Here is a 57,671-nt window from a genome sequence, read left to right as displayed (position 1 = left end):
AGAAGTTAATTGGAATTGATTTAGGAGGAACTACCACCAAACTTGCATTTTTAACTGAAAAGGGTGAAGTTCTTGAAAAATGGGCTATACCAACAGATGTAAGCGGTAACGGTAGCAATATTGTTCCTAATATTATCAAATCAATTAATAAAAACATGGAAAATTCAAACCATGTTATTGATGATTTTATTGGTATTGGAATGGGAACTCCTGGTTCCGTTAACAGAGATGCAGGTACAGTTATTGGTGCTTACAATTTAAACTGGAAGACTACTCAACATATTAAAGATCAAATTGAAAAGGCTCTAGGAATTCCTTTCTTTATTGACAATGATGCAAACGTTGCTTCATTAGGTGAATATTGGAAAGGTGCCGGTAGTAAAGATTCTGATGTAGTATTTGTTACATTAGGAACTGGTGTCGGTGGTGGAGTAATCACTGATGGACAATTAGTACACGGTATTAACGGTGGTGCTGGTGAAATTGGTCACATTACTGTTGAACCAGGTGGTTTTATGTGTACTTGTGGTAAAAGAGGTTGTTTAGAACAATACGCTTCAGCTACAGGAGTTGTTAATGTAGCTAAACATCTATCTTCAGAATTTACTGGTAAATCTAGATTAAAAGAAATTATTGATTCAGGCGAAGAAATAACTTCTAAGATTGTATTTTATCTTGCTGATAATGGTGATATTTTTGCTAACCAAGTTGTAGACCGTGTTTGTTATTTCTTAGGTTTAGCATTATCTAATGTTGGTAATACTTTAAATCCAGGAAACATTATTATTGGTGGAGGAGTTTCCAATGCAGGAAATACCTTATTACAACCAACAACTAAATATTTCCAAGAAAATGCATTTAGACCAGTTAGAGATTCTACTAAGATTCGTTTAGCTCAATTAGGTAATGATGCTGGAGTTATGGGTGCCGGAGCTTTAGTATTACAAAATAACAAATAATTTCTGATAAAAAAAGAAGGAGAAATGATTTAAATGATTCCTATTATTTTAATTTTGATTATCATTATCCTTTGGATTTGTTGGACTATTTTTAATAGAATGCGAGTAAAGCAATTTGCTAGATTTATTACTGAGGAAGAATTTAAGCAAGGTAGTCGTAGAGCTCAAATTATAGATTTGAGAGAGAAAAATGATTTTAATGCAGGACATATATTAGGAGCTAGAAACCTACCATATTCTACAATGAAAACTTTTTACTCTAATATAAGAAAAGATTTACCGGTTTATTTGTATGACCAAGGTAGTAACATTAGTACGAGAACAGCCATTTTTCTACATAAGAATGGTTTTAACGATATTAGTATTCTTAAAAATGGTTACAGAAACTGGAATGGTAAAACTAAAAAAAGTGCTACTTATTAGTAGCACTTTTTTTAGTTTTATTGTAAGTGAGATGATCTTTGCTTACGTAAGGCACGTTTTCTGTTTTCTTCAATTTTTTCTTCTTGATTTTCAATTGGTTCTACGACTGTTTTTTTGAAAGAAAACAAAGCACCTACAGTAGCGCCTGCGGTTGCCAAAGCACCAATCAAAAATCCTTGTCCAAACTTCTTCATAAAAAAAACCTCCTAAATATCATTTACTATTACATTATGCTTTATTTACAATAAATTATCCAGTCCAACGTTTGAAATTATCATATGCTAAACTATTAATATAAATTAATTATGCGGGGAATATTTATGAAAAAATTACTACTAATTGCAGGACCTACGGCTGTTGGTAAAACTTCACTTTCAATAAAATTAGCTAAAAAGTTTAACGGCGAAATTATATCTGGCGATTCCATGCAAGTTTACAAACATTTAGATGTAGGTACTGCAAAAATAACTAAAGATGAAATGCAAGGTATACCACATCATTTGTTAAATATTAGGGATATCGATGAAAGATATACTGTTTCTGATTTTGTTCACGATGCTAGGGTATGTATTGATGAAGTGTTACAACGAAATAAGCTACCGATTGTAGTAGGGGGAACAGGTTTTTATTTACAATCCCTATTAGGTGATTTTCAATTTGGTGGAGATAGTTATAATGGTGATAATATTAGAAACGATTATCATCATTATGCGTTACAAAATGGAAAACATGCACTTTGGATAAAGCTACTTAAAGTGGATCCAGAATCAGCTCGTAAAATTCCAGAGCAAAATGAACGTAGGGTTATTAGAGCATTAGAGGTTTTAGACAAAACCGGTATAAAATTTTCTGAACAAAGTGACGATTTAAATAATAATGACTATGATTATTTTACTGTATGCCTGAATACTGATCGAGATTTGCTATACAATCGTATAAATCAGAGAGTCTTAGTTATGATGCAAAATGGTTTAGAACAAGAGGCTTTATGGTTATATAAAAAAGGCGGATCAAATGTTCCTGCCGGTAAAGGTATCGGATATCGTGAATTTTATCCATATTTTAGGAATAAGATAACTTTAGATAATGTTATAGATGATATTCAAAAAGATTCTAGACACTATGCTAAAAGACAGCTTACATGGTTTAGAAACAAGATGAATGTTACATGGTATGACATTGTAAAAAATAAAGACAATGTTAAATGTATTGAAAATGATGTTGGGCAATGGATTCAACGTTAAATTTAACGTCTTATGTTATAAAAAGTTACATGAACTTGTTGACTTTAAATTAAAAAATGTTATTATAAGACATATTAAAGGGGCTATTAGTTATGAAAGAAAAGGATTTAAGACGTTCATTATCTGTCTTACCCATTGGAACGGTTATGAAATTAACTGATTTAACGGCTAGACAAATTAGATATTATGAAGAGCAAAAGTTAGTAATACCTAAACGTAACGAAGGTAATCGTCGTATGTATTCTTTAAATGATATTGATGAACTTTTGGAAATAAAGGATTATTTATCAGATGGTCTCAATATATCCGATATTAAAAAAATTTATGCTGAAAGAGCATCAAAAAAAGTTGAAGAGCAGAAGAGATTATCTAAAAATTTATCAGATCAAGAAGCTAGAATGCTATTATCTGATGAAATTATTAAAGTTAGTGGCTTAAATCCCGATGATCCTTCAAATAATAGTACTTTTTAATATCATACGTTAGTTCTATCCAAACTAATAAAAAATATTTAGGGGCGAATTTAATGGCTACAAAACATGATTATTCAAAAGATGATATTCGAAAGATGGTTAAAGAAGAAAATGTTCGTTTTCTTCGATTAATGTTTACTGACGTTTTAGGAACTTTAAAAAACGTTGAAGTTCCAATAAGTCAATTAGACGATTTATTAGATGATAAGTTAATGTTCGATGGTTCTTCAATTGAAGGATTCGTTAGAATTGAAGAAAGTGATATGTATTTACGCCCAGACTTATCAACATGGATGATATTCCCATGGAGTTCAGAAAGAGGTAAGATTGCTCGAGTTATTTGTGGGGTTTACAAAACCGATGGTACACCTTTTGAAGGAGATCCTAGAAACAACTTGATTCGAGTTTTGGATGACATGAAAAAAGCTGGTTTTACTTCATTTAATATTGGACCAGAACCAGAATTCTTCTTATTCAAAATGGACGCAAATGGAAAACCAACATTGAATTTGAATGATCAAGGTAGTTATTTTGATATGGCTCCGCTAGATTTAGGTGGTAACTGTCGTCGTGATATTGTATTAACACTTGAAGAAATGGGCTTTGATGTTGAAGCTGCCCATCATGAGGTAGCTCCCGGCCAACATGAAATTGATTTTAAATATGCAGATGCTTTAAATGCAGCTGATAATATTCAAACTTTTAAACTGGTTGTAAAAACAATTGCTAGAAAACACGGATTATATGCAACATTTATGCCTAAACCATTAAGTGGTATTAATGGTTCTGGAATGCATTTGAATATGTCATTATTCCATGAAAATGGAGACGCATTCTATGATGAAAATGGTGAATTGCAATTATCAGAAGTAGCTTATAACTTTATGGGTGGTTTAATTAAACATGCTAGAAGCTATACAGCAATTTGTGATCCATTAGTAAACTCATACAAACGACTAGTACCAGGATATGAAGCTCCAGTATATGTTGCTTGGTCTGGATCTAATCGTTCACCTTTAATTCGAGTACCTAATGCCAGAGGATTGGCTACCAGATTAGAATTGCGTAGCGTTGATCCTACTGCTAATCCATACTTAGCAATTGCTGCTGTATTGGAATCAGGTATGGATGGTCTTAGAAATAAAATTAAGGCTCCTAAGAGTATTGACAGAAATATTTACAGAATGAATGCTGAAGAACGTAAAGAAAATGACATCGTCAATTTACCAGATAATTTGCATAATGCTGTTAAAGACTTGTCAACTGACAAAGTACTTGAACAAGCATTGGGTTCAAAATTATTTAATAGTTTCATTACTGCTAAAAATATTGAATATAATTCATATCGTACTCAAGTTTCTGAATGGGAAACTAACCAGTACATGGATAAATATTAATAAAATTAAGACATGCTATTACGCATGTCTTTTTTTATTTGCATTTTTATATATTCATGTTATTATTATCAATAACAAAAGAAGCAACCTTTAATGTTGACCAGAGAGTCGCAAAGGCCTTAATAATTTCTGTGTAATATAAACTAAAATATAACATCTAAATTAATAAGACTAAAGACTATACCAAAAGGACTCTCTGGACATAAATCTAGAGAGTCCTTTTTTATCTCTAATTAAATTACTGCAATTAATAATGAATACTCCAGAGAGGGTAAATTAATTTTTAAGCCCTCCGTGTATTCAATTACATTGAGGGCTTTTGTATTTAGGAGGATTTATAAATGTCTAATTTGTCTAATAATTTTTTAAACTTAAGTGATTTAACAATGGAAGATTTAAACCATTTAATTAAACTAGGTGAAAAATTTAAAAAAGGTTATCGAATTAATTTGATTCAACCAGTTTATGTTGCAAATCTATTTTTTGAAAATAGTACTAGAACTCACACATCTTTTTACATGGCTGAAAGTAAATTGGGATTGAAAGTTGTAGACATAAACACAGCTACTAGTTCGGTTAAAAAAGGTGAGTCATTATCAGACACTGTTAAAACATTACAATCTTTAGGTGTTTCAATTGAAGTAATTCGTCATAAAACTACAGGATGGTATTCATCAATTGTTGAAGATAACAATGTTAAGGCATCGATTGTAAATGCTGGTGACGGAGCTGGACAACATCCATCACAAAGTTTACTAGATTTAATGACAATTTATGAAGAGTTCGGAACGTTTGAGGGTTTAAACGTTGGAATTATTGGTGATTTATCACATTCTAGAGTAGCTAAGTCAGATGCTCAAATTTTGCATAAATTAGGAGCTAACTTATACTTTAGCGGTCCTAAAGAATGGTATGATGCAGAATTTAGTGATTACGGTACATACGATAGTTTTGATAATATTATTGATAAATTAGACATTACGATGTTGTTACGGGTACAGCTAGAAAGATTAAATGCAGATTCAGTTAATCAATTTAAAGCTAATGAGTATCATGAACAGTTTGGTTTAAGTCTTGATCGAGCAAATAAGATGAAACAAAGTGCAATTATTATGCATCCTGCACCGGTTAATCGTGGAGTTGAAATTGACTCATCGTTAGTTGAATCCTCTCAATCAAGAATATTTAAGCAAATGGAGAATGGTGTTTTTGCTAGAATGGCAATTTTAGCCAACATCTTAGACAACAAGAACTTATTAGCGGAGGAGATTAGTTATGAATAAAATTTTATTGAAAAATGCTAAATTAGGTCACAAGCTGGTTAATATTGCAATTGAAAACGACATAATAGTATCGATAGACGAAGTTGATTCTAAACATTCAGAATTTAATGATTATAAAATTTTTGATGCCTTAGGTAATACTGTTATGCCAGGATTAGTAGATGTGCATGTGCATTTTAGAGATTCAGGTCTTACCTATAAGGAAACCATTAAAACTGGAAGCTATGCAGCTGCACGTGGTGGTTTTACAACTGTTTTTGCAATGCCCAACGTTAAACCGGTGGTAGATAATCCGCAAGCATTAAAAAATATGTTATCCAAAAACAGTACTGATAGTTGTATTAAAACATATCAATATGCATCTATATCTAGTAATTTAGATAAATCAGATAACACTGACATTGCCGCAATGGCTGAACTTGGAGCAATTGCATTCACTAACGATGGTCATGGAGTACAAACTGCTGGGGTTATGTATAAAGCAATGTTAGAAGCTAAAAAGCATAATAAAGCTATTGTAGCGCATGTTGAAGACGATTCCTTAATAAACAATGGGGTTATGAATGCAGGTAAAGCTGCAGACAAATTAGGATTACCGGGTATGAATAGTTTAAGTGAATCTTCACAGTTAGCTAGAGATTTAGTTCTAGCTTATAAAACCGGGGTTCATTATCACGTTGCACATATTTCAACGGCAGAATCAGTTACATTAGTTAGAATTGCTAAAAGCATGGGGGTCCATGTAACCGCGGAAGTATCACCTCATCATCTATTGTTAGACGATTCAATGATTAGTATGGATAATCCAATGATGAAAATGAATCCACCATTAAGAAGTCCAAAGGATAGAGCTGCTTTAATTGCTGGACTATTAGATGGCACGATTGACATGGTTGCTACTGACCACGCTCCACATAGCCAAGAAGAAAAAACTGGTAGTATGTTGACGGCATCTTTTGGAATTGTTGGCTTAGAAACAGCCTTTAGCTTAATGTACACCAAGTTTGTTAAAAGTGGTTTGGTAAGTCTTAATACTTTGTTAGATTGGATGTCTTATAAACCTTTAAAGGCGTTTGATCTAGCAATTAACAAAATCGAGATTGGTGCTAAAGCGAATTTAACAGTTATGGATTTAAATCATGCTTATCAAATTGATGCTAGTCAATTTGTTTCCAAAGGCAAAAATTCACCTTTTATTGGTGAAAAAGTTTTTGGCAAAACTTTAATTACAATATCTAACGGTAATGTTGCTTATCATATTTAAGGAGGAGTTATTATGAAAAAATACTTAGTTTTAGAAGATGGACATGTATTTGTTGGTGAAAGTTTTGGATCACATAAAGATGTTTATGCTGAGATTGTGTTTAATACTGGGATGACTGGTTATCAAGAAACCATCACTGATAACAGTTATAAAGGCCAAATCGTAACCTTTACGTATCCTATAATTGGCAACTATGGTATTAATTTAGAAGACTCCGAAAGCGATAAGCCTGCTGCTGAAGCTATCATCGTCCATGAATTAGCTCGTAGAATTGGTAATAAAAGAGCTGATATGACGTTACAAGAATATGCTGACGAAAATAATTTACCTGGTATTAGCGGTATTGATACTAGAGAACTTACTGAAATTATTCGTAATAAGGGTTCTATGAAAGCAGCTATTTTATCGGAGTTCGACTGGAAAAAAGTTAATTCATTATTTAATAAAGAATTAGATAATACTTACGTCTGTAATAATAATCATGGAAAATCGATGGATGAAAATAAGGGTAAGACAGTAGCTGTTATTAATTTTGGAATTAAAGATTCTATTATAGCAGCTTTGCAAAAAAGAAATATCCATGTAGTTTTATTCCCATATGAAGCTAGCTATGAAGAAATCACTTCAATCAAACCATCAGGTATATTGTTATCCAATGGACCAGGAAATCCAGAAAATTATGCAGTTGCAATTCCTACAATTCAGCGATTAGAAGCCAAGTATCCATTGATGGGGATTTGTTTAGGTCATCAACTATTTGCGCTTGCTAATGGAGCTAAAACTTACAAAATGAAGTATGGTCATAGGGGATTTAATCATGCTGTTAATGATTTTGAAACCAATAAATCGAATTTTACTTCACAAAATCATGGTTATGCGGTGGATGCAATTTCAGTTACCCAAACTAATCTACAAATTACGCAAAAAGAAATTAATGATGGGACCGTTGAAGGTTTGAAATTAATAAATAGACCCGCTTTTTCAGTTCAATATCATCCTGATGCATGTCCTGGACCACACGATGCGGAATACATGTTTGATAGATTTATTAATATGATGATTAGAAATGAAAGGAGTTTGCAAAATGCCTAAACGTAATGATTTAAATAAAATATTAGTAATTGGTTCTGGTCCCATTATAATAGGCCAAGCTGCTGAATTTGATTACTCTGGTTCGCAAGCATGTCTATCTTTAAAAGAAGAAGGCTATGAAGTGGTTTTGATTAATTCTAATCCTGCTACCATTATGACTGATGATGAAATTGCGGATGAAGTTTATATTGAACCTATAACTCTGGAGTTTGTAACTAAAGTTATTGAAAAAGAAAGACCAGATGCCATTTTACCAACTTTAGGTGGTCAAACTGGTTTAAATATGGCTAAACAATTATCTGATAATGGAGTTCTAAAAAAATATAATTTAGAGCTATTAGGAACTAATTTAAATACTATCGAAGAGGCTGAGGATCGAGATAAGTTTAAGCAACTGATGAATCGCCTAAATGAACCAGTCCCTGAATCAGACATAGCTAATAATCTTAATGATGCAAAGAGGATTGCTAAAGAAATTGGTTATCCTTTAGTTATTAGACCGGCCTATACGCTAGGAGGAACTGGTGGTGGATTTGTATATAATGACCATCAATTAGAAGAAATTGTTACGAATGGTTTAGATTTATCACCAGTTAACCAAGTATTAGTCGAAAAATCTATTGCTGGATATAAAGAAATCGAATTTGAAGTAATGCGTGATCATTATGATAATGCTTTAATTGTAGCTTCAATGGAGAATGTCGATCCAGTAGGTGTACATACTGGAGATTCAATTGTAACTGCACCTGTTCAAACATTATCAGATCGAGAATATCAAATGATGCGAGACTCAGCACTTAAAATTATAAGGGCTTTGAAGATTGAAGGTGGATGTAATGTTCAAATGGCATTAGATCCAGCTAGCCTACAATATTATATTATTGAAGTTAATCCACGTGTTTCTAGGTCATCAGCATTGGCCTCAAAAGCCACAGGCTATCCCATTGCTAAAATGGCCGCTAAAATAGCAGTTGGATTATCTTTGAGTGAAATTAAGAATCCAATAACTCAAACAACTTTTGCTAATTTTGAACCAACAATGGATTATGTAGTTACTAAAATACCTAGATGGCCATTTGATAAATTCCCTACAGCTGACAATACATTAGGTACTCAAATGAAAGCTACAGGAGAAGTTATGGCTATTGGTAGAAATTTTGAAGAATCGATTCAAAAAGCAATGCGTTCTTTAGAAATAGGCATTAATGGGATTGAAGATATTGACTATCGTGATTATCAAGATCAACAATTAATTGACATGTTGACTCCAGCTACAGACGAACGAATGTTTATAATCTTTGAATTGATTCGTAGAGGTCATAGTATTGATGAACTTGCTGATAAGACTAAAATAAATGTGTTCTTCTTAGATAAATTTTTACACATTTTTGAAATTTCGCAGCAACTTTCTGCTAATCCATTAAATTTAGATTTATTAACAACCGCTAAAAAGAATGGCTTTACTGACCAAAGTGTAGCTTACTACTGGGAAATGAACACTTCTGATATTAGAAAATTAAGGATTGAAAATGGGATAACTCCAGTTTATAAAATGGTAGATACTGCCGCTGCAGAATTTGAATCTAAAACTCCTTATTATTACTCCACCTATGAACATAAAAATGAATCAAAAGTGTCTGATAATAAATCAGTACTAGTTATTGGCTCTGGCCCCATTAGAATAGGCCAAGGTGTGGAATTTGACTATGCTACAGTGCACAGTGTTCAAGCCATTCAAAAAATGGGTTATGAATCTATCATAGTTAACTCCAATCCGGAAACTGTTTCGACTGACTTTTCCATTTCAGATAAATTATATTTCGAACCACTTAATCTTGAAGATATATTAAATATTATAGATTTGGAAAAACCGGTCGGAGTAGTAGTGCAATTTGGTGGACAAACTTCCATTAACTTAGCTAAGAAACTAGCTGATTATGGAATAAAAATTTTAGGAACAGATGTTAATGATATTAATAGATCTGAAGATCGAGACTTATTTAATCAAGTAATTAAGAAGTTAGAGTTAGCACAACCATTAGGAAGCACAGCTACTAATACACCAGATGCCTTGAAAATTGCTAATAGAATTAAATATCCAGTACTGATTAGACCATCATATGTATTAGGTGGTAGAGGGATGGAAATAGTTAGATCCGATAACGAATTAAAAGAATACATGGATAAAGCAGTTGAGGTGTCAAATGACCATCCAGTATTGATTGACTCATATCTAGAAGGTTCTGAAGCAGAAGTTGACGTAGTTTCAGATGGTGAAACAGTTATCATTCCAGGTATATTAGAACATGTAGAAAGAGCCGGTGTGCATTCTGGAGATTCTATGGCTATTTATCCACCGCAAATGATGAGTGAAAATGTAAAAAAACAAATTGTGTCATCGTCAATTAAATTATCTAAAGAATTAAAAGTTATTGGATTAATGAATATTCAATTTGTTATTAAAGACGATACAGCTTACGTAATTGAAGTTAATCCGCGAGCATCTAGAACTGTGCCTTTTATGTCTAAAGTTACTAAGACTCCACTAGCACAATTAGCTACTAGGGTAATGCTTGGCCATAAATTAAGTGATTTAGGCTATCAAGATGGAGTATTACCAACTGATAAAATGATACATGTTAAAGCTCCAGTATTTAGTTTTAACAAAATCCATAATATGAATACTTTATTAGGACCTGAAATGAAGTCTACTGGAGAAGTTATGGGAACTGGACATAATTTAAAGCAAGCTCTTTATAAAGCATTTGCAGCTTCAGGATTAAAAGTTATTCAGCATGGAAATGTAATCTTATCAATTGATGAAAATGATAAAAATGAAACTTTAGCATTAGCTAATAAACTAAATGACTGTGGCTTTAATATTATTGCTGATGACAATAATTATGAGCTGTTAAGTTCGAAGTGCATTAGTAGTACCTTAATTAATAAGTCAGAGTTGTTAAATGATCCTTTAGAATATTTAAGAGCTGAGCAGATAGACCTGGTAATTGACACATGTAACAACTTAGACTTAGACGCTAAAGAAAATAAGATGATTAGAGAAGCAGCAGTTGAAGATAATATTAATATGTTCACATCTTTAGATACTATTAATGCTTATCTAAGCGTTATTGATGAACATGATAATTTGGATGTTGAAAAAGTTTAATTATATATTTTAAATTAATGGACTTTACTGGAGGGATTTAATAATTATGGATAAAAAACTGTTTGCTAGTATAGCTAATGTTGACTTTAATGGAGTTTTAATCAATGCATCAGGTGTTCATTGTCAAACTAGTAGTGAATTAGATGAATTGTTGAATGATGAATATGTAGCAGCACCAGTTACTAAAAGTGCAACTTTGAATTCTAGGGATGGTAATCCTAAACCATCTTATTTTGAATTTAAAGATGGTTCTATTAACTCCATGGGACTACCTAACAATGGCTTTGAATATTATTTAAATTATGTAGAGTCACATAGAAACAATAAACCTATAATATTATCGATTGCCAGCTTGTCTCAAAAAGAATGTATAGAATTATTGCATAAAGTACAAGCTTCTGATTTTAATGGCATAACAGAATTGAATCTTTCTTGTCCTAATGTTATTGGAAAACCGCAAGTTGCTTATGATTTTGAAGCTACAGATAAAATTTTGAGTGAGGTGTTTAGTTTCTTTAAGAAGCCATTGGGGATTAAATTACCACCTTACTTTGATTTAACACATTTTGATCAGATAGCCGCTGTTTTAAATCAATATCCACTTTCACACGTTAATTCAGTTAATTCGATTGGAAATGGTTTACTAGTAGATTTAGCAACAGAGGCACCCGTTATAAAACCAAAGGGTGGTTTTGGCGGAGTTGGTGGTCACAATATTTTACCTACAGCGTTAGCCAATGTTAGAGCTTTTAGATTACGACTCAACCAAAATATCAAAATAATTGGTACTGGTGGAGTTAAAACTGCTGAGGATGTCTTTGCTCACATCTTATGTGGAGCAGATTTGGTTTCCATTGGTACTGAACTTAATAAACAAGGAATTAGTCTATTTAAAAACTTAAATGACGGACTAATAAAAATTATGCATGATAAAGGCTATAATAGTGTCGATGAATTTAGAAATGGTTTGAAAGATATTTAGTTAAAAAAGACTATATTAGTCTTTTTTTTATTTTAAATAAAATGATAGAATAATATTTAGATTGATTTTTGGAGTTGATTATATGAATGTAGATTTTGAAAAATTATTAAAGAATAGTATAGCTAATTTTAGAATCAAAGAACAAAAGCAAGAAATTATTTCTAATCCTAGTAATAAATTAGATAAAGCATTAATTAATTTAGATCTACAATTATGTGAATTAATAGATTGCTCAAAACGTTGTTCTTTAGAAGTTGTTAATAATTTAGACGTAGATAATTATAAAAAGAATCTTAACAAAAAATTTGTGGAATGCTTGGATGCTTACTTTTTATTAGCCAACTTAAAGAACTGGAATGATTTGATAATTGCTGGAAGTGAAGAATTAAATAAAATTATTAAACTAAATCCAGATAAAGAAATAAGTAAGACATATTTAATTATGAAAAAAACTTTGTACAATGCTTTTTTTAATCATTCTAAACAAGAATTTAATCGTTCTTGGAAAGTTTTTCTTAAACTTTGTTTTGTTGATTTAAATTTAACTTTAAACTAAATAATTGAAATTTTTTAATTTAAAGTGTTGACACTTTTTTATAGTTTATGTATAATTATTTTCTGTTGAGTGATATTTGATATGTCGCAGTAGCTCAGCTGGATAGAGCAACGGTCTTCTAAACCGTAGGTCAAGAGTTCGAATCTCTTCTGCGACATAATATTAGAAAAGGCAGTGCGTAAGCATATGCCTTTTTTTAATATTTATGTTGACTATTTAATTGTAATTTTGTACAATTAGCTTGTTGTATTTGTGGACTTCCACAGCTACAACCGCACAGAATAAGTATTAAGTTTCTTATGAACGCTTAATTTTGGCGAGTCTAAGCAAATATTTAAGGAGGTGCACATAATTATGTACGCAATTATCGTTACAGGTGGAAAGCAATATAAAGTTGCTGAAGGTGATTCAATCTACGTTGAAAAGTTAAACGCAAACGAAGGTGACAAGGTTAAATTTGACCAAGTTGTATTTGTTGGTGGTGATTCAGCTAAGGTTGGTAGTCCTTTAGTAGACGGTGCTTCTGTTGAAGGTACTGTAGACAAACACGGACGTGGCAAGAAGATTACTATTCTTAGATACAAACCTAAGAAGGGTGCTCGTTCAAAGAAGGGTCACAGACAACCTTATACTAAGGTTACAATCAATTCTATTAATGCATAATTTTAAGAGGTATTTTTAATGATTAAAGCCAAAATTATTCGTAACAATAATAACATTGTTAAATTTGAAATTCGTGGACATGCAGATGCTGGTGAGTACGGTAGTGATATCGTTTGTTCAGCTGTCTCAGCTTTAACGATTTCAATTGTGAATGGATTGGATTTAGTTGTTAATGTTCATCCTAAAGTTACTAGTGATGATTTGAACGGTGGTTTAATGATTGTGGAAATTCCCGCGATTGTTGATCATGATAAACAAATTATGGCTAATGCTTTATTGGATACTTTTGAAAATGGATTAAAAGATATATCACATAACTATTCTGATTATGTGAAACTACAATAAAAGAATATAGTTGTATGGAGGTGTAATCGTTATGTTAAACATGAATTTACAATTCTTCTCTCACCATAAAGGGGGAGGTTCAACTGCTAACGGTCGTGATTCTGCTGGTCGTCGTTTAGGTACTAAGGCTGCAGATGGTTCAACTGTTACAAGTGGATCAATTATTTACCGTCAACGTGGTACACATATTTACCCAGGTAAAAATGTTAAACGTGCAAGTGATGATACTTTATTTGCTTTAGTAGATGGTGTTGTACGTTTTGAACGTATGGGACGTAGCAAACGTCAAGTTTCTGTTTACCCAGAATCTGAAGCCGTTGCTAAATAAAATAATACAATATCTAAAAAAGCCTGTTTAACAGGCTTTTTTAATTATAAAAGTCATTTTAACTACATAGTATGCAACAGAAGTCATTTTTATTGCTATGATGTATGTTATAAGTCTTTTTAGGAGGATGAAAGATATGTCAACAATTTCAACTGCAAATTTCAAAAATGGGCTAACCATTGAAGTAGATAACGCTATTTGGAGAATTATTAGTTTCCAACACGTTAAACCTGGTAAAGGTGGAGCTTTCGTACGTACTAAGTTAAAGAATTTAAGAACTGGTGCGGTTCAAGATAAAACATTCCGTTCAGGTGCTAAAATGGAACAAGCACAAATTGATACTAGAAGTATGCAATACTTATATGAAGATGGTTCAGGTTATGTATTCATGGATATGGATAACTATGAACAAATTTCTGTACCTGGTGAAAAAATTAAAGATGCTTTAAACTACCTACAAGAAAATATGGATGTAAGCATCGTTCAATACGAAAATGAAGTTATTGGAATCGAAGTTCCTAATACTGTGACTCTAGAAGTAGTTGATACTGAACCAAGTATCAAAGGAAACACTGCTTCTGGTGGTAGCAAACCAGCTACTATGGATACTGGTTTAGTAGTACAAGTACCATTCTTTGTTAACAAGGGTGACAAGTTGGTAATTAATACTACAGACGGAACATACATTTCAAGAGCTTAAATAATTTATTATTTGAATGATATTTGATTGGAGGTCTTATTTTGGCAGAAGAATCAAACATTGACTTGAAGAATACTGAGTCATCAGAATTTGGTGAAATTAAAATTGCTCCTCGAGTGTTAGAAATTGTGTCCAGTATTGCTTCAGTTCAAGTCAAGGGTGTAAATCGTATGCGTGGTTCATTTTCTAATAGTATGAATGAACTTTTCGGTCATAAGGAATTTAACAAAGGTGTTAAGTTAGACTTTAATGACGATCAATTAAATGTTGATGTCTATGTTTACTTAGAATATGGAGTTTCAGTTCCACAAGTGGCTTTGGAAATTCAAAAACAAGTAAAACAACAACTTTTGTTTATGACGGAATTGCAAGTAAACGAGGTTAATGTTCACGTTGAGGGAATAGTTCCTCAAAAAGATAGTGTTAAAATTGATCCTGATCAATTATTCTCAGATAATGAAGATAGCAAAGGTGATAACAGTGAATCTAACTAGACACAAAATACGAGAACTTGCATTTCAAACTCTTTTTGCGATCGAAGCTAATAGTGCTACTGATAAAGAAATGTTTTTCTATGCCCTAACAAAAATGAATGAAGATGAAGAAATTCCTCAATATTTCAATGTAATTGTTGATGGCGTTTTAGAGCATAAAAGTGAATTAGATTCGCTAATTAGTAAATATCTAAGTTCAGGTTGGTCAATTCAACGTATTGCTAAGACAGATTTAATTGTGCTTAGAGTAGCTTTCTTTGAAGCTAAATATGTTGAAAATATACCAGCTAACGTTGCAATTAATGAGGCCTTAGAAATAACTAAAAAGTATAGTGATGACCGTTCAAGAAAATTTGTTAATGGTGTATTATCTAATATTGTTTCTAAAGACTAATCTAAAAAGTAAACTTCTAATTTTAATTGGAAGTTTACTTTTTATTTTGTAGATTGTACATATTTAAAATTTATATGCTAAAATAAGGTTAAAATTCGTAAGGGTGGTATTTATTAATGGCAACTATAATTGATGGTAGAAAACTAGCTAAAAAAATTAACGATGAAACAGCAAAACAAGTTACAAAACTTAAGAGTGAGAATGTTTTTCCTTGTCTAGCAGTTATTTTAGTTGGTGATGATCAGGCTAGTCATCGATATGTAAGAAGTAAGCATCGCAAGGCTGAACAACTGGGAATCAAATCAATTGTTAAAGAAATGCCAGAAAATACTACTCAAGAAGATCTTATGCAAGTTTTAAGCGAATATAATAATGATGATGATATTCATGCAATTTTAATACAATCACCTTTACCAAAGCAGATTGATGAAAAATTTATTATGAAACAAATCAATCCTAAAAAAGACGTAGATGGATTTCAAACAATTAATGCTGGTAATTTATTTTTAAACGAATCTACTAATTATCCAGTTGCATGTACTCCAAATGGAGTTATGCAAATGTTCAAAGAATATAGTGTTACATTAGAAGGCAAAAAAGCAGTAGTAATCGGTAGAAGTACAATCGTAGGTCGTCCTATGGCAGCATTATTAATTAATGCCGGAGCTGAAGTTACAGTGCTAAATCATTTTGCTGAAGTGAGTCAATATACTAAGGATGCTGATATAGTAGTTTCTGCTACTGGTAAACTGCATACATTAAAGGCTGCTGATGTTAAAGCAGGTGCTACAGTTATTGATGTAGGTCAAAACGTTGATGAGAATGGTAAATTAGTGGGCGATGTTGACTTTAATGAAGTTGCTAAAGTTGCTGGAAACATAACACCAGTACCTGGTGGTGTTGGACCAATGACAATCTGTATGTTAATGAAACAAACAGTACAACTTGCAAAATGGAGTGATAAACGTAATGGATAATGAGTACCTAACAGTTACAGCGTTAACTCAATATCTTAAAAAAAAGTTTGATTTTGATCCTTTCTTAGGAAAAATTTATTTAACTGGTGAAATATCTAATTATCGCTATCGTGGCAATAGTCATCAATATTTTAGTATTAAAGATGATAACGCAAAAATCAGCGCAGTTATGTTTAAATCGGCTTTTGCTAAGGTAAAGTTTCAACCTAAAGAGGGTATGAAAGTTCTTGTTACTGGTAGGATATCGTTATATGAACGTAGTGGTAGCTATCAAATTTATGTTAATCATATGGAACCAGATGGAGTCGGACAATTATATCAAGCTTATGAGCAACTAAAAAATAAGCTTTCAAAAGAAGGCCTATTTAATGCTCCTAAAAAATTGTTACCTAAGTATCCTAAAAGAATAGCGGTTGTAACATCTCCTAGTGGTGCAGTTATTAGAGATATAATTACTACTACTAGACGTAGATATCCAATTGCTCAAATCGTCTTATATCCAGCAGTGGTTCAAGGTCAAGAAGCTGCCGATAGCATTGCTGCTCAAATTAAGCAAGTTAATGCTGATGGTAACTTTGATACCTTAATAATTGGTCGTGGTGGTGGATCGATTGAAGATTTATGGCCATTTAATGAAGAAATAGTTGCTAGAACTATTTATGACAGTAAAATTCCCATTATATCATCTGTAGGACATGAAACTGATACTACTATTGCGGATTTAGTTGCTGATGTGCGTGCTGCGACTCCAACAGCAGCTGCTGAATTAGCAGTACCTGTTTTAACTGAAGAAATAAATAAAATAAATAACTTTTACACTAGAATAATTAACGCATTCAACAATAAGTTAGTTGTTAAACAACAACGGTTAAACAAATTAAAACAGTCTTATATTTTTAAACAACCAGAGAGGCTGTATGAGGCTTACTTGCAACAAGTAGATAATTTATCTAATAATTTATTGAACCTTATGAAGGATAAAATAAATCATAATAGTAAGAATTTAACTGATTATAGCTATCGATTAAAGATAAATTCGCCATTACAAACGGTTAAAGATTATGAGAAAAAAGTAGATAATAATTTTGACAACACTGTACGTGCGATGAAAAATATCTTATCTGATAAAAGTAATGCTATGCAAAAAACGGTTTCTTCTTTAGAACATTTGAGTCCGTTAAAAACAATGAGTCGAGGTTATGCATATGTAACCTCTGAAGATAATCAAAAAGTTATTAAAAAAGTCTCTGAAGTCCATAAAGATGATGAAATTAAGCTTAATTTCATTGATGGATCAGCATATGCCAAGGTTAAATCTGTACATCAAAAGGAGAATAACTAGAATGTCCGAAGAAATTAGTTTTGAACAAAATATGCAAAATTTAGAAAAAATTGTTAATGATTTGGAACAAGGTGATGTTCCATTAGAAGAAGCACTTAATAAATTTAAAGATGGTGTGGAATTAAGTAATAAATTACAACAAACTTTGAAAAATGCTGAAAATACACTAGCTAAAGTAGTTAAAGCTGATGGTCAAGAGCATGCTTTTGAAAGTTCTGAGAGTGAAGAATAGTAATGAGTAGCAAAGAAATTTTAAATCAATTTGAACAGACATATCTCAATGATATTAATTTATTTTTGAGTGATAACTTATCTAATTTTGTCAGTCAATCCACCTTACAAAAATCAATGCGATATTCCTTGCTTGCAGGTGGTAAAAGACTTAGACCACTTTTAACTTTAGCTGTATTAGATGCTTTCAACGTTAAATGTAACCATGATTTATTAAAAGTGGCTTGTGCAGTTGAATTATTGCACACATATTCTTTAATCCATGATGATTTACCAGCTATGGATAACGATAATTTACGTAGAAATAAGCCCACTAACCATCGAATTTTTGGACCAGGAATGGCTACCTTAGCTGGTGATGGATTGTTAACTTTATCATTTGAATGGTTAACCGATAATGAACTTTCTTATGAAAAGCAGGCTAAATTAGTTTTGGCACTTTCTAAAGCTGCGGGGCCTTCTGGTATGGTTGCTGGTCAAGCTAGTGATATTGAATATGAAAATCATAAATTAAATTTATCACAGTTACAGACTCTACATGCTAATAAAACAGGAGCTTTAATTCACTATGCTGTTGATGCTGGGTTGATTATTGCTTCTGATAATGCTCAATTAAATCATTTATTATTATCTTTTGCTGATGATTTTGGTTTAGCATTTCAGATTTATGATGATATTTTGGATCGCACGGCTACGGTTAAAGAATTAGGCAAACCAGTTAGCCAGGATGGCATTAAAAACACATATCCTAACTTACTGGGATTGAGTAATTCCATTGAAAAATTAAAAGAAACAATATTACATGGGAAAAAACAATTAGAAATTGCCAACACTGAATATAGTTTGGATGTTTCAATTTTGCAATCGTTTTTTTCTTATTTTAAAATTTAACAATACAATATTAGGGGAACATAATGAAGAAACAAAGAGTTGATGTTTTACTTGTTCAACAAGGCCTTTTTGATACTCGTGAAAAAGCTAAACGAGCAGTTATGGCCGGTGAAATACTAGGTAAAAACGAAGAAAGACTAGATAAGCCAGGTGTTAAAATACCAGAAGATACTGAATTACATTTAAAAGGGAAACCAATGCCCTATGTAAGCCGTGGAGGACTAAAATTAGCCAAGGCGCTTAAAGCATTTAATATTGATGTTAACAATAAAGTAGTTCTAGATATTGGTTCTTCTACAGGTGGTTTTACCGATGTAATGCTACAAAACGGTGCTAAGTTAAGTTATGCTTTAGACGTTGGAAGTAACCAACTAGTTTGGAAGCTTAGAAATGATAGTAGAGTAGTTGTTATGGAGCACACTAACTTTAGATATAGTAAGTTAAGTGATTTTCATGAAGGACAACCACTGTTTGCTTCAATCGATGTATCTTTTATTTCCTTACATTTGATACTACCACCCTTAAAAAATATCATTGCTCAAAATGGTGAAGTGGTAGCTTTAATTAAGCCACAGTTTGAAGCAGGTAAAGAAAAGGTAGGTAAGCATGGCATAGTAAGAGATCATAAAGTACATAAAGAAGTACTCGAGGATATTATTAGTTTTGCTTTGGAAAATGGTTACAGCGTGGAAGGATTAGACTTTTCACCAATTAAAGGTGGCGAAGGTAACATTGAGTTTTTAATTCATTTACGTTCAGTAGATGTACCTATTAAAAACGATACCATCTCAATTGATCAAGTAATTCAAAATGCTGATAATTCACTCTAAACAATATATTGTAAAGTTTTTAAGAGGTGATGTCTTTGTTACAAGAACTATCAATTGATAACTTAGCAATTATTGAACATCTCGATGTTGATTTTGCAAGTAGGATGACAGTATTAACTGGTGAAACGGGTGCTGGTAAATCTATCATAATAGATGCAGTTAGCTTATTGGCTGGTGGTAGAGGATCTCAAACCTTTATTCGTAATGGTGCTAAAAAACTTAATATTCAAGGTTTATTTGTTTTTGATGCTAATGATTTAACTTATAAAACTCTAGATGATTTAGGCATAAATCATGACGATGGTAGTGTTATTATTCAAAGAGAAATCTATCGAAATGGTCGTAATGTTTGCAGAGTGAACGGTATATTAGTTAACACTACTAATTTAAAAAAAATTGGTAAAAAAATAGTTGATATTCAAGGACAAAATGAGCATCAAGAATTAATGAATTCTGAATTACATGTTAGTTTATTAGACTCTTTTGATTTAAAACATATCAAACCAATTTTAGATGAATATACTAGCTGTTACGATAAATACAATCAAATCAGTAATATGGTGCGAAAAAAGCGTGATAATCAATATGAATGGACTCAGAGAATAGATATGTTAAAGTTTCAAACTGCTGAAATTGAGAATGCTCATTTAGATGATGACAATGAGGAACAAAGTTTATCTATTGAACGTGAACATTTAAGAAACTATCAAAAAATAGTGGATACTTTAACTAAAACTTTTTCGCTTATTAGTGGAAATGACTCAATGAGTCCTATTGATATGATTGGTGAAGCTAAAAGTTCTATTAAGGATATTGAAGATATAGATGACAGTTTCCACGGTATATCAGATGATATTAATAATGCCTATTATTCATTACAAGATGCAGTAAATAACATATCTAGTCAATTAGATTTACAAGAATTTGATGAAAATAGATTAAATGAAATTGAACAAAGATTTGATTTAATCAATAATTTAAAAAGTAAATATGGTAATTCCATATCTGAAATTAAGACTTATTATCAAAAAGCTAAAAAAGAATTAGACGATATGTTATTAAACCAAAGTGATAATGGAAATCTTGAAGAAAAATTAGCTTTAATAACAAGCCAATTGGATTCTATAGGACAAAAATTAGATACTATGAGAATTCAAACTGCCAAGTCTTTAGAAAAATCTGTGCATGAACAACTATCTGATTTATATATGTCCAAGGCTATTTTTAAGGTGCACTTTGAAGCCTTACCAGATAATGAATTTAGAAGATATGGTAGGTCAAAAATTGAGTTTTATATCCGAACTAATCCAGGAGAACAGCTACAACCATTAGCTAAAATTGCTTCTGGTGGTGAACTTTCTAGAATTATGCTAGCGTTGAAAACTATTTTTGCGGCTGATCAACAAGTTACATCAATTATTTTTGATGAAGTTGACACTGGAGTTTCTGGTCGAGTGGCGCAAGCGATTGCTGAAAAAATTAGTCAAATTGCTTGTCATTCACAGGTGTTATGTATAACTCACTTACCACAGGTAGCTTCGATGGCAGATCATCATTACTTTATTGAAAAATCATCCACTAACAATAGTACTGAAACTAGCGTTAGAAAACTTAATAATAATGATCGAGTTAATGAATTGGCAAGAATGTTAGCAGGAACTAAAATTACTGAACTGACACTTAACCATGCTAAAGAGTTGTTGAACTTAGCTAATCAAGCTAAACATAATTAAAAAAAGTTTGATTAATTGGCATAAATATAACATAATTAATACTATTAATAATTTTATAATTTGAAGGGATTTTATAATGGCAAAAAGAGGAATGTTAATTGTACTATCTGGTCCTTCCGGTGTTGGTAAGGGAACAGTTAGAAAAGCTTTATTTAACGAACCTGATGTAGATTTTCAATATTCTATTTCCATGACTACTAGAAAACCACGTGAGGGTGAAGTTAATGGAAAAGACTATTTCTTTGTTTCTAAAGAGGAATTTGAAGAAAATATAAAAAATGGAGACATGCTAGAATATGCTAAGTATGTTGACAATTATTATGGAACCCCATTAAAATATGTAAATGAGACTTTAGATTCAGGTCGTGATGTTTTCTTAGAAATTGAAGTTAATGGTGCTATGCAGGTTAGGGCAAACTCTCCAGAAGCAGTGTTTGTATTCTTAACACCACCAGATTTAATTTCATTGAAGAATCGTCTTATTGGTAGAGGAACTGATGATATGGATGTTATTAACAAACGTATTAAAAAAGCTGCCGTTGAAATTAAGATGATGCGCAATTACGACTACGCGGTATTAAATGATAAAGTAGAAAATGCTGTTGAAAGAATTAAGACTATTGTTAATAGTGAAAGATTAAAAGTAAATCGAGTTATGCCGGATTACTTATCTATGTTAGGAGATGAAGATTAATGTTATTATACCCATCTGTTGATAAATTATTAGAAAAAGTTAACTCTCGTTATTCATTAATTATGCTTGCTAGTAAGCGTGCACATGAATTAGATGCTGGAGCTAAGCCATTACTATCTAATTACAAGTCACAAAAAACTGTTGGAAAAGCATTTGAAGAAATTGCTGCTGGCGTTGTTAAAATTGATTCAAAAGATTAATTAATTATTTTAAAGTCTTTGCAGAATTGCAAAGACTTTTTTATTATTATGCGTGTTTTAAGGGAGGATCAGTTAAAATGTTCAACAATTTAAATATAGTTTTATATGTATGTGGCAGCATTTCCAATTATAAGTCGCTATTGCTTTTACGATTATTAAAAAAGCAAGGTGCTAATGTAAGGGTAGTTATGACTAAAAATGCACAAATGTTTGTTTCACCATTAACCTTTCAAACCCTGTCCAAGAATCAAGTTTATACTAATATAGGTCAAGAGTTTAATGCGGATAAAATTAATCATATTGAGATTGGTAAGTGGGCTGACATATCAATTATTGCACCAGCTTCCGCTAATTTCATTGCCAAAATGGCTAATGGAATCGCTGATGATGCTGCTTCTAGCTGTATTTTAGCAACTAATGGTAGGAAAATTGTTGTACCTGCAATGAATGATAATATGTGGTTTAATCCCTCAACAATAAGAAACGTAAAACAATTAGAATCAGACGGGGTTGAAATTATTTTACCGGAAAGTGGTGACTTGGCTGAGGGATACAGTGCTAAAGGAAGAATGCCAGAGCCACAATCAATTCTTGATTATTTAAGTGCCAATAATGAGTTTTGTAATTTACTAAAAGATAAACACTTTGTAGTTACTGCCGGTGGTACTAGAGAAGCTATTGATCCGGTTAGATATATAACTAATAAATCTTCTGGTAAAATGGGTTATGCTATAGCTGATGCTCTCACAAAAGCTGGATGTAAAGTAACTTTAATTAGCGCACCTACAAATTTGCAAGTGCCAAAAAATGTTAATTTAGTACCAGTTGTTTCTAGTTCAGATATGGAAAAAGCCGTTTTAAATAATTTTAAATTAGCTGATGGTTTAGTTATGTCTGCTGCTGTTTCAGATTTTAAAGTTGCTCAAGTTGCTCAACAAAAGATAAAAAAAACTGCAGAAGATACTTTTGAACTAAAATTAGTAAAAACACATGATATTTTAAAAGAAGTTGCTAAGATTAAAACTGATGGTCAAATCACGATTGGCTTTGCTGCGGAAACAGAAAACTTACTTGAAAATGCGCATAAAAAATTATTAAGTAAAAAATTAGATTTGTTAATTGCAAATGATGTATCTAGAAAAGATATTGGCTTTAATAGTGATTTTAATCAAGTTACGGTGATTAGTGAAGAAGAGCAGTTAAGTATACAAAAGTCTACTAAAACAGAAATAGCCAATCAAATAGTTCAATTAATATGTAGAAAAGTTAATAAATAAGGTGATGTAAGATTGAAGTTAGCTGAAGTTATAGTTGATGTACCAACTATGCAAACTGATAAACCGTACACATATTTAATTCCTAATGATTTAAAAAATCAAATTGCAGTAGGCTCACGTGTTGCAGTTCCATTTGGAAATGGGAAAAGAAAAGTTCAAGGTATTATTGCTAATATTGTTAATAAAAGTGAAAAAGACATGAACTTTGAAATTAAAGAAATTGATAAAGTTATGGATTTAAATGCGGTATTAAATAATGAATTGCTTGAACTTTCGGCTTGGTTAGCTAAAAGTACTTATTCTTTTCGTATTAATTGTATATCTACAATGTTACCTAGTGCTATGCATGCTAAATATAAAAGAGTCGTTAATTTATTAGATAATAATATAACCGACAAAGATATTATTAATCTTTTCAAAAATACTAAATCAATTGATTTTTCTGAAATTGATAGTAATAAGAAACTGCTGAATAAATTGATGAAATTGCAAAAAGAAAATAAAGTTTCTTTAGAGTATTTAGTTAATGATAAAGCTAATTCTAAAAAAGAGTTGTTTATAAAAAGTAATATAACGAGTGCTGAAGCTGAACAGTATTTGAAAAAGGTGCGTAAAAATTCTACTAATCAGCAGAAACTGCTGCATTTGATATTAGAAAATGATGCACTTGAAATCAAGCAAAGTGATTTAATAAATCGATACAAAATATCTAATTCAACGATTGCTACTGCTACGAATAAAAAATGGATATTAAAAAAACAAGTTGAAGTATATCGAAATCCATACAAATCAACAGTTTCAAGAAATTACCCATTAAAACTTAACCATGATCAGTCGTTTGCGGTGAATAAAATAGCCGAATCAATTAATGATCATAATAAAGATGTCTTTTTATTAGAAGGAGTAACTGGTTCAGGCAAAACCGAAGTCTATTTACAAACGATTCAAAAAGCATTAGTTAACGGTAAAACAGCTTTAATGTTGGTTCCAGAGATATCATTAACTCCGCAAATCGTTAATCGAGTTAAAGGCAGGTTCGGTGAATTAGTTGCGGTACTGCACAGCGGATTATCTAAGGGTGAACGTTATGATGAATGGCGCAGAATAAATGAAGGCAAGGCACAGGTAGTTGTAGGAGCACGTTCTGCTATTTTTGCCCCTTTAAAAAATATTGGCGTCATTATAATGGATGAAGAACATGATCCCAGCTATAAACAAGATGATAATCCACGTTATCAAACTCGTGAAGTGGCTAAATGGCGTGGTAATTATAATAATTGTCCAGTTGTTTTAGGTAGTGCAACCCCTTCGCTAGAATCTAGAGCTAGAGCTTCAAAAAAAGTCTATCAACTTTTAAAATTACCTCGCCGAATTAATAACCATAAGTTACCGAATGTTAATGTTGTTGATATGCGAGAAGAATTAGCTAAAAACGGTCAAGAAGATTTCTCTGAACCTCTGTTAGCAGCAATTAAACAAAGGCTGTCTAAAAATGAGCAAGTTGTGTTAATGCTTAATCGTCGCGGATTTTCTTCTTTTGTTATGTGTCGAGATTGTGGTTTTGTACTTAAATGTCCTAACTGTGACATATCTTTAACGTTGCATATGGATACTTACAGTATGAAATGTCATTATTGTGGTCATGAAGAACCAATTCCTAAAATTTGTGTAAACTGCAAGAGTCGTAAAATTAGATACTATGGTACTGGTACACAAAAAGCTCAAAAAGAGTTATTAAAATTAATACCAGAAGCAAAGATTATTCGTATGGATGTGGATACCACAAGAAAAAAGGGCGCACATGAAAAATTATTAAATCGATTTGGTAATAACGAAGCCAATATTTTATTAGGGACCCAAATGATTGCTAAGGGCCTAGATTTTCCAAATGTAACTTTGGTGGGAGTTTTAAATGCTGACACTTCATTAGATTTACCTGATTTTAGATCAAGTGAACGGACTTTCCAATTGTTGACTCAAGTGAGCGGAAGAGCTGGTAGAGCAGAAAAAGAAGGCCAAGTTTATATTCAGACCTTTAATCCTGACAATTATGCAATTCAATTGGCGAAGCAACAAAATTATGAAAAATTTTATGCTCGAGAGATGCATATTAGGCACGAAATGAATTATCCACCTTATTATTTCACAATTAAAATTACTGCAAATGGAGGCCAAGAACAAAGAGTGGCAAGTAAAATATTTGAAATTAGTAAATATTTAAAAGCTAAATTAAATAATACGGCTATTTTTTTAGGGCCATCACCTAGTAGTATTGCTAAAATTAAAAATCAATATTATTATCAAATTATTATTAAATATAAAAATGAACCCAAGTTAAATGAATGTTTACAATTTATTCTTAATTATTATCAAAAAGATGCACAAAAAGGATTGTATATAAACATTGATTCAGAACCATTAAGTTTTATGTAAAAGGAGATTTAAAAAAATGAAGTCAATTGTTTTTATGGGAACACCAAATTTTGCGGTGCCTATTTTAAAAAGCTTAGTAGAAAATGTAGAATATAAAGTTGAATATGTGGTTACTCAACCTGATCGACCATTTGGTAGAAAGAGAAAATTAAAGGCTTCTCCAGTTAAAGAAACAGCTATGGAATTAGATATACCAGTTTTGCAACCTGAAAAAATTAGTGGCAGTGAAGAAATGAATAGAATTCTAGAATTGCAACCAGATTTTATAATAACTGCTGCTTTTGGACAATTTTTACCGGTTAAATTACTTAATGCGGCTAAGATTGCCGCTGTAAATGTTCATGGTTCATTGCTACCAAAATATCGAGGTGGGGCGCCAGTTCAATATTCTATTATGAATGGAGATGCGCAAACAGGCGTTTCTATTATGTATATGGTTAAAAAAATGGATGCTGGGGATGTATTAGATCAAGCAGCAATTGAAATTGGTCCAGATGATGATACAGCTTCAATGTTTGATAAGCTCAGTTTATTAGGTCGAGACTTATTATTGAAAACATTGCCTAAAATTGAAAATGGCAGCATAACACCAGTACCTCAAGATGAAAGCAAAGTAGTATTTTCTCCTAATATAACTAGAGAACAAGAAGTTTTAGATTTTAATCAATCTGCTCGTCAAATTGATTGCAAAGTGAGAGCTTTAAGACCTGATCCAATTGCATATACATTTATGATTAGAAAAAGAACTAAAATATTAAAAACTAAACCTTTAGATATTAGTACAGATTTGAAACCAGGTACAGTGGTTAACAAAAATAAACACGCTTTAGATATTGCTACTGGTAATTCAGGAGTTATTTCTATTGTTGAATTACAACCAGCTGGCAAGCCTAAACAAACTATTACCGATTATTTAAATGGTGTTGGTAAAAATATACAAATTGGAGATATGGTAATTGACAATGGAAAATAACCCAAGATTATTAGCAGTTAAAACCCTAAGTAAGATTTCTGACGGCGCATATTCTAATTTACAATTAAATCAGGTAATTAATAACAATAATATGAGTAATCGTGATATTAGATTGATGACTAATATTGTATACGGAGTAGTTCAACATCGTTTAACTTTAGAATTTTATTTAAAAGCATTTATTAAAGACAGTAATAAATTAGATACGTGGGTACGAGAACTTTTATATTCAGCTATTTATCAAATGGAATTTCTTGATAAAATTCCTAACCGTGCCATTTTAAATGAAAGTATTAACATAGCTAAAAAGCTGGGGCATGCTGGAATTCGTAAAATGGTTACAGGGGTTTTACATGCAGTTATAAATAAAGGCTTACCTAGTATTGATGAAATTAGTGATAATACTAAAAAACTATCTATAAAATATAGTGTGTCTGAATGGATTATAAATGAACTTATTCAACAATTAGGCATGAATAAAACCATTTCAATTCTAGAAAGTATTAATTTACCTTCTAAGCAGTCTATACGTTTTAATAGTCTTGTAACTAATAAAAGTGATGTTAAAACCGCATTAATATCTGAAGGATATTCAGTAGAAGATAGTAAAGTATCTGAAAATAGTTTACTAGTAAGTAAAAAATCAGCTGCTAAAAGTGAATTATTTAAAATGGGTAAAATTACTATACAAGATGAAAGTGCAATGCTACCTGTAGATTCAATGAAAATTAAAGCTTCTGATTGCATTTTAGATGCTTGTTCAGCTCCGGGTGGAAAAACCATTCAAATTGCTGAACAATTAGATGAAAAATTAGGTGGTAAAGTATATGCGTTTGATCTTCACGAAAAAAGATTAGTTAAGGTTAAAGAAAATGCTAAAAGAATGCATGTTGATGCAGTAGTTAAAACTAAGGCCTTAGATGCACGCAAAATAAATAATGAATTTGAAGACGAGTATTTTGATAAAATATTGATTGATGCACCTTGTTCAGGAATTGGTTTAATCCGAAGGAAACCTGAAATTAGATATGAGAAAAAAATATCTGACGTTGAGCATCTAGCCAATATTCAGTTGGATATTTTAGATGCAGTTGCTGGGAAACTAAAACATGGTGGAGTATTAACTTACAGTACTTGCACTATTTTAAACCAAGAAAATTCTGATGTAATTAGCAACTTTTTAAGTCAGCATTCAGAGTTTGAATTACTTAAAACTGATGAAAACTTGATTATTAATTGCAAGGACCATGAAAAATGGGTTAGAGTATTTCCAGATGATTTTGATTCTGATGGTTTTTTTGTATGTAAGTTGAGAAAGAAATAAGTTAGGAATGGACTTTTATGAAAGTTGCTTATAAATCTATTACTGGTAAACTGAGAGAAAATAATGAAGATTATGTAGGTGTTTTTACCAATAATAAAAATATTAAATTAGGATTATTGGCTGATGGAATTGGCGGAAATCGTGGCGGAGAAGTTGCTTCTAAAATGGCTGTGTTAAATATGGGTGAAAAATTCGAACAGACTGATTTTGATGACTATGATAGTGCATACTTGTGGTTGAAGTCACAAATAAATTTTTCTAATATACAAATTCTTAATACTTCTAAAAGATTTGATAGTTTAAAGAATATGGGAACTACAGTTGTTGCAACTATTGTGTTTAATGATCGTTTTTTAATTACTAATTTGGGTGATAGTCGCGGATATTTAATGCATGGCAATAAATTTATGCAGCTAACTGAAGACCATTCTTACGTTAATGAATTAGTAAAAAGTGGCGAATTAAGTCCCAAAGAAGCTTTGAATTCACCATTAAAAAATGTAATAGTAAAAAGTTTAGGTATATCCGATGACTCTGATGTTAAAATTAGAGATTTTCCATTTAATTTAAAAGACCAAATTCTTATTTGTAGTGATGGTTTAACTAATATGTTATCTGATATGGAAATCAAACAACAACTTTCTTCAAATAATGATGTGGAAACTAAATGTGTAGACTTAGTTGAATTAGCTAATGCAAATGGTGGAACTGATAACATCAGTGTTTTAATTATTAAGAATGATAAGGGGAGATTACCAGATGCGTAAGGGATATATACTAGACTCGCGCTATCAAATTATTTCCTGTATTGGTGAAGGTGGCATGGCTGATGTTTACTTGGCTGATGATTTAAAAAAGCATCATAAAGTTGCCATAAAGACCTTGCGTTTAGATTTTCGTGATAATCCTAGAGCTAAAAGACACTTTAAATATGAACAGTTAGCAATTACTAAATTACATGATTCACACGTTGTTAAGGTATTTGATGTAGGCAAAAGTGAAGGTATTCAATATATTGTAATGGAATATGTTGATGGTGATAATTTAAAAAATTATATAAAAGCAAATTATCCGATTAGTAATGGTCGTATAGTAAAAATCATGCGTCAAATTTTATTAGCAGTTCGTGAAGCACATTCGCATAACATTATTCATCGCGATTTAAAGCCACAAAATATTTTAATTGATAAAAAGGGTAACGTTAAGATTACAGATTTTGGAATAGCGATTGTTTTGTCTAAATACTCTATGACACAGACTAATTCGATTGTTGGTTCAATTCATTACTTATCTCCAGAACAAGCAATTGGTGAAATGGCTACCAAAAAATCTGATATATATTCTTTAGGGATTATCTTGTATGAGTTGTTGACCAATGATGTACCTTTTCATGGAGATACGGCTGTTGCAATTGCTTTACAACATTCGCATGCACAAATGCCTTCACCTAGGGAAATTAATGATAAGATTCCGCAGGCGTTAGAGAATGTAGTTTTAAAGGCTACTGCCAAAAAGCAAGCCAGTAGATATAATTCCGTACACGACATGTATAATGATTTAAAATCTTCTTTGTCTACTTTTAGAAAGTATGAAAAAAGATTTCATCCTGTTGATAGTGAAGATGATTATGATTCTGATGATGCAACTAAGGTGCTTGATTTAAAAGATATTCAGAGTAAAAATAACAATGCTGAAAAAAACAAGTCTGATGTCAACCCACCAATGAGTAGACGCAAAAAATTAGCTTTGATTTATTTTTCACTAGTTTGTTTTATAGTTTTAATTGAGTGCTTCGTCTTTTTTTTCTTTTTCTCTAGAGTTGACGTACCTAATGTAAATAAGTTAACTAAAAATCATGCTGAAAAGATAATCAAACAAAAGCATTTATTTGTTAGTAAAGTTGAGTATAGAAAAGATAGTCAAGTCGAGTATAATCATGTAATTAAAACTACTCCTGGTGAGGGCAAATCTATTTTTAATAACTCTGGAATTAAGTTAATAGTAAGTAGTGGTCCTAATACTTTAAGAATTAAGAACTATGTTGGTGAAAATATTGACATTGCTAGAATTGAATTAAAACAAAAGGGATTTAAAGTTAAAGTTTTTTATGATTATGATAGTGATATAGGGATGAATCGAATCGTTAAACAAAGCATTAAGCCTAATACTCCAGTTCCAGATTTTAATAAGACCATTGTCTTTATAGTAGCTAAAAAAAGTTCATCTATGATGTAAAAGGCTTTTAATAATGAATTTATGAATGTTTTCTTTTATAATAAGAATGAATAATATTAAACTTCAGAGGTGATTTATTGAAAAAAGGTAAAATTTATCAATCGTTAAGCGGTTTTTATGATGTTTTATGTGATGAGAAAATATATCGTACACGTGCACGTGGTAATTTTCGCAAGAAGAAAATTACGCCAATTGTAGGTGATGATGTAGAGTTTCAAATGACAAATGAAAATGAAGGATATTTACTTAAAATATTACCTAGAAGAAATTCATTGGTTCGACCACCGATAGCTAATATTGATCAAGCGCTACTTGTTACTTCAGCTGTAGAACCTGATTTTTCATATAATCTTTTAGATAGACAATTAGTTTCTTTAGAAATAAATAATATTAAGCCTATTATTTATTTTACTAAATTAGATTTATTAAGTGATGATAAGATTGCATATTTTGAAAAAATACAGCAAGACTATGAACAGATAGGATATCAAACTATTCTACCGAGCAATTTAAGCCATGATGATTTAAATCATTTACTTGTTAATTTATTAAAAGATAAAGAAACCGTTTTTATGGGACAAACAGGTGCGGGAAAGTCTACACTGTTGAATACTATTTCACCTGGTTTAAAATTACAAACAGGTGAAATTTCCAAAGTATTAAATCGTGGTAAGCACACAACTCGCAAAGTAAGTCTTATGGAAGTTAATGGTGGTTTAGTTGCTGATACACCAGGATTTTCGTCTTATGATGTTTTAAATATAGATGCTCAAGATTTAAGAAACTATTTTCCGGAATTTAAACGTAATGCTAATGAATGTAAGTTTAGAGGTTGCGTGCATATTAATGAACCTAGTTGTAAAATAAAACAATTACTATCTAGTGGTTTAATTGAACAAACTAGATACGATAATTATCTAAGTTTATATAATATAATAAAGGATAGAAAACCTATTTATAATAAAAAGTGAGGAATTAAACATGATAAAATTAGCTCCATCAATTTTAAGTGCCGATTATGTAAATTTACAAAGAGATATTGAAAAAATAGAAAAGGATTCAGAATATCTACATATTGATATTATGGATGGTTCATTTGTACCAGCCATTTCATACGGTCCAGGTTGGGTTAAGGCTATTCGTCCTATTTCTAATTTGATCTTAGATGTGCATATGATGGTTCAAAATCCAGAAAGATATATTAACGATTTTGCTGATGCAGGTGCTGATTTAATTGGTGTTCATGTTGAAGCTACTCCACACATTCACAGAGCGCTTCAAATGATTAAAAATAAAGGCGTAAAAGCTGAAGTTGTTATTAACCCAGGTACTCCTGTTGAAGCAATTAAACCAGTACTTTATATGGTTGATCAAGTTCTTGTTATGACAGTAAACCCTGGATTTGGCGGTCAAAAATTCTTGCCTGAAACTGTTAAAAAAATTAAGCAATTGGATGACCTAAAGAAAGAAAATGGTTATAACTTTGATATTGAAATTGATGGAGGAGTTAATAACGAAACTGTAAAATCAGCATATGAGGCTGGTGCCACAGTAGCCGTAGCTGGTTCATATGTATTTAATGCTGATAATCCTTCTGAAAGAATTGAAGCTATTAAACAAGCTACTAAATAATTATGAGAGTAGTAAATGTTTTATTAGGCGGTCCAACTGATTTATTACCAAAAAATTTGATGCTAAATGAAGTTGATGCTGAGTGGATAGGTGTTGACCGCGGCAGCCTTAGATTAATAGAAAATGGAATTATTCCGTCAATTGCGATTGGAGACTTTGATTCATTAAAAGCAGATGAATTAGAAAAGGTTCGTTCTAAAGTTAAAGATATACGCTATTTTAATCCAGTAAAGGATTATACAGATTCTCAATTAGGTATCAAGATTGCTAATGAAAGTTTACATGCTGACTTTATTAATGTTTATGGTGCAACTGGTGGTCGTTTGGACCATTTTTTTGCTAATTTTTTGATGTTTTTGTCGGATGAATTTAAAAATATTGCACCAAAAGTTAGAATTATTGATACTCAAAATGACATTAGATATTTTTTACCTGGTCAATATACTTTGCATAAAATATTAGACAAAAAATATTTAGCTTTTATCCCATTAACTGAAATGAATTTGACATTGAATGATGAAAAGTACACACTGAATAACTTTCATGTTAATCATCCAATTTCATTTTCTAGCAATGAGTTTTTAGGTGATATTGGTCATTTTTCATTTGATAATGGTATGATGTGTGTTATTCAAAGTAAAGACTAAACAAAAAAAGACCCGATTTAAAAAATCGAGTCTTTTTTGTTTAAATTAAATTAGGCACGTGTTACTTTACCTGATTTTAATGTACGGGCACTAACCCAAACTTTCTTAGGTTTTCCGTCAACTAAAATACGAACTTTTTGTAAGTTTGGCTTCCAGCTACGACGTGAAGAATTCAAAGCATGGGAACGTTTGTTACCATAATGAGTTCTTTTACCGTTAATGAAATCTTTAGCCATTGGTAAATTCCTCCTTTGTAATCTTATTGCTTAAAAAGCGCTGCTTTTATATTAAATCTCACTCTAATAATTTAGCATACTAATTGTGATTTTGCAATATTTTTCTTTCAAGTAATTATACTTGACACCTTTACAATTATTGTAGTATCAATACTTTAGCTTTTTTTGATGTTGTGGTAATATTATATACCGATACTGCGTAGATCTTCTAATTTAAGGAGGCTTAATTATATGGCTGTTAAAATTAAAACTAAATATGGAATTGTTGATATTAAGAACGATGTTATATCTACAGTTGTTGGAGCTGCGGTTACTAACAATTATGGAATCGTAGGTATGGCTAGTAAGAATCAAATTAGAGACAATGTAAACGTTATTTTAGGTAAAGATAATTATTCTAAAGGTGTAGTCGTTAAGCAAAACCATGATAATGAAATATTCATTGAAGTTAATGTAATAGTTATATATGGTATAAAAATATCTGAAGTAAGCCGTAGTGTTCAATCAAAAGTAAAATATAATTTAGAAACTATGTTAGGCATTAAAGCTAGTGCCGTTAACGTTGTGGTTCAAGGTGTAAAAGTTATTAACGAATAATTGGAGGACTTATAATTGGTAGTTAAGCAGATAACTAATATTGAATTTAATAAAATGGTTCAAGCTGCTGCTCATAATTTAAAACAAAATATGGATTTTATTAATTCACTTAATGTTTTTCCGGTACCAGATGGCGATACCGGTACCAATATGAGCATGTCTTTTTCAAGTGGTGCGAGTTATGTTGCCAAAAATCAAGGTAATGCTGTTGGTGAATTAGCACAATCTTTAGCTAAAGGATTATTAATGGGTGCTAGAGGTAATTCAGGAGTTATTTTGTCACAGATATTTAGAGGTTTTTCTAAATCTGTAGAAGACAAAGAAGTTCTTACAGTTAATGATGTAACAAAGGCTTTCTTAAATAGCGCTAAAGTTGCTTATGGATCAGTTATGAAACCAACTGAAGGAACTATTTTAACTGTTATTAAGGGAATTGCGCAAGCTGCAAAAGATTGTAACAATGATACTGAAGATGTGGCTGTATTAATGGATAAATGCTATGAATCTGCTGAATTAGCCTTAAATTCTACTACAGAACTATTGCCAGTTTTGAAACAAGTTGGAGTAGTAGACTCTGGTGGTCAAGGGCTAGTTTTTGTTATTAAAGCCTTTGCTGATGTATTAAATAATCGATTTAACATTAATGATGAACCCCATCAACCAAATAATCATGAAATGAATGAAATGATTGATGCTAGCCATGAACAGGGTAAGGAAAGTGTTCAGGGTAAATTAGATCCTAATGATATAGTTTATGGATATTGTACACAAGTTATGGTTAGAATTGGTAAAGGAAAGCAAGTTGAACATGATTTTGACTACGATTTCTTTTATGACTATTTAAGTAAATTGGGCGATTCATTATTAGTTATTAATGACGACGAGATTGTAAAGGTACATATTCATACTGAATTTCCTGGAAAAATCTTGTCCTGGGCTCAAAAATTTGGTGACTTATCTAATATTAAAGTTGATAATATGCGTATGCAACAAGAGGATATTATTGAACAAGATGATAATTCATCAGAACATGACAATTCACCTAAAGATGTAGCTATTATAGCAGTTACTTCAGGCGATGGATTAGGAGAACTCTTTAAGAGTTTAGGTGCCACTGACTTAATTAAAGGTGGTCAAACAATGAATCCTAGTACAGAAGACTTGCTAAATGCGATAAATCAAAGTAATGCTAAATCTGCTATTTTATTACCTAATAATGGAAATATTTTTATGGCAGCAGAAGAGGCGGCTAAAGTTTCTGATATTCCAACTAAAATAGTTCACAGTAAAACTTTAGCTCAAGGGATGACGGCCATAATATCCTTTAATCCTGAACAATCCGCTGATGAAAACTGTAAAGTTATGGAAGAAATGTTAGATACAGTTAAAAGTGGTGAAATTACTAATGCAGTTAGAGATACTACAATTAATAATCTATCGATTAAAAAAGATGATTTTATGGGAATTGTTGACGGTAAAATTGAAGTTAACGGTAAAGAATTAATTAAAACTGCTACTGACATGGTAAATACCATGCTAGATGAAGATAGTGAGATTGTTACCATTATCTATGGTCAACAAGGTGATTTAGCTACAGCTAACCAAATTAAAGAAGCTGTTCAAGCTTTGGATGAAGATTTGGAAATAGAAATTCATGATGGTGGGCAACCGGTTTATCCATTTTTGATTTCAGTTGAATAAAAAATCGGAGAGTGATCTCCGGTTTTTATTTTATGTATTGTTTATTTAAGGGGGAACTATTTTTGAAAAGTCTTACTGATTTAGTATCAGTCTTACCAGGTGTTGGTCCCAAGAAAGCCCAATACTTGAATCAACTAGGTATATATGACATTAATAATCTTTTAAATTATTTTCCCTTTAGATATGAAAACTTACAAATAAAACCAATTAATGAGATAAAAGATCAAGAAAAGGTTATCTTAAAAGGTAAGGTAGCATTAGAACCACGACTTAATTTTTTTGGCAGAAAGAAAAATATATTAAATCTACGATTGTTATTAGATAATGACGTTGTTCCAGTTAGTTTTTTTAATCAACCATGGTTAAAAAAACGCATTCAAATTGGTGAAGAAATTTTAGTTTATGGTAAGTTTAATTTAGTTAAAAAATCACTTTCAGGAATTAAACTGCTTTCTAGGTATGAAAAATTTAATTCAATGCAACCGATTTATTCTACTAATAAAAATATTAGTCAAAAAGAAATTGTTAAGTTAATTAAATTGGCTTTTGAAGAATATAAAGACCTAATTCACAATTTAATTCCATCCAAAATTATTGAAAAATATAAATTATTGAATTTAATTGATGTGATTAGGTGGATGCACTTTCCCAGAACAAAGCAAGAAACTTTTTTAGCTTTGAGAACAGCAAAATTTAATGAATTCTTTTTATTTCAGATGAAATTGCAAAGCATTAAAAAATTAGATTTTAATCATGGAATTCAAATTGACTATGATGAACATACTGTAAAAAAGTTTATTAATCATTTACCGTTTCAATTAACAGGTTCACAGACAAAGGTTGTTAAAGAAATATTATTTGACATGCGTGACAGTAAACAAATGAATAGGCTTTTGCAGGGGGATGTGGGTTCAGGTAAAACAATTGTAGCTGCTACAGCTATTTATGCTGCAATTACTAGTGGTTATCAAGTAGCTTTAATGGTTCCAACAGAAGTTTTGGCTGAACAACATGCTAATAAACTAGCTAAATTATTTGAACCGTTAGGAATAAATGTAGCCTTGTTAACTGGGAATACTAAACCTAAGCCTAAAATTTCTTTATTAGATGGTTTGGTTAATGGAGATATTGATTTGTTAATTGGTACGCATGCTCTAATTCAAGAAAAAGTTATCTACAATAATTTAGGATTGATAATTATTGATGAACAGCATCGATTTGGTGTTAATCAGAGAAAACAGCTGCGTAATAAAGGTAAAAGTCCCAATGTGCTATCTATGACAGCTACACCAATTCCACGAACGTTGGCTATTACTGCATATGGTGAAATGGATGTTTCAATTATAGATGAGTTGCCTAAGGGCAGAATGCCTATTAAAACTACTTGGATACGTAACAATCAATTTAAATCAATCTTACCATTCGTGTATGAAAGATTACAAAAACATGAGCAAATATACATCGTTACACCTTTGATTGAAGATTCAGATGCAGTTAATATGCGAAATGCTGAACAAATATATCAACAGTTTGCTGATATATTTCAACCTAAATATAAAGTTGGTGTTTTGCATGGTAAAATGAAAGATGCTGAAAAAAATTTAGTAATGAATAGCTTTAAGCATAATGACTTTCAAATTTTGGTATCAACTACGGTAATTGAAGTTGGAGTAGACGTTTCTAATGCTACTGTCATGATTATATTTGATGCTGAACATTTTGGATTAGCTCAATTACATCAGTTAAGAGGTCGTGTAGGTCGAGGAAATAGTCAGTCATATTGTATATTAGTAGCTGATCCTAAAAATGAATTAGGTGCCAAACGAATGAATGTTATGGTTGATAATAACAATGGATTTATTATTTCACAAAAGGACTTAGAATTAAGAGGTCCTGGAGATGTAATTGGTAATAAACAATCAGGAATACCCCAATTTAAGGTTGGAGATCCTGTTAGTGATGTTATAATGCTAAATATTGCTCAACAAGAAGCTATTCAAATAGTTTCTACTAAAAATTGGGAAAATATTAAAGAAAATAAAGAATTAGCTAGCTTTATTCAAACAAGCTTATCAGAAAAAATTTTAGATTAGAAAGGGTTTTTAAAATGAAAATTGCAATTGATGCCATGGGAGGAGACTATGCTCCAAACGAAGTTGTTAAAGGGGTAGAACAAGCTAGGGATGCTTACAAAGACATTCAATTTCAATTATATGGTCAAGTTGATAAAATTAAACCATTGCTACAAAGTAATGAAAGAATTGAGTTAGTACAAGCAGATGAAGTTATTGAAATGGGAGAAGAGCCAGTTAAAGCAGTTATGAAAAAGAAAAACTCTAGTTTAGACATGGCTGCACAAGCTGTTAAAGATAAAAAAGCGGATGCGTTTTTCTCAGCTGGTAATACTGGTGCAATTTTAGCAGCAGGGTTGTTTATTATTGGAAGAATTAAAGGAATTGATCGCCCTGGTTTAGCAACTACTTTACCAATTGTCAATGATCCAGAACATGATAATTTTGTTATGCTAGACGTTGGAGCTAATGCGGAATCTAAACTATTTAACCTATATCAATATGCATTTATGGGTAAGTACTATGCTGAAAACGTTCGTCATATTGATAATCCTAGAATTGGTTTGTTAAATAACGGAACTGAAGCTGATAAAGGTGACAAGTTGCATAAGGCTGCCAATGAACTATTTGCTAAAAATAAGGATTTAAACTTTATTGGAAATGTTGAATCTAGAGAATTACTTAATGGAGCGGCTGATGTAGTCATTACAGATGGATTTACTGGTAATGCTGCTTTAAAAGCTATTGAAGGGACTGCACTTTCTGTTTTAGAGTTAATCAAGGGTGAAATTATGCAAGGTGGTGTTAAGTCTAAGTTAGGTGCTTTAATGCTTAAACCAACATTCAAAAAAATTGCAAAAGAAATGGACTATTCTCAATATGGTGGTGCTGTTTTAATGGGAACTAAGGCTCCAGTAATTAAAGCACATGGTAGTAGTAAAGCTAATACAATTAAGAATACTATTTATCAAATAAAAACTATGATTGATTCGCATATTATTGACGATGTTGTTGAATATTTCGACGCACATTCACAACAAATGGATGATATTAAACGTGATGCCAAAAACAACTAAAATTTGATATAATTATGTTATAAATAAAATATGATATAGCGAGGAATTCATTATGACAAAAGAAGAAGTTTTAAATAAAATTTGTGATATGGTTGCTGAACAATTTAGCGTTGATCGTGATAAAGTTAATGGTAATCTTAATTTTCAAAACGATTTAGATGCTGATTCAATTGATTTTGTAGAATTTGTTTTAGCACTAGAAAATGAATTTGGTGCGGAAATTTCTGATGAAGCTGCTGAAAACATTCAAACAATTAATGAAGCCGCTGATTTTGTTGTTTCGCATTCAGATAATAAATAACAGAAAAGCGATTACTAGATGGTAATCGCTTTTTATTCATAGAACATAATTTGGAGGATAATAGAACTTGGACGCAGAATTTGATAAGTTATTAAAAGATAAATTTGATATAAAATTTAATGATGAAAGCCTTTTAGATGAAGCTTTTACGCAAGCTTCATATGTTAATGAACACCCCAAAGAAAATTTGAAATTTTACGAAAGAATTGAATTTTTAGGTGATGCAGTGTACGAGTTAGTTGTTTCAGAATATATTTTTAAACGTTATCCTAAATTACCACAAGGTAGATTGACAAGATTAAGAGCGGCTATGGTAAATGAACATAGTTTTAGCAGTTTTGCTCGAGAATGTCATTTTGATAAATACATTCGATTAGGTAAAGGTGAAGAAAAAGCTCATGCTAGAGAACGTGACTCACTATTATGTGATATTTTTGAATCATTTATTGGTGCTGTTTACTTAGATCAAGGAATGGAACCAGTTATTAGATTCTGTCATCAAGTTATTTTTCCTAAGCTTGATCAAGGATGGTTTGATGAGTTCTTTGATCATAAAACGGAACTACAAGAGTTAGCTCAACAACATGGTCCGGTTGACATTGAATATCATTTATTAGATGAAAATGGTCCTGATAACGATCGTAAGTTTAAAGTATCAGTAAGTATTGATGGGGATGAATGTGGTGTAGGAACTGGTCACTCTAAAAAGAACGCTGAACAAGGGGCTGCTAAAGTAGCCTTAAAGAAATATTTATAGTTAGAATGGAGCAATCATTGTGAAACTAGAATCGCTTGAGTTAACCGGATTTAAATCTTTTGCTCAAAAAACGAAATTTAGTTTTCATGAAGGCTTAACTGAAATTGTTGGGCCTAATGGTAGTGGAAAAAGTAATATTATTGAAGCTATTAGATGGGTTTTAGGTGAGAAATCAGCTAAAAACTTACGTGGTGAAAAAATGCCAGATATTATCTTTTCAGGTTCCGCAGGGCATAATTCATTGAATCGTGCCATAGTTAAGTTAACTTTTGATAATTCAGATCATTACATTAATATTGACTATACGGAATTGTCCATTGCTAGAGAAATATTTAAAAATGGTGAAAGTAATTATTATATTAATAATAAAATTTGTCGTTTAAAAGATATTAATAATCTTTTTATGGATTCAGGAATAGGCCAAGGTTCTTTTTCAATCATTTCGCAAGGAAACGTTGAAAATATTTTCAATAGTAAACCTGAAGATAGGCGTTATATTGTTGAAACACTAGCTGGAATTTATAAATATAAAAATCAAAAGCAAGAAACGAATGCTAAATTAGATGAAAATAATCGTAATCTAATTAGAATTAATGATATTATTCATGAATTAAAAGTACAGGTAAATTCACTAAACGAGCAAAAAGACAAAGCTAATCAATATCTACAACTAAAGCAGCAATTAGGTTCTTTAAACAAATCAAAGTTAATTTATAGTTATCATAAAAGTTTATCGGACATTAACAATTTGCAGCTAGAGATATCTACAACTAATGACTCAATAGATATTTTAAAAGGTACTATAAAAACCAGTCATACCAATTTAAATGATTTTGAAAAATCAGTTGTTGATAAAAATACTAATCGTAAGCTTTTGCAAGCAAAATTGATTGAATTAACTAAACAACAAGAGATTATTACTGGTAAAAATAATTTATCTCAACAAGAGATTTTGTTTAATAATCGACAACTCCAAGAGTTTAAGGTTACTTTAACTAATTTAAAAAAAGAAAAAACAAAAATAATAAATAAATTAAATACTAATCAAAAACTAAGTAAAGAGATAAAGCATTTTAATGAAAATATTGATCTAAAATCTCAACAAAACACTTTAAACCATTTAGATTTTCAAATTAAATCAATTAATCAAAAACAAAATAAATTTAAAAACTTACAATTAGACTTAATTAGTAAGCTTTCCAATGCTAAAAATAAGTTTGATTATTTGAGTAAAGACCGTAAAAAGACTGAACAAATGTTATCTGAAAAAAATCAATCTTTGATTAATACTAAAAATCAAATTAATATTTTAAATAATCAACTTAATTTATATAAAAAGGCCGATGATGCATATTCTAATGAAATTGATTTAAGAAGCAAAAAAATTAATTTATTACAAGATATGATTGTAGAAAATAAGCATGCTTTAAACGTTACTAAAAGCAAATGGTATGATTCAATCAAAGATTTTCAGAGTAAAAAATCGCAATTAGATAATCTAAAATCTAATAATAATCATTTAACAAATATTGCTAAGTATTTGGCTGAGAATAATTTATCAGGGATTATTGGAATAGTAGTGGATTTTATAGATATTGATTCTAAATACTTAAAAGCTATAAATACTGCTTTAGGTAATAAAATGAAGCATATTATCGTTGAAAGTAGTAACGATGCCAAGAATGCAATCGCATTCTTGGCTAAAAATAAATTAGGTCGAACTACTTTTTTGCCTAAAAATGAGTTAATAAAGCATAGCATTGACGATAGCAATTTAAATAAGCTAAGTAACACCTTAGGATACGTCGGAGTTGCTGATGAGTTAATTTCGATGCCTAGTTCTTTGCAAAAAGTAAAAAAATATTTATTAGGCAATATACTAGTTGCTGAAAACTTAGAAACAGCAGTAAAAATTAGTAAGTTAGTTAATTATAGATACAAAGTAGTTACTTTACATGGTGAAATTGTTAATGCCGGTGGTTCGATTACTGGTGGTGTTTTTAAACATGAAAAAAGTAGTTTGCTGGACTTAAAGCAAAAAATCATTTTAGTTCAAAAACAGTTTAAAAATGCTAATAACAAAATGTTAGACTATGAAAAAAAGATTGAAACTTTAGATTTAAATATTAAAAAAGCTGAAAAATCGATACAAAGTCTAAAAAATGTTTTAGATGAAAATAGCAAAAAATCCATTAAAGTAAAATCAAAAATTGACAATGTTATTGACAAAATTAATAACTTTAATCGAGATTTAAGAGCTGACAATTTAACTATAAAAAGACTTAGTCAAGATTTAAATGATTCAAATGAATATAATGTTTCTATAATTGATGATTATGAAAATCAAATTAATGACAATAAAATAGTGTTAGTAAATTATGAAAAAAATTTAAATGATTTAAGTGAAGAACGTAAAAAAGTTCAGACTTGTATCAATGATATGAATTCAAAAATTTTGTTATATAACGAAAAATCCGCTAATTATGAATTACAACGAAAAGATTTAACTAATCAACTAGAAACTATTAATAATAAGATGATTACAGTTGATAATAGCAAAAATAAATTAGATAAAAAAATTAGTAATAGTGTTATTAATAATAACAGTGAAGAAAAGTTAAAGCATATTGTTGATCAAATAAAAGAAGTTAATAGTAAGCTTAAAAAACTTGATAATTCTGTAGATGATTTTAACCATAAAATTGAGTTAGAAAAAAATAAATTAAGTAAAATTAATGATAAAGTTTTAAATAAAAGCATTAATTTGAACAAGTTAAAGTTGAAAAATAATACATTAAAGAATGATTTATTTAATATAAAACAAAAATTACAATCAGAATATAATTTTACGCCAGAAGCAGAACATAACCTTGAAGCCATTGATTTGCAAAAGTTAAATCATAAAGTTGATTATTTAGAATCCTCTTTAAAGCAAATGGGTTCAGTAAATATACAATCAATTCAAGAATATAAAAATGTTTCGGAACGTTTAGAGTTTTTAACACAACAATCTGACGATTTAAAATCTTCTCAAAATCAATTAGAAAAAACGATGGCACAAATTGATAAAGAGGTTGTAAATCGTTTTAAATATAGTTTTGATAATTTAAATGATTCATTCAAAAAAGTTTTTCAAGACATTTTTGGTGGTGGAAAAGCTAAATTGTTGTTGACTGACCCAGATGATATATTAAATACTGGGATTGATATCATGGTTCAACCACCAGGTAAAAAATATCGGAATATTAATTTACTTTCGGGTGGTGAAAAATCTCTAGCAGCAATATCTTTACTTTTTGCAGTTCTTAGAGTTAAACCGGTACCATTTTGTATTTTAGACGAAGCTGAATCATTTTTAGATTCTAGTAACGTTGATAGATTTGCTAAATATATATGTAAGTTGAAACAAGAAACTCAATTTATAGTAATTACGCATCGAAAAGAAACGATGATGTATGCCGATACTTTAAGTGGTATTACAATGCAAGATTCTGGAATTTCTAAGCTAGTTTCAGTAAACTTCGATAAGATAGTTTCTAAAAAGGAGAATTAATTAATGGGATTATTTGATATATTTAAAAGGAAAAAGAAAAAAAACAAAGTAGAAGAGCATGCTCAATCTAACTCAGATGGTGAAAAAACCCGTAATGAATCTGATGATGAATTAAATAATGCTAGTCAATCTAATGATTTTAATGGTGATGTAAATTCATCAGAAATTAAAGATAATAAAACCGATTCTAGTGAAGATAATGTTATCAATGAACAAAGTGAAGAATCAGAAATAGAAAATCATCATGAAGAAGTAGATTCTAATGCTGAAACAGTTGTAGAATATGCAGATTCAAACTTAGACGATACTAAGACTAAAGAGTCAAAAATAGACAATAATGATGAAAAAGCCAATAACTTAGAACAACCAGAGCAAGTTGAAACTAATGTATCTGAAGAAAATCAAGAATCTGAATCTACAAATGATGATTTTGAAAATGCGAATGATGTTTCATTGGAAGATGAAGAAAACAATATTGAATCCGATAATGAAAATGAAGAAGATAAATATGACAAAGGGTTAAAAAAGACTCGTTCTTCTTTTATGGATAAGTTAAACCGTTTATTTGCTAACTTTAGAAGCGTAGATGAAGACTTCTTTGAAGATTTAGAAGATACTTTGATTGAGTCGGATGTTGGTTTTGATATGGCTGTAAAATTAACAGATGAGTTGCGTGATGAAGTTAAACTACAAAATGCTAAAGATTCTGAAACAGTTAAAAATGTGATTGTTAAAAAGATGATTGATATTTATGATGAAGCTGGTAACGGAGAAAATAATAACATTAACTTAGTCAATGACGGTTTAAGTGTCATCATGTTTGTTGGGGTTAATGGAGTTGGTAAAACTACTACTATTGGTAAAATGGCTAAACTATACAAAGATCAGGGCAAGAAGGTACTGTTAGCTGCTGCCGATACTTTTAGAGCTGGAGCAATTCAACAACTTAATGTATGGGCTCAAAGAGACGGTGTGGACATCGTTAAAAAAGAAGAAGGTAGTGATCCAGCAGCAGTAGTATATGAAGCGGTTCAAAAAGCACAAAAAGATAATTACGATGTTCTATTTGTTGATACTGCTGGTCGTTTGCAAAATAAAGTTAATTTAATGAATGAATTAGCTAAGATGAAAAAAGTTTTAACCAGGGAAATTCCTGAAGCACCACATGAGGTGCTATTAACTTTAGATGCAACCACTGGTCAAAATGCACTTAATCAAGCTAAACTATTTAAAGAAGTTACTAATGTTACTGGAATTGTATTAACTAAATTAGATGGAACTGCTAAGGGTGGAATCATTCTAGCTATTCGTAATGAATTGCATTTACCTGTTAAATATGTTGGATTAGGTGAAAAAGTAACTGATCTAAGCAAATTCAATCCTAGTGAATATGTATATGGCTTGTTTAAGGATTTAGTTAATTAATTTTAATCATTAGGAGAGTCTATGGAAATAGAAAAAAATTATCGAATTAATTCACTTTTTGAATTTTATCGTCCGCTATTAACTAAAAAGCAAAGAAATTATATGCAACTTTACTATGCAGACGATTATTCATTGGGAGAAATTTCGGAAGACTTTGACGTTAGTAGACAAGCGGTTTATGATAATATCCGTAGAACTGAAGTTATTTTAGAAAATTATGAAAAAGAACTACATCTCTATAGTAATTTTGTTATTAGAAACAAAAAAACTGACGCGATTAGAGATTATGTAAATGCTAAGTATTCTAATGATGATAAATTATTGGAGTTAGTAGACAGTTTAGAAAATATAGAAGAAATTTGAAAGTGGTGAATTGAATGGCTTTTGAAGGCTTAACTGAAAGACTGCAAAAAGCGATGCGTTCTTTAAGAGGTAAAGGAAAGGTTTCAGAATCTGATTTAAGAGAAACAATGCGAGAAATTCGTTTAGCATTGTTAGAAGCCGATGTTAATTTTACAGTGGTTAGAAAATTCGTTAAAAACATCAGAGAAAGAGCCAAAGGCGCAGATGTTTTAGAAGGGTTAAATCCAGCCCAACAAATTGTGAAGATTGTTAATGAAGAATTAACTAAAACTATGGGTGAAACTGATGTTCCTTTAAATAAATCAGAAAAAATACCCACAATAATTATGATGGCTGGTTTACAAGGTGCTGGTAAAACCACTACTGCTGGTAAATTAGCTTTAAAATTGAAAAAAGAAGAAAATGCTAGACCACTTATGATTGCTGCGGATATATATCGACCTGCCGCAATTGATCAATTAGAACAGGTGGGTAAACAAATTGAAGTACCTGTCTTTCAAATGGGAACAGATATCGAACCATTAGACATTGTTAAGGCTGGTTTAGCTCAAGCTAAAGAAAACCATAATGACTATGTGCTTATTGATACGGCTGGTCGTTTACAAATTGATGAAAAACTAATGGATGAGTTAAAAGATATTAAAGCATATGCTAAACCTGATGAAATTCTGTTAGTTGTAGATGCTATGACTGGTCAAAATGCGGTTGAAACTGCAGAAGGTTTTAATGATGCTTTAGATATCACTGGGGTTGTTTTAACTAAGCTAGATGGTGATACTAGAGGTGGAGCTGCTCTATCTATTCGTGATGTTACAAATAAACCAATTAAATTTGTTGGTCAAGGTGAAAAGATGACCGCTTTAGATGTCTTTCACCCAGATAGAATGGCTTCTCGAATCTTAGGAATGGGAGACATTCTTTCATTAATTGAAAAAACTCAACAAGATTATGATGAAAAGCAAGCGCAAAAGTTAACCGAAAAAATGCGTGAGAATACTTTTGACTTTGATGACTTTTTAGATCAATTGCAACAAATTCAAAAGATGGGGCCATTAGAGGATATTATAAAAATGATTCCTGGAATGGCTAATAATCCTGCTTTGAAAAACGTTAACATGGATCCTAAGGACTTAGAACATATTAAAGCAATTATTTATTCTATGACTAATGAAGAAAGAACCAATCCAGATGTATTAAATCCATCTAGAAGACGTCGTATTTCTAGAGGTTCTGGAAGACCCGTTCAAGAAGTAAACCGTATGATTAAACAATTTAATTCTATGAAAAAAATGATGAATAAAATGTCTAACGGAAATATGTCTGGAATGGAAAATATGCTAGGTCAAAGTGGTATGGGTTCAGGCTTAGGCGGTAAAATGTCTCAATTGGCTATGAAACGTATGAGTAGAAAGATGCGTAAAAACAAACGTCGTCGTAATAAAAAACGTCGTAAATAGAATTTTAAAGGGTTTGATTACTAAACTAATTAGTAATCAGACCTTTTTTACAATTCCTTAAATGGAGGTTAGTCTATGAGTTTAACTTATAATGAAACTTTAAAAGCTGTAAAAATAGTACTTAGTGGAAATAATGTTCCTAGTATTGTAGGAAATGCTGGAATTGGTAAATCTGCTTTAGTAAAAGATTTAGCTAAACAAAATAGTGCTAGATTATTTACTACAGTAGTCAGTTTGTCAGAAAAAGGTGATTTATCGATTCCGGTTCCGCCACTAACTAGTGATTCATTTATTCAGACTAGAGACTATGGTAAATTGGCTGATGTTCAATTTGGATATTCACATACTTTGATTGAAATTATTAATTATGCGCAATCACATCCTAAACAGGACATTTATTGGTTTTTAGATGAATTTAATCGTGGTAGTCAAGCCGTACAAAGTGAGTTAATGAATGTAGTATTACAACGACAAATTCATTCCTTGAAATTACCTAAGCAAGTTAAAATTATTATTGCGGAAAACCCGGATTCAACAATGAGCGGATTTAGTAATAGTAATTATAGTGTTTCATACAGTGATGATGCGATTAAGGATCGTACCACTCGAATTATAATGGGTACTAATGTAGATGAGTGGTTGCAATGGGCTATTAAAGATGGTGTTTATCCATTGATTATTCAGTATTTAAAAGCCAATCCAGAGATGCTACTTAAAAATAACGATGAAGACTTACATCCAACTCCTAGAGCATGGAAACGAGTATCAGATAATTTGATTCAATTAGAACAAACAAATTTGTTAGACAATTATAAATTGGTATTAGAAATTGTATCCGGTGACTTAGGTGCCCTCATCGCTAATGATTTTTGCAATTTTTTAAACACACATCTAAAACTATTGAGTGTAGAAGATATACTAAACGAAAGTGTTAATGACTTAACAGTTAAGTTTAAAAATTTAAATGAAGCTTCTAAAAGCAAGATATTATTTAATTTATTGCATAAAATTGATTTAGAAAAGCTATTAACTGAACAATTAGCTTATAAACTGTTATCTCTAATTGATTTAGTCAGCTTAGATGGTCAATATGCGTTAGTATTGAAAATCAATAATGAAACTAATTTTATTAACTATCTTTTTGAAACATGTCAGAATACGCATGCTAATGAATATGTGAACTTATATCAAAAAATTCAGAAAATAGCATTTATTGAATTTAGGTGATTTAAATGGATTTAGACAAAGCACTATTTTATTTAAATAATAATGATGAGTTGGAGAATAATGTTCATAGCATTATTAATCATGAAATTATTAAAATGTTGAATACTGATAATTCATTTTATGCTAACTTATTAATTCAATTACCCAAGGTGTGTGATTATCAAATAACTCATGCTATGGGTTTAATTTGGCATCATAATAATATAAATCTAGCTTTTAATCCTGAGAGATTTAAGCATGAAATTAAAAATGAAAGAACGCTTATCTTTTTATTAAAACATTTATCTTTACACATAGCATGGTTTCACCCAATTAGATACAACGCTCCCAATGTAATAACGGACATTGCATGCGACCTTGCAATTAATCAATATATTGATGATGTTCCATCAAATGTTATTTCAATTGATAAGATTAATTTTAAATATAATTTGAATTTGCCACACATGGCTGATTCAAGCCAATATGTATCATTATTAATGAAAAGTAAATTTTTTGATTCAATAGGTCAGTCTAATTCACAAAATAATAAACGAAAAAATATCAATGACGATCATAGTGGTTGGCAACATAGTTATGATGACAACTTAATTAAAACTGCTACGATAAAGAATTTAGTTGAAGACGCTATTTCTGCAACAAGTATTAAACATAGGGGTGTTATTGATAATAATTTAAAATTGTTTATACAAAATCAAACTACCCATTCTAAATCAAAGATAGATTGGAATTCTTTTTTTAAATTAGGCAATGGTAATATTAACTTCGGCAGTCAGACGTCGTATTCTAGATTTAATCGTAGGCAACCTTATCGAATGGATTTACCAGGAAAGATTACTAATTATGCACATAATATAAATATCTTTATTGATAATTCTGGATCGATGACAAACAATGAATTAAGTTTTTTGCTGCAACAATTGCAACAGTTTTTAAAAAAATACAACTTTCCAATTTTTGTTTATCCTTTTGATACCAAAGTAGATTTATTTAATGCATACAATTTAAATAATTATAATCAAGTAAGATTTGAAAAATTTGGTAGTGGTGGAACTACATTTCAGACTATTTTTAATTTTTTGCATGATAATAGTAAAGAGTTAGATGTTTCAGTTATTTTGACTGATGGCAAGGGAGAAAAAGACGTTCATCAATACCGTTGCTTTAATACATTTTGGGTATTGACTGAACCAATGAACAATTTTTCTTTGAATCATAAAATTATTGGTAAAGCTATTTCTGTACATGATCAATTCTTATAAAGGAGGTTTATTATGAGTAAATTACTAGATCCTCATTTAATTGATACGGCTTTAAATAATAAATCGGCAATAAAATTAGCAATTTCCATCTTAAGAGATAATTGGGATGATATATACGATGCAAATCCTATTTATAAACGTAGAATTAATGTAAATGATTTAGAATTAGCTAAGTGTATATATGATGCTGAAATTGTTGATAGTAAATTAAATTTTGATGACTATGCTTCTGTGCATAATTTTGTTGTAAAAAATAATGCTTTCTTAGAAATATCAGCAAAAGATTTATTGTTACGCAATTTTAAGTAACTGATTTTAGGAATAATTTAATGGTGTAAAGAAAAAAACCTTTACAAGCACTAAAATAACTGTTATATTAGTTATCGTTAATAAATATACAGGAGGTGTTCAATGTGTCTGTTAAAATTCGCTTGAAACGTATGGGTTCAAAGAAACGTCCTTTCTACCGTGTTGTAGTTGCTGACTCACGTAGTCCTCGTGACGGTCGTTTCATTGAAAAGGTTGGTACTTACAATCCTTTAACTCAACCAAGCACTGTTAACCTTCAAGAAGAAGATATTTTCAACTGGTTAAACAAAGGTGCTCAACCTTCAGATACTGTTCGTAACTTATTATCTGAAGCTGGTATCATGAAGAAATATCACGAAGCTAAATACGCTAAAAAATAAGTGATAAGTGTTGTTTATGACTAATTTTGATGAGCTTATTAAAACAATTGTAAAACCACTGGTAAAACATCCAGATGATGTTACTATTTCTCATAGTGAATCAAGCCGTTTTTATGAATATCATTTGCATACTAATGTCAAAGATGTTGGTAGAGTCATTGGTAAAAAGGGACACATAGCTCAGACAATTAGAACAATTGTCTATAGTGCTCGCGTTTCGGGAAATAAAAAGGTAAGGTTAGTTATCGAAGATAGTAAAAATAAGAACTCTTAAATTAAACCTTTGGGTTTTATTTAAGAGTTCTTTTATTTTAGTTAGGAGTAGTGGTGTAATGAATTTTTATAATATAGGTAAAATTGTTAATACTCAAGGTTTAAATGGTGAAGTCAGAGTTAATTCAGTAACAGATTTTCCTGAAAAACGATTTAAAATTGGTAACGTAGTTTATGCTTTTTTGAACGATGGCAGTAGTGAAAAATTAGAAATTGACGGAGTTAGAAAACATAAGAACTTCATATTACTTCATTTTAAGGGTAAACCTAGCATTAATGATATTGAATATTTAAAACCTTCACAATTAAAAATTTCAGAAAATGAGTTATCTACAGACGATTTAAAACCTGGTGAATATTATTACCACCAAATAATTGGTTTGGATGTATATGACCTTGATAATACTCATTTAGGACAAATTAAAGATATTATGTCATTAGGACCTAATGATGTTTGGGTAGTTGGCAGAGAAAATAAGAAAGATTTATTATTGCCTAAAATTGATCAAGTTATTAAAAAGGTTGATTTAGATAATAACCAGATAATTGTAGAGTTAATGGAGGGCTTAGATGATGAAAATTGATGTCTTAAGCCTATTTCCAGATATGTTTAAGGGACCCTTGGGTGATTCTATAGTTGGTAAAGCAGTGGATAAAGGTTTATTGGATATTGATATTACTAATTTTAGAGATTTTTCAACTAATAAACATAATAATGTTGATGATTATCCATTTGGTGGCGGTGCAGGTATGCTATTGCAGCCACAACCAATTTTTGATGCTTTAGAACATGTAGAAAAAAGGGCTTCTGAGCAAGGAATCAGCAGAGGTAAAGTTATTCTTTTAGATCCAGCAGGTAAAACTTTCAATCAGAAAGAAGCAGAAAAATTATCCAAAGAAGATCACTTAACTTTTATTTGTGGTCATTATGAAGGATATGATGAACGTATCAAAGAATTAGTTACTGATGAATATTCTTTAGGTGATTTTGTATTAACTGGTGGAGAGCTGCCTGCAATGGTCATGATTGATTCTACAGTTCGATTACTCTCAGGAGTTTTAGGTAATAAAGAATCTGCTCCAGGTGATTCTTATTCTAGTGGTTTACTAGAATATCCACAGTATACTAGACCTGCTGACTTTAGAGGGCGTAAAGTACCACCAGTTTTAATTAGTGGTAATCATCAAAAAATTGATTTGTGGAGACAAAAAGAAGCACTTAGAAAAACGTATCTAAGAAGACCGGATTTAATTGATCACCAAAAATTAACGGATACTCAAAAATCATTATTAGCTGATGTTAGGATTGAAGAAGAAAATAATAATTAAACTTTACAACCTAACATCTCTATGTTAGTATTATTAACGGCTTATTGAAGCTAAAAAAAACGGTATTCCGCTGTTGGATTTTATTTAGACATGAATGCTAGTTGAAAGGAAGATTTCGTTATGCGTCAAAATAATTTAATCGCAAAGATTAACAAGGAACAATTAAAGAATGATGTTCCTGAATTTAGAGCTGGTGACACTGTTCGTGTTGCTGTTAAGGTTGTTGAAGGTAAGAATGAACGTCTTCAAAACTTTGAAGGTGTTGTAATTAAACGTCATGGTACAGGTATTCAAGCTACTTACACTGTACGTAAGATTAGTTCTGGTGTTGGTGTGGAACGTATTTTCCCATTACATTCACCAAGAATTGCTAGCATTACTGTAATTCGTCGTGGTAGTGTTCGTCGTTCTAAACTTTACTACTTACGTGACCGTAGTGGTAAGGCTGCACGTATTAAAGAATCACGTCGTCGTTAATAAACTATTAAAAAAGGAATCAACATTTAATGTTGATTCCTTTTTTTACTTTATAAATCTAAATTTTGCTTATAATTTAAAGGTGAAAAATCAGTAGATTTTGATATTATGCGATATGCAAACTTCTGATATTCTTGCAGTATTTTTTCAGCTAATTTGTTATTTTTTTCAGTTAACCATGCGTTATTTTTATTTTTATATTGATGTTCAATCTTAATCATGTTTTGTCTGATTAAGATTTTCATTTCTTTTTGTAGATCTTCTAAATCTGATATGAAATATTTATAATGAGCATCTACTAAAACTCCAGCTAATTTAAATATCCAATACGCTGAATTAGGGTCATAATTAATTTCACCTTTTTTATATTGCTCAGGAGTATCATCAATCCCTTGATAAAACGGTACGAAAGTACTTTCAGCTGCAACTCCCATAGCAATCCATTGAACACATCCAATTGATGTCGGTAATTTAGGTTGTATTTGCAAAACATGGGCCTCTTGAGTTTTTGCTAAGCTTACTGGTCTAAACATTTTTTTATCGTTTTCTTCACCATCACCTACGGGATCATATTTAGTTCCTTCAAAGTGTGAAGATAAGAATCTTTGTGCATCATCGATTGAAAGTAACTTTTCGGCCTTTCTAACAAATGGCATGTTATGTTCTTTTGGACCTTGCTTAATTTTGGGATTAAACATTTTTTGACCATACCAGACACGTGGATTATTGTATTTTGTATCGTCAACATCTCTAATGCCAAAAATGTTTCTAAAATTGAACTGATCATCTTCAGAAGTTTGTAAATTATTTTTATTTACAAAATCATAAATATTTTCAGAGTAAAGATAGTTTTCTTTATCGTTAAAATCAATGTTCTCAATTGATAGTTGATTAGATATAACTGCATATGAATCATCTGGAATCTTTTTAGCTACCCAATGATGTCCAGAACCAGTTTCCATGTACCAGGCTTCTGCTTTATCAGCAAATAAAATCCCGTTTGATTCACAAGTTCCGTATTTAGACACGATATTTCCTAATCTTTTAACACCATCACGAGCGGTTTTTACATATGGCAAGACCACCGTTACCATGGCTTCTTCACCAATGCCATCTTTAACTAAGGGGTCATATCCTAATACTTGGCTGTTCGAATAAGCACTTTCAGTTGCACTCATAGCAACACCATATTCATTAAAGCCATTTTCTTCAAATAAACCATACTTCGTGGTCCATTCTGGAGTTGCTGAGTATTTATATCTAGTTAATGGCAATGAAATTTTAAAATCATTATCATTAGACTTAAACACATTTTCTTTTTTAAATTTTTTAGCCGAATGTACAACAAAATGTTTAGGCCATGATGATTTACAGTCTTCATTTCTACCAATCATAATTGAACCATCAGTAGATGCTTTTTTTCCGATTATAATACTTGTACATGCAGAATATTTATTCAAAATAATCACTTCATTTCTTAGTAGTTAATCAATTGTATATAATATAACACAATACATATAATAGTTTTTAAATTGAAGTGCAATCCTTTTTAAAGTATAATCAAACTATTAATTTATTATTAAGGAGTTACGTTATGCCAATTATAAATGTTAATTTAATCGAAGGTCGTAGTGAAGAACAATTAAAGAATTTAGTTAAAGATATTACCACAGTGGTTTCTAAGGATACTGGCGCTCCTGAGGAACATATTCATGTTATTTTAAATGAAATGCGTAAAGATAGATACAGTGTTGGTGGTAAATTAAAAAGCGAAGAAAACTAGAAGTAAAGAAGAATTGAATTTTTATGAATAATGAACAATATTTAATGGCAATTGATGAAGGAACCACTAGTGCTCGTGCAATTATTTTTAATAAGAGTGGCCAAATCATAGCCAAATCGCAAAAAGAATTTCACCAATACTTTCCGCATTCTGGATGGGTTGAACATGATGCTAATGAAATTTGGAGTGCAGTGCAATCGGTTATTTCAGACACTTTGATTAAAACTAATATTCCACCTTACAAAATAAGGGGGATAGGTATAACCAATCAAAGAGAAACCACGGTCGTTTGGGATAAAAATACTGGTAAACCCATTTATCATGCGATAGTTTGGCAATCTAAACAGACTAGTGGAATTGCTAACGATTTAAAGAAAAAGGGATATAAAGATTTTATCCATAAAAAAACAGGGTTAGTAATTGATTCTTATTTTTCTGCTACTAAAATCAAATGGATTTTGGATAATATTCCTGGAGCTAGAACCAAAGCTAATTCTGGCGATTTGATTTTTGGAACTATAGATACATGGTTGCTTTGGAAACTTACGGGTGGTCGCGTGCATGCAACCGATTATTCCAATGCTAGTCGTACAATGTTATTTAATATTAACGATTTAAAATGGGATGAAGAGATATTATCGCTTTTAGACATTCCTAAATCAATGTTACCTAAAGTAAAATCATCTTCTGAAGTTTATGGCTATACTGCCGGATATTCTTTTTATGGCGTTCAAGTACCAATTGCTGGAATTGCAGGTGATCAACAAGCTGCTTTGTTTGGTCAGTTAGGGATTGAACCAGGTACTATTAAAAATACTTATGGCACTGGTGCCTTTATTGTAATGAACACAGGATCTAAACCAACTCTTTCTAGCAAGGGGCTTTTAACTACAATTGCTTATGGAATCGATGGTAAGATTACTTATGCTTTGGAAGGTAGTATATTTGTAGCTGGTTCAGCTATTCAATGGTTAAGGGATGGAATGCGTATTATCTCTGATGCTAGTGAGTCAGAAAAAATGGCTCAATCAGTTAAAGATAGCCATGATATATATGTTGTACCCGCATTTACCGGATTAGGGGCACCTTACTGGAATCAAGATACTCGTGGTTCAGTATTTGGATTAACTAGGGGTACTACTCGAGAAGAATTTGTGAAAGCTACTTTAGACTCCTTAGCTTACCAAACTAAAGATGTTGTTAATACTATGATTACAGATACCGATATGGATTTAAAAACATTAAAGGTAGATGGTGGAGCTGCTCGAAATGATTATTTAATGCAATTTCAATCAGATATTTTAAATGTTGACATTGAAAGAGCATCTATTTCAGAAACAACTTCTTTAGGAGTTGTATTCTTAGCTGGTTTAGCAGTAGGATATTGGAAAGATATCGAAGAAATAAAAACAACTATAGCAAATAGTGATGTTTTTAGACCTAAAATGAGTGAAAATAGTCGCGAAAATTTATATAAAGGGTGGCAATCTGCTATTAAAGCTACACAAATATTTCATCAATAAAAAAACACTAAGAATAATTTAATTCATAGTGTTTTTTATTTGTATTTAAATTTTAAAGTGTTTCTCAATGTAATCGGCTAAACCGTCATGGTCATTATCTAATTCGGTTATGTCATCAGCAATCGCTTTTACTTTAGGCTGACCGTTTTTCATTGCAACACCGAAACCAGCGTATTCTAACATAGATTTATCGTTGAATTCATCTCCAAAGGCAATTATATCTTCTTGCTTAATATTATAAAAATCTGCTAATCTCTTAATCCCAGTTACTTTATTTACGCCACCGGATGCAATTTCGATAATACTGTTAGGACCACCCCAAGGTGAAATTTGTAATTCTTCTTCAAAGTTATCTTTTACGTATTTTATAAAATCTTGTTCTTTTTCAGGCTTCACTTCTAAGGTCAAACAAATTGGGTCAACTTTTAGACTACTCTCACTTAAAATGTTTTCACTTTTTAGTTTAGTTGGGAAAAAACCTAAAGCTTCATCTTTAGCTGGACGATTAGCTAAAAACAATTCTTTATCTTCTGCTGTGATGAGATTAATACCTAGTTTTTCACTGTTATTAGCAAAGTGAAGTGCAATATCTCTCTTGATACTATATTTATACTCATATTGCCATTTTTGTATAGGATTAAAGCCTAAACTACCATTGAAATTAATCATAGGAGTGTCCAGATTTAATTGTCTATAGATGTCGGTTACTAATCTAGTGGGGCGACCTGTTACGATAGTTACAATGTGCTGAGTTTGGTTTAATTTATTAATAGTATTAATAGTTCTGTCAGTTAATTTTGAATTACTGTTCAAAGTAGTACCATCTAGATCGATAGCAATTAGTTTTTGATTTTCGATGTTTTTATCCCCCTTAAAATCGCAGTATAATGTTAACATACTAACTAAAAACATATTTTTAGTCAAATAGAGAAAAGGAGCTTATATTATTGAAACTTCCTAATGAATTTATTAAAAAATACCAAAAACTTTTGGGTGAAGATGCAGATTCTTTTTTTAAAGGATTTAACAATCCAGTTAAACAGGGTTTTCGAGTTAATCCATTGAAAGAAAAGTTACCACAATCGGAAAAATTAAATGCTCCAATCGAATATTGTCAATATGGATACTTTGGTTCAGTTAATGGTAAATCAGTAGACCATCAAAGTGGAGCACTATATTCTCAAGAGCCTAGTGCTATGTATGTTGGAGAGGTTGTCAATGCTCAACCAGGTGAAAAAATTTTAGATTTATGTGCAGCTCCTGGTGGTAAAACTACTCACATTGCTAGTTATATGCAAAATAGTGGTGTTTTGGTAACTAATGAAATTGATAAAAAAAGAGCTAAAATTTTAGTTGAAAATGTAGAAAGATTTGGAATTACCAATGCACTAATCTTAAATGAAAATCCTAAAGCTATATCAAAATACTTTCCAAAATATTTTGACAAAATTGCTATTGACGCACCTTGTTCAGGTGAAGGGATGTTTAGAAAAAATCCTGATGCGATGAATTATTGGTCTCAGTCATATGTAGATGAATGCGCATCTCGTCAAAAAGATATATTAAGAATGGCAATGAAAACTTTAAAGCCAGGTGGTCAAATTATATATTCAACTTGTACTTTTGCGCCTGAAGAAGATGAGCAAATTATTGAATGGCTAATGGATAACTATAACTTAGAGATTGTACCTATAAAAAAATATCATGGTATGGACTCAGGAAACACAAAATGGACTTCTAAGCAGTCTTATGATTTATCTGGTACAGTAAGACTATTTCCGCATCATTTTGATGGAGAAGGGCATTTTATTGCTAAATTAATTAATAAAGATACTGGTAACCCTAAGAAAATTAAAAAACAAATTGATAATGTATCCGTTGAGCAAAGAAAATTGTGGAATGAGTTTAGAGAAAATAATTTATTGGACTTTAATCCTAGTAGGTTATTAGCATTTGGTGATCAGCTATTTGCATACCCTAATGAAATACCACAATTAAAGGGATTAAAGGTTATGCGTCCAGGATTAGACTTAGGTACCTTTAAGAAAAATCGTTTCGAGCCTAGCTATGCTTTATCATTAGCTTTACGTACTAATCAAGTTAAACATACGATAAATATTAGTTTTGAAGATTGGAAAAATTATGTACATGGTGATGTTATTAAATGTTCTGATGATTTAAGTAAAGGTTGGTATCAATTACTTTGTGATAATCAATCAGCTGGCTTTGGAAAAGTAGTTAATGGAACGATTAAGAACTTTTTCCCAAAGGGATTACGGTTTAATGTCTAAAAAAAGAGAACTTTAATTGAAGTGCCTTAAAAAAGTTAGACAATTATTACTAAATTAAATATTTAATTTCATGGAATGATTTCGATATTCAATC

Annotated in this window: 59 protein-coding genes, 1 tRNA gene and 1 other annotated feature (1 of these 61 running past the window's edge); of the genes, 56 read left to right on the top strand and 4 right to left on the bottom strand. The window is 30.9% G+C overall.

Annotated elements, in window-relative coordinates:
* Together K5Q11_RS00300 and K5Q11_RS00295 are read left to right on the top strand one after the other, a co-directional pair.
* Nucleotides 1-959, top strand: partial view of an ROK family glucokinase gene (locus K5Q11_RS00300; RefSeq protein WP_220728041.1) — the 3' portion only. It extends 7 nt beyond the left edge of the window; 959 of the gene's 966 nt are visible here — the last part of the coding sequence; its start codon lies off the left edge, out of view; the stop codon is at nt 957-959.
* Between the two features lie 33 nt (nt 960-992).
* Complete coding sequence (locus K5Q11_RS00295; protein ID WP_220750814.1) at nt 993-1,382, top strand: rhodanese-like domain-containing protein; 390 nt, start codon at nt 993-995, stop codon at nt 1,380-1,382.
* 17 nt (nt 1,383-1,399) lie between these two features.
* On the opposite strand, the gene K5Q11_RS00290 is transcribed toward K5Q11_RS00295, so the two are convergent.
* Complete coding sequence (locus tag K5Q11_RS00290; protein WP_220728039.1) at nt 1,400-1,576, bottom strand: DUF3042 family protein; 177 nt, start codon at nt 1,574-1,576, stop codon at nt 1,400-1,402.
* Nucleotides 1,577-1,702: 126 nt separating this feature from the next.
* Here K5Q11_RS00290 and miaA point away from each other — a divergent pair, with 126 nt between their 5' ends.
* The 33 genes from miaA to K5Q11_RS00125 all read left to right on the top strand — a co-directional run bounded on the left by miaA (nt 1,703) and on the right by K5Q11_RS00125 (nt 33,185).
* Nucleotides 1,703-2,626, top strand: a complete 924-nt coding sequence (gene miaA / locus K5Q11_RS00285; protein WP_220750813.1) for a tRNA (adenosine(37)-N6)-dimethylallyltransferase MiaA — start codon at nt 1,703-1,705, stop codon at nt 2,624-2,626.
* A gap of 92 nt (nt 2,627-2,718) precedes the next feature.
* A complete protein-coding gene (locus K5Q11_RS00280; RefSeq protein WP_220750812.1) occupies nt 2,719-3,099 on the top strand; it encodes a MerR family transcriptional regulator in 381 nt (126 codons plus the stop codon).
* A 53-nt stretch (nt 3,100-3,152) separates the two neighbouring features.
* Complete coding sequence (gene glnA, locus K5Q11_RS00275; RefSeq protein ID WP_220728036.1) at nt 3,153-4,496, top strand: type I glutamate--ammonia ligase; 1,344 nt, start codon at nt 3,153-3,155, stop codon at nt 4,494-4,496.
* A gap of 341 nt (nt 4,497-4,837) precedes the next feature.
* Nucleotides 4,838-5,779: an aspartate carbamoyltransferase catalytic subunit gene (locus K5Q11_RS00270; protein ID WP_220750811.1), complete on the top strand. Its 942-nt coding sequence runs from the start codon at nt 4,838-4,840 to the stop codon at nt 5,777-5,779.
* Nucleotides 5,772-7,043 (top strand): dihydroorotase, encoded by a 1,272-nt coding sequence (locus tag K5Q11_RS00265; RefSeq protein WP_220750810.1) that lies wholly within the window; start codon nt 5,772-5,774, stop codon nt 7,041-7,043. The genes K5Q11_RS00270 and K5Q11_RS00265 overlap by 8 nt, the downstream gene beginning before the upstream one ends.
* Nucleotides 7,044-7,052: 9 nt before the next feature.
* Nucleotides 7,053-8,135 carry a carbamoyl phosphate synthase small subunit gene (locus K5Q11_RS00260; RefSeq protein ID WP_220728109.1) on the top strand — a complete coding sequence of 361 codons (1,083 nt, stop codon included), beginning with the start codon at nt 7,053-7,055 and terminating at the stop codon, nt 8,133-8,135.
* Complete coding sequence (gene carB, locus K5Q11_RS00255; RefSeq protein WP_220750809.1) at nt 8,128-11,304, top strand: carbamoyl-phosphate synthase large subunit; 3,177 nt, start codon at nt 8,128-8,130, stop codon at nt 11,302-11,304. Before K5Q11_RS00260 ends, carB begins: the two co-directional genes overlap by 8 nt.
* Before the next feature lie 46 nt (nt 11,305-11,350).
* Nucleotides 11,351-12,286 (top strand): dihydroorotate oxidase, encoded by a 936-nt coding sequence (locus K5Q11_RS00250; RefSeq protein WP_220750808.1) that lies wholly within the window; start codon nt 11,351-11,353, stop codon nt 12,284-12,286.
* Nucleotides 12,287-12,368: 82 nt separating this feature from the next.
* Nucleotides 12,369-12,842, top strand: coding sequence for a hypothetical protein (locus K5Q11_RS00245; protein ID WP_220750807.1), 474 nt, complete (start codon nt 12,369-12,371; stop codon nt 12,840-12,842).
* 83 nt (nt 12,843-12,925) lie between these two features.
* A tRNA-Arg gene (locus tag K5Q11_RS00240) sits at nt 12,926-12,999 on the top strand.
* Between the two features lie 103 nt (nt 13,000-13,102).
* Nucleotides 13,103-13,176 (top strand) — a sequence feature (ribosomal protein L21 leader region).
* 20 nt (nt 13,177-13,196) lie between these two features.
* Nucleotides 13,197-13,505: a 50S ribosomal protein L21 gene (rplU, locus tag K5Q11_RS00235; RefSeq protein WP_220728030.1), complete on the top strand. Its 309-nt coding sequence runs from the start codon at nt 13,197-13,199 to the stop codon at nt 13,503-13,505.
* An 18-nt stretch (nt 13,506-13,523) separates the two neighbouring features.
* Nucleotides 13,524-13,850, top strand: a complete 327-nt coding sequence (locus K5Q11_RS00230) for a ribosomal-processing cysteine protease Prp (RefSeq protein ID WP_220728029.1) — start codon at nt 13,524-13,526, stop codon at nt 13,848-13,850.
* A gap of 31 nt (nt 13,851-13,881) precedes the next feature.
* Nucleotides 13,882-14,178: a 50S ribosomal protein L27 gene (gene rpmA, locus K5Q11_RS00225; RefSeq protein ID WP_054657142.1), complete on the top strand. Its 297-nt coding sequence runs from the start codon at nt 13,882-13,884 to the stop codon at nt 14,176-14,178.
* Nucleotides 14,179-14,314: 136 nt separating this feature from the next.
* Nucleotides 14,315-14,878 carry an elongation factor P gene (gene efp, locus K5Q11_RS00220; protein WP_220728028.1) on the top strand — a complete coding sequence of 188 codons (564 nt, stop codon included), beginning with the start codon at nt 14,315-14,317 and terminating at the stop codon, nt 14,876-14,878.
* Nucleotides 14,879-14,919: 41 nt separating this feature from the next.
* Nucleotides 14,920-15,372, top strand: coding sequence for an Asp23/Gls24 family envelope stress response protein (locus K5Q11_RS00215; RefSeq protein WP_220728027.1), 453 nt, complete (start codon nt 14,920-14,922; stop codon nt 15,370-15,372).
* Complete coding sequence (gene nusB, locus K5Q11_RS00210; protein WP_220728026.1) at nt 15,359-15,766, top strand: transcription antitermination factor NusB; 408 nt, start codon at nt 15,359-15,361, stop codon at nt 15,764-15,766. The genes K5Q11_RS00215 and nusB overlap by 14 nt, the downstream gene beginning before the upstream one ends.
* A 116-nt stretch (nt 15,767-15,882) precedes the next feature.
* Complete coding sequence (locus K5Q11_RS00205) at nt 15,883-16,743, top strand: bifunctional 5,10-methylenetetrahydrofolate dehydrogenase/5,10-methenyltetrahydrofolate cyclohydrolase (protein WP_220750806.1); 861 nt, start codon at nt 15,883-15,885, stop codon at nt 16,741-16,743.
* Entirely contained in the window at nt 16,736-18,085 is a 1,350-nt protein-coding gene (xseA, locus tag K5Q11_RS00200) for an exodeoxyribonuclease VII large subunit (RefSeq protein WP_220750805.1), read from the top strand. The genes K5Q11_RS00205 and xseA overlap by 8 nt, the downstream gene beginning before the upstream one ends.
* Before the next feature lies 1 nt (nt 18,086).
* Entirely contained in the window at nt 18,087-18,317 is a 231-nt protein-coding gene (locus tag K5Q11_RS00195) for an exodeoxyribonuclease VII small subunit (RefSeq protein WP_220750804.1), read from the top strand.
* 2 nt (nt 18,318-18,319) lie between these two features.
* The gene (locus K5Q11_RS00190; protein ID WP_220750803.1) at nt 18,320-19,207 is read left to right on the top strand and encodes a polyprenyl synthetase family protein; all 888 of its coding nucleotides are present in this window, start codon (nt 18,320-18,322) and stop codon (nt 19,205-19,207) included.
* A gap of 23 nt (nt 19,208-19,230) precedes the next feature.
* The gene (locus tag K5Q11_RS00185; RefSeq protein WP_220750802.1) at nt 19,231-20,037 is read left to right on the top strand and encodes a TlyA family RNA methyltransferase; all 807 of its coding nucleotides are present in this window, start codon (nt 19,231-19,233) and stop codon (nt 20,035-20,037) included.
* 35 nt (nt 20,038-20,072) lie between these two features.
* On the top strand, nt 20,073-21,770 hold the full coding sequence (gene recN / locus K5Q11_RS00180; RefSeq protein ID WP_220750801.1) for a DNA repair protein RecN: 1,698 nt from the start codon (nt 20,073-20,075) through the stop codon (nt 21,768-21,770).
* Nucleotides 21,771-21,846: 76 nt separating this feature from the next.
* The gene (gmk, locus tag K5Q11_RS00175; RefSeq protein ID WP_220750800.1) at nt 21,847-22,464 is read left to right on the top strand and encodes a guanylate kinase; all 618 of its coding nucleotides are present in this window, start codon (nt 21,847-21,849) and stop codon (nt 22,462-22,464) included.
* The gene (rpoZ, locus tag K5Q11_RS00170) at nt 22,464-22,664 is read left to right on the top strand and encodes a DNA-directed RNA polymerase subunit omega (RefSeq protein ID WP_220728018.1); all 201 of its coding nucleotides are present in this window, start codon (nt 22,464-22,466) and stop codon (nt 22,662-22,664) included. The genes gmk and rpoZ overlap by 1 nt, the downstream gene beginning before the upstream one ends.
* A 77-nt stretch (nt 22,665-22,741) precedes the next feature.
* Entirely contained in the window at nt 22,742-23,941 is a 1,200-nt protein-coding gene (gene coaBC, locus K5Q11_RS00165; protein ID WP_220750799.1) for a bifunctional phosphopantothenoylcysteine decarboxylase/phosphopantothenate--cysteine ligase CoaBC, read from the top strand.
* Between the two features lie 12 nt (nt 23,942-23,953).
* Nucleotides 23,954-26,374: a primosomal protein N' gene (priA, locus tag K5Q11_RS00160; RefSeq protein ID WP_220750798.1), complete on the top strand. Its 2,421-nt coding sequence runs from the start codon at nt 23,954-23,956 to the stop codon at nt 26,372-26,374.
* Nucleotides 26,375-26,390: 16 nt separating this feature from the next.
* Nucleotides 26,391-27,347 carry a methionyl-tRNA formyltransferase gene (gene fmt / locus K5Q11_RS00155; RefSeq protein WP_220750797.1) on the top strand — a complete coding sequence of 319 codons (957 nt, stop codon included), beginning with the start codon at nt 26,391-26,393 and terminating at the stop codon, nt 27,345-27,347.
* Nucleotides 27,337-28,671 carry a 16S rRNA (cytosine(967)-C(5))-methyltransferase RsmB gene (gene rsmB / locus K5Q11_RS00150; protein ID WP_220750796.1) on the top strand — a complete coding sequence of 445 codons (1,335 nt, stop codon included), beginning with the start codon at nt 27,337-27,339 and terminating at the stop codon, nt 28,669-28,671. The genes fmt and rsmB overlap by 11 nt, the downstream gene beginning before the upstream one ends.
* Nucleotides 28,672-28,688: 17 nt before the next feature.
* Nucleotides 28,689-29,438: a Stp1/IreP family PP2C-type Ser/Thr phosphatase gene (locus K5Q11_RS00145; protein ID WP_220750795.1), complete on the top strand. Its 750-nt coding sequence runs from the start codon at nt 28,689-28,691 to the stop codon at nt 29,436-29,438.
* On the top strand, nt 29,431-30,906 hold the full coding sequence (pknB, locus tag K5Q11_RS00140; RefSeq protein ID WP_220750794.1) for a Stk1 family PASTA domain-containing Ser/Thr kinase: 1,476 nt from the start codon (nt 29,431-29,433) through the stop codon (nt 30,904-30,906). The genes K5Q11_RS00145 and pknB overlap by 8 nt, the downstream gene beginning before the upstream one ends.
* Nucleotides 30,907-30,983: 77 nt before the next feature.
* Entirely contained in the window at nt 30,984-31,877 is an 894-nt protein-coding gene (gene rsgA / locus K5Q11_RS00135; RefSeq protein WP_220750793.1) for a ribosome small subunit-dependent GTPase A, read from the top strand.
* 10 nt (nt 31,878-31,887) lie between these two features.
* Nucleotides 31,888-32,538, top strand: a complete 651-nt coding sequence (gene rpe / locus K5Q11_RS00130) for a ribulose-phosphate 3-epimerase (RefSeq protein ID WP_220728010.1) — start codon at nt 31,888-31,890, stop codon at nt 32,536-32,538.
* A 2-nt stretch (nt 32,539-32,540) separates the two neighbouring features.
* Nucleotides 32,541-33,185 (top strand): thiamine diphosphokinase, encoded by a 645-nt coding sequence (locus K5Q11_RS00125; protein ID WP_220750792.1) that lies wholly within the window; start codon nt 32,541-32,543, stop codon nt 33,183-33,185.
* A 50-nt stretch (nt 33,186-33,235) separates the two neighbouring features.
* On the opposite strand, the gene rpmB is transcribed toward K5Q11_RS00125, so the two are convergent.
* Nucleotides 33,236-33,421 carry a 50S ribosomal protein L28 gene (rpmB, locus tag K5Q11_RS00120; RefSeq protein WP_034531080.1) on the bottom strand — a complete coding sequence of 62 codons (186 nt, stop codon included), beginning with the start codon at nt 33,419-33,421 and terminating at the stop codon, nt 33,236-33,238.
* Between the two features lie 231 nt (nt 33,422-33,652).
* Here rpmB and K5Q11_RS00115 point away from each other — a divergent pair, with 231 nt between their 5' ends.
* The 18 genes from K5Q11_RS00115 to rplS all read left to right on the top strand — a co-directional run bounded on the left by K5Q11_RS00115 (nt 33,653) and on the right by rplS (nt 51,980).
* Nucleotides 33,653-34,018 carry an Asp23/Gls24 family envelope stress response protein gene (locus tag K5Q11_RS00115; RefSeq protein WP_220728008.1) on the top strand — a complete coding sequence of 122 codons (366 nt, stop codon included), beginning with the start codon at nt 33,653-33,655 and terminating at the stop codon, nt 34,016-34,018.
* 15 nt (nt 34,019-34,033) lie between these two features.
* Entirely contained in the window at nt 34,034-35,719 is a 1,686-nt protein-coding gene (fakA, locus tag K5Q11_RS00110) for a DAK2 domain-containing protein (protein ID WP_220750791.1), read from the top strand.
* Between the two features lie 62 nt (nt 35,720-35,781).
* Entirely contained in the window at nt 35,782-37,812 is a 2,031-nt protein-coding gene (gene recG, locus K5Q11_RS00105) for an ATP-dependent DNA helicase RecG (RefSeq protein ID WP_373311466.1), read from the top strand.
* A 14-nt stretch (nt 37,813-37,826) separates the two neighbouring features.
* Nucleotides 37,827-38,867 (top strand): phosphate acyltransferase PlsX, encoded by a 1,041-nt coding sequence (gene plsX, locus K5Q11_RS00100; protein WP_220750789.1) that lies wholly within the window; start codon nt 37,827-37,829, stop codon nt 38,865-38,867.
* Nucleotides 38,868-38,919: 52 nt separating this feature from the next.
* Entirely contained in the window at nt 38,920-39,168 is a 249-nt protein-coding gene (acpP, locus tag K5Q11_RS00095) for an acyl carrier protein (protein ID WP_220728004.1), read from the top strand.
* A gap of 67 nt (nt 39,169-39,235) precedes the next feature.
* Nucleotides 39,236-39,925 (top strand): ribonuclease III, encoded by a 690-nt coding sequence (gene rnc / locus K5Q11_RS00090; protein WP_220728003.1) that lies wholly within the window; start codon nt 39,236-39,238, stop codon nt 39,923-39,925.
* A gap of 19 nt (nt 39,926-39,944) precedes the next feature.
* Nucleotides 39,945-43,478 (top strand): chromosome segregation protein SMC, encoded by a 3,534-nt coding sequence (gene smc / locus K5Q11_RS00085; protein ID WP_220750788.1) that lies wholly within the window; start codon nt 39,945-39,947, stop codon nt 43,476-43,478.
* Between the two features lie 3 nt (nt 43,479-43,481).
* Nucleotides 43,482-44,903, top strand: a complete 1,422-nt coding sequence (gene ftsY / locus K5Q11_RS00080; protein ID WP_220750787.1) for a signal recognition particle-docking protein FtsY — start codon at nt 43,482-43,484, stop codon at nt 44,901-44,903.
* 21 nt (nt 44,904-44,924) lie between these two features.
* A complete protein-coding gene (locus K5Q11_RS00075; RefSeq protein WP_220728000.1) occupies nt 44,925-45,266 on the top strand; it encodes a putative DNA-binding protein in 342 nt (113 codons plus the stop codon).
* Nucleotides 45,267-45,280: 14 nt separating this feature from the next.
* Nucleotides 45,281-46,723, top strand: a complete 1,443-nt coding sequence (ffh, locus tag K5Q11_RS00070; protein WP_220727999.1) for a signal recognition particle protein — start codon at nt 45,281-45,283, stop codon at nt 46,721-46,723.
* 75 nt (nt 46,724-46,798) lie between these two features.
* Nucleotides 46,799-47,950, top strand: coding sequence for an ATP-binding protein (locus K5Q11_RS00065; protein ID WP_220750786.1), 1,152 nt, complete (start codon nt 46,799-46,801; stop codon nt 47,948-47,950).
* Between the two features lie 5 nt (nt 47,951-47,955).
* Nucleotides 47,956-49,212, top strand: a complete 1,257-nt coding sequence (locus K5Q11_RS00060) for a VWA-like domain-containing protein (RefSeq protein WP_220750785.1) — start codon at nt 47,956-47,958, stop codon at nt 49,210-49,212.
* Between the two features lie 12 nt (nt 49,213-49,224).
* On the top strand, nt 49,225-49,521 hold the full coding sequence (locus K5Q11_RS00055) for a hypothetical protein (RefSeq protein WP_220750784.1): 297 nt from the start codon (nt 49,225-49,227) through the stop codon (nt 49,519-49,521).
* Nucleotides 49,522-49,625: 104 nt separating this feature from the next.
* Nucleotides 49,626-49,901 carry a 30S ribosomal protein S16 gene (rpsP, locus tag K5Q11_RS00050; RefSeq protein WP_056966365.1) on the top strand — a complete coding sequence of 92 codons (276 nt, stop codon included), beginning with the start codon at nt 49,626-49,628 and terminating at the stop codon, nt 49,899-49,901.
* 16 nt (nt 49,902-49,917) lie between these two features.
* Nucleotides 49,918-50,175 carry a KH domain-containing protein gene (locus K5Q11_RS00045; protein ID WP_056966364.1) on the top strand — a complete coding sequence of 86 codons (258 nt, stop codon included), beginning with the start codon at nt 49,918-49,920 and terminating at the stop codon, nt 50,173-50,175.
* A 58-nt stretch (nt 50,176-50,233) separates the two neighbouring features.
* Entirely contained in the window at nt 50,234-50,758 is a 525-nt protein-coding gene (gene rimM, locus K5Q11_RS00040) for a ribosome maturation factor RimM (protein ID WP_220750783.1), read from the top strand.
* A complete protein-coding gene (gene trmD, locus K5Q11_RS00035; RefSeq protein WP_220750871.1) occupies nt 50,748-51,503 on the top strand; it encodes a tRNA (guanosine(37)-N1)-methyltransferase TrmD in 756 nt (251 codons plus the stop codon). Before rimM ends, trmD begins: the two co-directional genes overlap by 11 nt.
* A gap of 120 nt (nt 51,504-51,623) precedes the next feature.
* Nucleotides 51,624-51,980, top strand: a complete 357-nt coding sequence (rplS, locus tag K5Q11_RS00030; RefSeq protein WP_220727994.1) for a 50S ribosomal protein L19 — start codon at nt 51,624-51,626, stop codon at nt 51,978-51,980.
* A gap of 50 nt (nt 51,981-52,030) precedes the next feature.
* Here rplS and K5Q11_RS00025 read toward each other — a convergent pair whose 3' ends face one another.
* Nucleotides 52,031-53,449, bottom strand: coding sequence for a C69 family dipeptidase (locus tag K5Q11_RS00025; protein WP_220750782.1), 1,419 nt, complete (start codon nt 53,447-53,449; stop codon nt 52,031-52,033).
* A 98-nt stretch (nt 53,450-53,547) separates the two neighbouring features.
* On the opposite strand from K5Q11_RS00025, the gene thmT reads away from it, so the two are divergent.
* A complete protein-coding gene (gene thmT, locus K5Q11_RS00020; RefSeq protein WP_285289035.1) occupies nt 53,548-53,763 on the top strand; it encodes a 2-hydroxymuconate tautomerase in 216 nt (71 codons plus the stop codon).
* Nucleotides 53,764-53,786: 23 nt separating this feature from the next.
* The gene (gene glpK / locus K5Q11_RS00015; RefSeq protein ID WP_220750781.1) at nt 53,787-55,286 is read left to right on the top strand and encodes a glycerol kinase GlpK; all 1,500 of its coding nucleotides are present in this window, start codon (nt 53,787-53,789) and stop codon (nt 55,284-55,286) included.
* 45 nt (nt 55,287-55,331) lie between these two features.
* On the opposite strand, the gene K5Q11_RS00010 is transcribed toward glpK, so the two are convergent.
* Nucleotides 55,332-56,198, bottom strand: coding sequence for a Cof-type HAD-IIB family hydrolase (locus K5Q11_RS00010; RefSeq protein ID WP_251067884.1), 867 nt, complete (start codon nt 56,196-56,198; stop codon nt 55,332-55,334).
* Between the two features lie 35 nt (nt 56,199-56,233).
* On the opposite strand from K5Q11_RS00010, the gene K5Q11_RS00005 reads away from it, so the two are divergent.
* Complete coding sequence (locus K5Q11_RS00005; RefSeq protein WP_220750780.1) at nt 56,234-57,577, top strand: RsmF rRNA methyltransferase first C-terminal domain-containing protein; 1,344 nt, start codon at nt 56,234-56,236, stop codon at nt 57,575-57,577.
* The last annotated feature ends 94 nt before the right edge of the window (nt 57,578-57,671 follow it).

Origin of the sequence: Apilactobacillus xinyiensis (genome assembly GCF_019656235.1) — a bacterium.
Taxonomy (GTDB): domain Bacteria; phylum Bacillota; class Bacilli; order Lactobacillales; family Lactobacillaceae; genus Apilactobacillus; species Apilactobacillus xinyiensis.
This window is presented reverse-complemented; position numbering and strand designations above follow the sequence as displayed.

Excerpts from the sequence above, each read along its gene's own strand:
- rplS (WP_220727994.1), top strand. The coding sequence starts at position 51,624 with ATGCGTCAAAATAATTTAATCGCAAAGATTAACAAGGAACAATTAAAG.
- efp (WP_220728028.1), top strand. The coding sequence starts at position 14,315 with ATGTCAACAATTTCAACTGCAAATTTCAAAAATGGGCTAACCATTGAA.
- rpoZ (WP_220728018.1), top strand. The coding sequence starts at position 22,464 with ATGTTATTATACCCATCTGTTGATAAATTATTAGAAAAAGTTAACTCT.
- rpmB (WP_034531080.1), bottom strand. The coding sequence starts at position 33,421 with ATGGCTAAAGATTTCATTAACGGTAAAAGAACTCATTATGGTAACAAA.
- K5Q11_RS00055 (WP_220750784.1), top strand. The coding sequence starts at position 49,225 with ATGAGTAAATTACTAGATCCTCATTTAATTGATACGGCTTTAAATAAT.
- acpP (WP_220728004.1), top strand. The coding sequence starts at position 38,920 with ATGACAAAAGAAGAAGTTTTAAATAAAATTTGTGATATGGTTGCTGAA.
- rpe (WP_220728010.1), top strand. The coding sequence starts at position 31,888 with ATGATAAAATTAGCTCCATCAATTTTAAGTGCCGATTATGTAAATTTA.
- K5Q11_RS00195 (WP_220750804.1), top strand. The coding sequence starts at position 18,087 with ATGTCCGAAGAAATTAGTTTTGAACAAAATATGCAAAATTTAGAAAAA.
- K5Q11_RS00270 (WP_220750811.1), top strand. The coding sequence starts at position 4,838 with ATGTCTAATTTGTCTAATAATTTTTTAAACTTAAGTGATTTAACAATG.
- K5Q11_RS00205 (WP_220750806.1), top strand. The coding sequence starts at position 15,883 with ATGGCAACTATAATTGATGGTAGAAAACTAGCTAAAAAAATTAACGAT.
- K5Q11_RS00265 (WP_220750810.1), top strand. The coding sequence starts at position 5,772 with ATGAATAAAATTTTATTGAAAAATGCTAAATTAGGTCACAAGCTGGTT.
- K5Q11_RS00060 (WP_220750785.1), top strand. The coding sequence starts at position 47,956 with ATGGATTTAGACAAAGCACTATTTTATTTAAATAATAATGATGAGTTG.
- K5Q11_RS00190 (WP_220750803.1), top strand. The coding sequence starts at position 18,320 with ATGAGTAGCAAAGAAATTTTAAATCAATTTGAACAGACATATCTCAAT.
- miaA (WP_220750813.1), top strand. The coding sequence starts at position 1,703 with ATGAAAAAATTACTACTAATTGCAGGACCTACGGCTGTTGGTAAAACT.
- rimM (WP_220750783.1), top strand. The coding sequence starts at position 50,234 with ATGAATTTTTATAATATAGGTAAAATTGTTAATACTCAAGGTTTAAAT.
- K5Q11_RS00125 (WP_220750792.1), top strand. The coding sequence starts at position 32,541 with ATGAGAGTAGTAAATGTTTTATTAGGCGGTCCAACTGATTTATTACCA.
- trmD (WP_220750871.1), top strand. The coding sequence starts at position 50,748 with ATGAAAATTGATGTCTTAAGCCTATTTCCAGATATGTTTAAGGGACCC.
- K5Q11_RS00295 (WP_220750814.1), top strand. The coding sequence starts at position 993 with ATGATTCCTATTATTTTAATTTTGATTATCATTATCCTTTGGATTTGT.
- ffh (WP_220727999.1), top strand. The coding sequence starts at position 45,281 with ATGGCTTTTGAAGGCTTAACTGAAAGACTGCAAAAAGCGATGCGTTCT.
- rpmA (WP_054657142.1), top strand. The coding sequence starts at position 13,882 with ATGTTAAACATGAATTTACAATTCTTCTCTCACCATAAAGGGGGAGGT.
- K5Q11_RS00250 (WP_220750808.1), top strand. The coding sequence starts at position 11,351 with ATGGATAAAAAACTGTTTGCTAGTATAGCTAATGTTGACTTTAATGGA.
- carB (WP_220750809.1), top strand. The coding sequence starts at position 8,128 with ATGCCTAAACGTAATGATTTAAATAAAATATTAGTAATTGGTTCTGGT.
- plsX (WP_220750789.1), top strand. The coding sequence starts at position 37,827 with ATGAAAATTGCAATTGATGCCATGGGAGGAGACTATGCTCCAAACGAA.
- K5Q11_RS00145 (WP_220750795.1), top strand. The coding sequence starts at position 28,689 with ATGAAAGTTGCTTATAAATCTATTACTGGTAAACTGAGAGAAAATAAT.
- K5Q11_RS00185 (WP_220750802.1), top strand. The coding sequence starts at position 19,231 with ATGAAGAAACAAAGAGTTGATGTTTTACTTGTTCAACAAGGCCTTTTT.
- pknB (WP_220750794.1), top strand. The coding sequence starts at position 29,431 with ATGCGTAAGGGATATATACTAGACTCGCGCTATCAAATTATTTCCTGT.
- glnA (WP_220728036.1), top strand. The coding sequence starts at position 3,153 with ATGGCTACAAAACATGATTATTCAAAAGATGATATTCGAAAGATGGTT.
- K5Q11_RS00280 (WP_220750812.1), top strand. The coding sequence starts at position 2,719 with ATGAAAGAAAAGGATTTAAGACGTTCATTATCTGTCTTACCCATTGGA.
- K5Q11_RS00010 (WP_251067884.1), bottom strand. The coding sequence starts at position 56,198 with ATGTTTTTAGTTAGTATGTTAACATTATACTGCGATTTTAAGGGGGAT.
- K5Q11_RS00065 (WP_220750786.1), top strand. The coding sequence starts at position 46,799 with ATGAGTTTAACTTATAATGAAACTTTAAAAGCTGTAAAAATAGTACTT.
- K5Q11_RS00075 (WP_220728000.1), top strand. The coding sequence starts at position 44,925 with ATGGAAATAGAAAAAAATTATCGAATTAATTCACTTTTTGAATTTTAT.
- coaBC (WP_220750799.1), top strand. The coding sequence starts at position 22,742 with ATGTTCAACAATTTAAATATAGTTTTATATGTATGTGGCAGCATTTCC.
- K5Q11_RS00245 (WP_220750807.1), top strand. The coding sequence starts at position 12,369 with ATGAATGTAGATTTTGAAAAATTATTAAAGAATAGTATAGCTAATTTT.
- rplU (WP_220728030.1), top strand. The coding sequence starts at position 13,197 with ATGTACGCAATTATCGTTACAGGTGGAAAGCAATATAAAGTTGCTGAA.
- rsmB (WP_220750796.1), top strand. The coding sequence starts at position 27,337 with ATGGAAAATAACCCAAGATTATTAGCAGTTAAAACCCTAAGTAAGATT.
- fmt (WP_220750797.1), top strand. The coding sequence starts at position 26,391 with ATGAAGTCAATTGTTTTTATGGGAACACCAAATTTTGCGGTGCCTATT.
- gmk (WP_220750800.1), top strand. The coding sequence starts at position 21,847 with ATGGCAAAAAGAGGAATGTTAATTGTACTATCTGGTCCTTCCGGTGTT.
- xseA (WP_220750805.1), top strand. The coding sequence starts at position 16,736 with ATGGATAATGAGTACCTAACAGTTACAGCGTTAACTCAATATCTTAAA.
- ftsY (WP_220750787.1), top strand. The coding sequence starts at position 43,482 with ATGGGATTATTTGATATATTTAAAAGGAAAAAGAAAAAAAACAAAGTA.
- K5Q11_RS00290 (WP_220728039.1), bottom strand. The coding sequence starts at position 1,576 with ATGAAGAAGTTTGGACAAGGATTTTTGATTGGTGCTTTGGCAACCGCA.
- glpK (WP_220750781.1), top strand. The coding sequence starts at position 53,787 with ATGAATAATGAACAATATTTAATGGCAATTGATGAAGGAACCACTAGT.
- K5Q11_RS00115 (WP_220728008.1), top strand. The coding sequence starts at position 33,653 with ATGGCTGTTAAAATTAAAACTAAATATGGAATTGTTGATATTAAGAAC.
- K5Q11_RS00230 (WP_220728029.1), top strand. The coding sequence starts at position 13,524 with ATGATTAAAGCCAAAATTATTCGTAACAATAATAACATTGTTAAATTT.
- K5Q11_RS00045 (WP_056966364.1), top strand. The coding sequence starts at position 49,918 with ATGACTAATTTTGATGAGCTTATTAAAACAATTGTAAAACCACTGGTA.